This is a genomic window from Thioclava marina, from assembly GCF_002020135.1.
GTDB lineage: Bacteria > Pseudomonadota > Alphaproteobacteria > Rhodobacterales > Rhodobacteraceae > Thioclava > Thioclava marina.
In genome coordinates this window covers 224,181-278,557 of sequence record NZ_MPZS01000002.1, presented here as the reverse complement: position 1 = coordinate 278,557, position 54,377 = coordinate 224,181, and the positions used below count along the sequence as shown (strand labels likewise).

General features: G+C 65.3%; 59 protein-coding genes and 3 tRNA genes (2 of these 62 cut by a window edge). 30 read left to right on the top strand and 32 right to left on the bottom strand.

The genetic code is table 11. The annotated features are described in order from the left end of the window. Positions 1–730: the final stretch of a DNA polymerase I gene (gene polA, locus BMG00_RS11595; RefSeq protein ID WP_078529928.1), read on the top strand. 2,096 nt of this gene lie to the left of the window's left edge; only the last 730 of its 2,826 coding nucleotides appear in the window; its start codon lies off the left edge, out of view; the stop codon is at positions 728–730. On the opposite strand, the gene BMG00_RS11590 is transcribed toward polA, so the two are convergent. Beyond that, complete coding sequence (locus BMG00_RS11590) at positions 724–960, bottom strand: DUF2798 domain-containing protein (protein WP_078529927.1); 237 nt, start codon at positions 958–960, stop codon at positions 724–726. The two genes, polA and BMG00_RS11590, sit on opposite strands and share 7 nt — an antisense overlap. 264 nt (positions 961–1,224) lie before the next feature. Between BMG00_RS11590 and BMG00_RS11585 the strand changes: the two genes are divergently transcribed. Next, the gene (locus tag BMG00_RS11585; protein WP_078574447.1) at positions 1,225–2,124 is read left to right on the top strand and encodes a cation diffusion facilitator family transporter; all 900 of its coding nucleotides are present in this window, start codon (positions 1,225–1,227) and stop codon (positions 2,122–2,124) included. A gap of 4 nt (positions 2,125–2,128) precedes the next feature. On the opposite strand, the gene BMG00_RS11580 is transcribed toward BMG00_RS11585, so the two are convergent. Further along, positions 2,129–2,884 (bottom strand): hydroxypyruvate isomerase family protein, encoded by a 756-nt coding sequence (locus BMG00_RS11580; protein WP_078574446.1) that lies wholly within the window; start codon positions 2,882–2,884, stop codon positions 2,129–2,131. A gap of 1 nt (position 2,885) precedes the next feature. Next, the gene (locus tag BMG00_RS11575) at positions 2,886–3,479 is read right to left on the bottom strand and encodes a DUF1285 domain-containing protein (RefSeq protein ID WP_078574445.1); all 594 of its coding nucleotides are present in this window, start codon (positions 3,477–3,479) and stop codon (positions 2,886–2,888) included. 73 nt (positions 3,480–3,552) lie between these two features. On the opposite strand from BMG00_RS11575, the gene BMG00_RS11570 reads away from it, so the two are divergent. The 6 genes from BMG00_RS11570 to dtd all read left to right on the top strand — a co-directional run bounded on the left by BMG00_RS11570 (position 3,553) and on the right by dtd (position 11,805). Next, positions 3,553–4,569: an AAA family ATPase gene (locus BMG00_RS11570; RefSeq protein WP_078529923.1), complete on the top strand. Its 1,017-nt coding sequence runs from the start codon at positions 3,553–3,555 to the stop codon at positions 4,567–4,569. Then, positions 4,566–5,486: a DUF58 domain-containing protein gene (locus BMG00_RS11565; RefSeq protein WP_420604787.1), complete on the top strand. Its 921-nt coding sequence runs from the start codon at positions 4,566–4,568 to the stop codon at positions 5,484–5,486. The genes BMG00_RS11570 and BMG00_RS11565 overlap by 4 nt, the downstream gene beginning before the upstream one ends. After that, on the top strand, positions 5,486–8,224 hold the full coding sequence (locus BMG00_RS11560; RefSeq protein ID WP_078574444.1) for a DUF4159 domain-containing protein: 2,739 nt from the start codon (positions 5,486–5,488) through the stop codon (positions 8,222–8,224). Before BMG00_RS11565 ends, BMG00_RS11560 begins: the two co-directional genes overlap by 1 nt. Continuing rightward, a complete protein-coding gene (locus tag BMG00_RS11555) occupies positions 8,221–10,335 on the top strand; it encodes a hypothetical protein (protein WP_078574443.1) in 2,115 nt (704 codons plus the stop codon). Before BMG00_RS11560 ends, BMG00_RS11555 begins: the two co-directional genes overlap by 4 nt. 100 nt (positions 10,336–10,435) lie before the next feature. Continuing rightward, positions 10,436–11,359 carry a carbohydrate kinase family protein gene (locus BMG00_RS11550; protein ID WP_078574442.1) on the top strand — a complete coding sequence of 308 codons (924 nt, stop codon included), beginning with the start codon at positions 10,436–10,438 and terminating at the stop codon, positions 11,357–11,359. Further along, positions 11,356–11,805, top strand: coding sequence for a D-aminoacyl-tRNA deacylase (dtd, locus tag BMG00_RS11545; RefSeq protein ID WP_078574441.1), 450 nt, complete (start codon positions 11,356–11,358; stop codon positions 11,803–11,805). The genes BMG00_RS11550 and dtd overlap by 4 nt, the downstream gene beginning before the upstream one ends. Positions 11,806–11,808: 3 nt before the next feature. Here dtd and BMG00_RS11540 read toward each other — a convergent pair whose 3' ends face one another. Continuing rightward, positions 11,809–12,270, bottom strand: a complete 462-nt coding sequence (locus BMG00_RS11540; RefSeq protein ID WP_078529918.1) for a phage regulatory CII family protein — start codon at positions 12,268–12,270, stop codon at positions 11,809–11,811. Between the two features lie 218 nt (positions 12,271–12,488). Here BMG00_RS11540 and BMG00_RS11535 point away from each other — a divergent pair, with 218 nt between their 5' ends. Then, positions 12,489–13,070 carry a thymidine kinase gene (locus tag BMG00_RS11535; RefSeq protein ID WP_078529917.1) on the top strand — a complete coding sequence of 194 codons (582 nt, stop codon included), beginning with the start codon at positions 12,489–12,491 and terminating at the stop codon, positions 13,068–13,070. A gap of 4 nt (positions 13,071–13,074) precedes the next feature. On the opposite strand, the gene BMG00_RS11530 is transcribed toward BMG00_RS11535, so the two are convergent. The 8 genes from BMG00_RS11530 to trxC form a co-directional block, all read right to left on the bottom strand. Beyond that, a complete protein-coding gene (locus tag BMG00_RS11530) occupies positions 13,075–13,794 on the bottom strand; it encodes a DUF1353 domain-containing protein (RefSeq protein WP_158521714.1) in 720 nt (239 codons plus the stop codon). Positions 13,795–13,866: 72 nt separating this feature from the next. Then, positions 13,867–14,985 carry a beta-ketoacyl-ACP synthase III gene (locus BMG00_RS11525; RefSeq protein WP_078574439.1) on the bottom strand — a complete coding sequence of 373 codons (1,119 nt, stop codon included), beginning with the start codon at positions 14,983–14,985 and terminating at the stop codon, positions 13,867–13,869. A 42-nt stretch (positions 14,986–15,027) separates the two neighbouring features. After that, complete coding sequence (locus tag BMG00_RS11520; protein ID WP_078574438.1) at positions 15,028–15,975, bottom strand: 2-hydroxyacid dehydrogenase; 948 nt, start codon at positions 15,973–15,975, stop codon at positions 15,028–15,030. Then, positions 15,975–16,310, bottom strand: a complete 336-nt coding sequence (locus tag BMG00_RS11515) for a tRNA-binding protein (RefSeq protein WP_078574437.1) — start codon at positions 16,308–16,310, stop codon at positions 15,975–15,977. The genes BMG00_RS11520 and BMG00_RS11515 overlap by 1 nt, the downstream gene beginning before the upstream one ends. Then, the gene (proC, locus tag BMG00_RS11510) at positions 16,307–17,119 is read right to left on the bottom strand and encodes a pyrroline-5-carboxylate reductase (RefSeq protein ID WP_078574436.1); all 813 of its coding nucleotides are present in this window, start codon (positions 17,117–17,119) and stop codon (positions 16,307–16,309) included. The genes BMG00_RS11515 and proC overlap by 4 nt, the downstream gene beginning before the upstream one ends. Before the next feature lie 27 nt (positions 17,120–17,146). Continuing rightward, positions 17,147–17,650, bottom strand: coding sequence for a type III secretion system chaperone family protein (locus tag BMG00_RS11505; RefSeq protein ID WP_078529911.1), 504 nt, complete (start codon positions 17,648–17,650; stop codon positions 17,147–17,149). Positions 17,651–17,937: 287 nt separating this feature from the next. Beyond that, positions 17,938–18,013, bottom strand: a tRNA-Ala gene (locus BMG00_RS11500). 95 nt (positions 18,014–18,108) lie between these two features. Continuing rightward, positions 18,109–18,552, bottom strand: a complete 444-nt coding sequence (gene trxC / locus BMG00_RS11495; RefSeq protein WP_078574435.1) for a thioredoxin TrxC — start codon at positions 18,550–18,552, stop codon at positions 18,109–18,111. A gap of 69 nt (positions 18,553–18,621) precedes the next feature. Between trxC and BMG00_RS11490 the strand changes: the two genes are divergently transcribed. Continuing rightward, positions 18,622–18,801: a hypothetical protein gene (locus BMG00_RS11490; RefSeq protein WP_078574434.1), complete on the top strand. Its 180-nt coding sequence runs from the start codon at positions 18,622–18,624 to the stop codon at positions 18,799–18,801. A gap of 7 nt (positions 18,802–18,808) precedes the next feature. Here BMG00_RS11490 and BMG00_RS11485 read toward each other — a convergent pair whose 3' ends face one another. From BMG00_RS11485 to BMG00_RS11460, 6 genes are all read right to left on the bottom strand, one after another. Continuing rightward, positions 18,809–19,951 carry a TFIIB-type zinc ribbon-containing protein gene (locus BMG00_RS11485; protein ID WP_168172775.1) on the bottom strand — a complete coding sequence of 381 codons (1,143 nt, stop codon included), beginning with the start codon at positions 19,949–19,951 and terminating at the stop codon, positions 18,809–18,811. Between the two features lie 4 nt (positions 19,952–19,955). Further along, the gene (locus BMG00_RS11480) at positions 19,956–21,086 is read right to left on the bottom strand and encodes an SPFH domain-containing protein (protein ID WP_078529908.1); all 1,131 of its coding nucleotides are present in this window, start codon (positions 21,084–21,086) and stop codon (positions 19,956–19,958) included. A gap of 21 nt (positions 21,087–21,107) precedes the next feature. Then, positions 21,108–22,076: a DUF2927 domain-containing protein gene (locus BMG00_RS11475; protein ID WP_078574806.1), complete on the bottom strand. Its 969-nt coding sequence runs from the start codon at positions 22,074–22,076 to the stop codon at positions 21,108–21,110. Next, entirely contained in the window at positions 22,076–23,251 is a 1,176-nt protein-coding gene (locus BMG00_RS11470) for a toxic anion resistance protein (protein WP_078529907.1), read from the bottom strand. Before BMG00_RS11470 ends, BMG00_RS11475 begins: the two co-directional genes overlap by 1 nt. A 52-nt stretch (positions 23,252–23,303) precedes the next feature. Continuing rightward, positions 23,304–24,218, bottom strand: coding sequence for a 5-bromo-4-chloroindolyl phosphate hydrolysis family protein (locus tag BMG00_RS11465; protein ID WP_078574433.1), 915 nt, complete (start codon positions 24,216–24,218; stop codon positions 23,304–23,306). A gap of 249 nt (positions 24,219–24,467) precedes the next feature. Continuing rightward, entirely contained in the window at positions 24,468–26,159 is a 1,692-nt protein-coding gene (locus BMG00_RS11460; protein ID WP_078574432.1) for a pseudouridine synthase, read from the bottom strand. 124 nt (positions 26,160–26,283) lie between these two features. Here BMG00_RS11460 and BMG00_RS11455 point away from each other — a divergent pair, with 124 nt between their 5' ends. After that, positions 26,284–26,733 carry a nucleoside deaminase gene (locus tag BMG00_RS11455; protein WP_078574431.1) on the top strand — a complete coding sequence of 150 codons (450 nt, stop codon included), beginning with the start codon at positions 26,284–26,286 and terminating at the stop codon, positions 26,731–26,733. 13 nt (positions 26,734–26,746) lie between these two features. On the opposite strand, the gene BMG00_RS11450 is transcribed toward BMG00_RS11455, so the two are convergent. Beyond that, positions 26,747–27,985: an SAM-dependent methyltransferase gene (locus tag BMG00_RS11450; protein ID WP_078529903.1), complete on the bottom strand. Its 1,239-nt coding sequence runs from the start codon at positions 27,983–27,985 to the stop codon at positions 26,747–26,749. A 243-nt stretch (positions 27,986–28,228) separates the two neighbouring features. Between BMG00_RS11450 and aspS the strand changes: the two genes are divergently transcribed. Beyond that, a complete protein-coding gene (gene aspS / locus BMG00_RS11445; protein WP_078574430.1) occupies positions 28,229–30,010 on the top strand; it encodes an aspartate--tRNA ligase in 1,782 nt (593 codons plus the stop codon). A 97-nt stretch (positions 30,011–30,107) separates the two neighbouring features. Here aspS and BMG00_RS11440 read toward each other — a convergent pair whose 3' ends face one another. Together BMG00_RS11440 and BMG00_RS11435 are read right to left on the bottom strand one after the other, a co-directional pair. Beyond that, positions 30,108–30,584, bottom strand: coding sequence for a hemerythrin domain-containing protein (locus BMG00_RS11440; RefSeq protein ID WP_078574429.1), 477 nt, complete (start codon positions 30,582–30,584; stop codon positions 30,108–30,110). An 87-nt stretch (positions 30,585–30,671) separates the two neighbouring features. After that, positions 30,672–31,379 (bottom strand): response regulator, encoded by a 708-nt coding sequence (locus BMG00_RS11435; RefSeq protein WP_078574428.1) that lies wholly within the window; start codon positions 31,377–31,379, stop codon positions 30,672–30,674. Positions 31,380–31,525: 146 nt separating this feature from the next. Between BMG00_RS11435 and mce the strand changes: the two genes are divergently transcribed. From mce to BMG00_RS11420, 3 genes are read left to right on the top strand one after another with little or no spacing between them, the layout of a single operon-like run. Further along, on the top strand, positions 31,526–31,930 hold the full coding sequence (mce, locus tag BMG00_RS11430; RefSeq protein WP_078529899.1) for a methylmalonyl-CoA epimerase: 405 nt from the start codon (positions 31,526–31,528) through the stop codon (positions 31,928–31,930). Beyond that, positions 31,930–32,199 (top strand): DUF1467 family protein, encoded by a 270-nt coding sequence (locus BMG00_RS11425; protein ID WP_078529898.1) that lies wholly within the window; start codon positions 31,930–31,932, stop codon positions 32,197–32,199. Before mce ends, BMG00_RS11425 begins: the two co-directional genes overlap by 1 nt. A gap of 54 nt (positions 32,200–32,253) precedes the next feature. Further along, entirely contained in the window at positions 32,254–32,931 is a 678-nt protein-coding gene (locus BMG00_RS11420) for a DUF4396 domain-containing protein (protein ID WP_078574427.1), read from the top strand. 16 nt (positions 32,932–32,947) lie between these two features. Here BMG00_RS11420 and BMG00_RS11415 read toward each other — a convergent pair whose 3' ends face one another. Further along, positions 32,948–33,643 carry an EI24 domain-containing protein gene (locus BMG00_RS11415; protein WP_078529896.1) on the bottom strand — a complete coding sequence of 232 codons (696 nt, stop codon included), beginning with the start codon at positions 33,641–33,643 and terminating at the stop codon, positions 32,948–32,950. Continuing rightward, a complete protein-coding gene (locus tag BMG00_RS11410) occupies positions 33,640–34,242 on the bottom strand; it encodes a nitroreductase family protein (RefSeq protein WP_245795020.1) in 603 nt (200 codons plus the stop codon). Before BMG00_RS11410 ends, BMG00_RS11415 begins: the two co-directional genes overlap by 4 nt. A gap of 120 nt (positions 34,243–34,362) precedes the next feature. On the opposite strand from BMG00_RS11410, the gene BMG00_RS11405 reads away from it, so the two are divergent. Continuing rightward, a complete protein-coding gene (locus BMG00_RS11405; RefSeq protein ID WP_078529895.1) occupies positions 34,363–34,611 on the top strand; it encodes a DUF167 domain-containing protein in 249 nt (82 codons plus the stop codon). 3 nt (positions 34,612–34,614) lie between these two features. On the opposite strand, the gene BMG00_RS11400 is transcribed toward BMG00_RS11405, so the two are convergent. Continuing rightward, positions 34,615–34,878, bottom strand: coding sequence for a hypothetical protein (locus tag BMG00_RS11400; RefSeq protein ID WP_078529894.1), 264 nt, complete (start codon positions 34,876–34,878; stop codon positions 34,615–34,617). A gap of 137 nt (positions 34,879–35,015) precedes the next feature. On the opposite strand from BMG00_RS11400, the gene BMG00_RS11395 reads away from it, so the two are divergent. The 5 genes from BMG00_RS11395 (at position 35,016) to BMG00_RS11375 (ending at position 38,711) form a co-directional block, all read left to right on the top strand. After that, on the top strand, positions 35,016–35,789 hold the full coding sequence (locus BMG00_RS11395; protein ID WP_245795019.1) for a M48 family metallopeptidase: 774 nt from the start codon (positions 35,016–35,018) through the stop codon (positions 35,787–35,789). A 53-nt stretch (positions 35,790–35,842) separates the two neighbouring features. Continuing rightward, positions 35,843–37,135, top strand: a complete 1,293-nt coding sequence (locus BMG00_RS11390; protein WP_078529893.1) for a DUF2254 domain-containing protein — start codon at positions 35,843–35,845, stop codon at positions 37,133–37,135. Between the two features lie 64 nt (positions 37,136–37,199). Further along, positions 37,200–37,493 (top strand): DUF6455 family protein, encoded by a 294-nt coding sequence (locus BMG00_RS11385; protein WP_078529892.1) that lies wholly within the window; start codon positions 37,200–37,202, stop codon positions 37,491–37,493. Continuing rightward, the gene (locus BMG00_RS11380) at positions 37,493–37,753 is read left to right on the top strand and encodes a DUF6455 family protein (RefSeq protein WP_078529891.1); all 261 of its coding nucleotides are present in this window, start codon (positions 37,493–37,495) and stop codon (positions 37,751–37,753) included. The genes BMG00_RS11385 and BMG00_RS11380 overlap by 1 nt, the downstream gene beginning before the upstream one ends. A gap of 625 nt (positions 37,754–38,378) precedes the next feature. Then, the gene (locus BMG00_RS11375; RefSeq protein WP_078574426.1) at positions 38,379–38,711 is read left to right on the top strand and encodes a hypothetical protein; all 333 of its coding nucleotides are present in this window, start codon (positions 38,379–38,381) and stop codon (positions 38,709–38,711) included. Between the two features lie 411 nt (positions 38,712–39,122). On the opposite strand, the gene BMG00_RS11370 is transcribed toward BMG00_RS11375, so the two are convergent. The 5 genes from BMG00_RS11370 to BMG00_RS11350 form a co-directional block, all read right to left on the bottom strand. Further along, the gene (locus BMG00_RS11370; protein ID WP_078574805.1) at positions 39,123–39,830 is read right to left on the bottom strand and encodes a dimethylsulfonioproprionate lyase family protein; all 708 of its coding nucleotides are present in this window, start codon (positions 39,828–39,830) and stop codon (positions 39,123–39,125) included. 251 nt (positions 39,831–40,081) lie between these two features. Continuing rightward, positions 40,082–40,156, bottom strand: a tRNA-Glu gene (locus tag BMG00_RS11365). Between the two features lie 26 nt (positions 40,157–40,182). Then, positions 40,183–40,257: transfer RNA gene (locus BMG00_RS11360), tRNA-Glu, on the bottom strand. Positions 40,258–40,427: 170 nt separating this feature from the next. Then, a complete protein-coding gene (gene recJ / locus BMG00_RS11355) occupies positions 40,428–42,170 on the bottom strand; it encodes a single-stranded-DNA-specific exonuclease RecJ (RefSeq protein WP_078529889.1) in 1,743 nt (580 codons plus the stop codon). Between the two features lie 39 nt (positions 42,171–42,209). After that, on the bottom strand, positions 42,210–42,911 hold the full coding sequence (locus BMG00_RS11350) for a DUF599 domain-containing protein (protein ID WP_078529888.1): 702 nt from the start codon (positions 42,909–42,911) through the stop codon (positions 42,210–42,212). Positions 42,912–42,993: 82 nt separating this feature from the next. Here BMG00_RS11350 and BMG00_RS11345 point away from each other — a divergent pair, with 82 nt between their 5' ends. From BMG00_RS11345 to BMG00_RS11320, 6 genes are all read left to right on the top strand, one after another. Then, positions 42,994–44,427 (top strand): FAD-linked oxidase C-terminal domain-containing protein, encoded by a 1,434-nt coding sequence (locus BMG00_RS11345; RefSeq protein ID WP_078574425.1) that lies wholly within the window; start codon positions 42,994–42,996, stop codon positions 44,425–44,427. 89 nt (positions 44,428–44,516) lie between these two features. Then, positions 44,517–45,596: an FAD-binding protein gene (locus BMG00_RS11340; protein WP_078574424.1), complete on the top strand. Its 1,080-nt coding sequence runs from the start codon at positions 44,517–44,519 to the stop codon at positions 45,594–45,596. A 1-nt stretch (position 45,597) separates the two neighbouring features. Further along, positions 45,598–46,875 (top strand): glycolate oxidase subunit GlcF, encoded by a 1,278-nt coding sequence (gene glcF, locus BMG00_RS11335; protein WP_078574423.1) that lies wholly within the window; start codon positions 45,598–45,600, stop codon positions 46,873–46,875. Between the two features lie 69 nt (positions 46,876–46,944). Then, a complete protein-coding gene (locus BMG00_RS11330; protein ID WP_078529884.1) occupies positions 46,945–47,730 on the top strand; it encodes a trypsin-like serine peptidase in 786 nt (261 codons plus the stop codon). Positions 47,731–47,740: 10 nt separating this feature from the next. Continuing rightward, positions 47,741–48,613, top strand: coding sequence for a trypsin-like serine peptidase (locus BMG00_RS11325; RefSeq protein ID WP_093470070.1), 873 nt, complete (start codon positions 47,741–47,743; stop codon positions 48,611–48,613). A 158-nt stretch (positions 48,614–48,771) separates the two neighbouring features. Continuing rightward, positions 48,772–49,236, top strand: coding sequence for an Hsp20 family protein (locus BMG00_RS11320; RefSeq protein ID WP_078574422.1), 465 nt, complete (start codon positions 48,772–48,774; stop codon positions 49,234–49,236). A 561-nt stretch (positions 49,237–49,797) separates the two neighbouring features. On the opposite strand, the gene BMG00_RS11310 is transcribed toward BMG00_RS11320, so the two are convergent. Continuing rightward, entirely contained in the window at positions 49,798–50,139 is a 342-nt protein-coding gene (locus tag BMG00_RS11310) for a winged helix-turn-helix domain-containing protein (RefSeq protein WP_078529881.1), read from the bottom strand. Positions 50,140–50,342: 203 nt separating this feature from the next. Here BMG00_RS11310 and BMG00_RS11305 point away from each other — a divergent pair, with 203 nt between their 5' ends. The 3 genes from BMG00_RS11305 (at position 50,343) to BMG00_RS11295 (ending at position 53,255) form a co-directional block, all read left to right on the top strand. Continuing rightward, on the top strand, positions 50,343–51,533 hold the full coding sequence (locus BMG00_RS11305) for an MFS transporter (protein WP_078574803.1): 1,191 nt from the start codon (positions 50,343–50,345) through the stop codon (positions 51,531–51,533). 9 nt (positions 51,534–51,542) lie between these two features. Then, a complete protein-coding gene (locus tag BMG00_RS11300) occupies positions 51,543–52,157 on the top strand; it encodes a glycosyltransferase family 29 protein (protein WP_078529879.1) in 615 nt (204 codons plus the stop codon). A gap of 75 nt (positions 52,158–52,232) precedes the next feature. Further along, a complete protein-coding gene (locus BMG00_RS11295) occupies positions 52,233–53,255 on the top strand; it encodes an aspartate-semialdehyde dehydrogenase (protein ID WP_078574421.1) in 1,023 nt (340 codons plus the stop codon). Positions 53,256–53,395: 140 nt separating this feature from the next. Here the strand turns inward: BMG00_RS11295 and BMG00_RS11290 are convergent, their stop codons facing one another. Both BMG00_RS11290 and BMG00_RS11285 read right to left on the bottom strand, forming a co-directional pair. After that, the gene (locus BMG00_RS11290; protein ID WP_078574420.1) at positions 53,396–54,226 is read right to left on the bottom strand and encodes a C40 family peptidase; all 831 of its coding nucleotides are present in this window, start codon (positions 54,224–54,226) and stop codon (positions 53,396–53,398) included. Beyond that, positions 54,223–54,377, bottom strand: partial view of a leucyl aminopeptidase family protein gene (locus tag BMG00_RS11285; protein ID WP_078574419.1) — the 3' portion only. Its footprint extends 1,258 nt past the window's final position; the window shows 155 of its 1,413 coding nt (coding positions 1,259–1,413); the start codon falls outside the window, past its right edge — the gene reads right to left on this strand; it ends in the stop codon at positions 54,223–54,225. The genes BMG00_RS11290 and BMG00_RS11285 overlap by 4 nt, the downstream gene beginning before the upstream one ends.

Below are 54,377 nucleotides of genomic sequence, written 5' to 3'. Positions count from 1 at the left end.
CCGCATCCGCGAGGCTTTCGTGGCGCGCGAGGGCTGCAAGATCGTCTCGCTCGACTATTCCCAGATCGAGCTGCGCATCCTCGCCCATGTCGCAGACCTGCCGGAGATGCGCGAAGCCTTCAAGGAGGGCCTCGACATTCACGCGGCCACCGCCTCCGAGATGTTCGATGTCCCGCTCGATAAGATGACGCCCGAGATCCGCCGTCAGGCGAAGGCGATCAATTTCGGGGTGATCTACGGCATTTCCGGCTTCGGTCTGGCGCGTAACCTGCGCATCCCCCGCGCCGAGGCCCAAGGCTTCATCGACCGCTATTTCGAGCGCTTCCCCGGTATCCGCAAATACATGGACGACACCGTGGCCTTCGCGAAGGAACACAAATTCGTCCAGACGCTGTTCGGCCGCAAGATCCACACGCCGGACATCATCGCCAAGGGCCCCTCAGCAGGTTTCGCCAAACGCGCCGCGATCAACGCGCCCATCCAGGGCGCGGCCGCCGATATCATCCGCCGCGCGATGGTGCGCATGCCCGAGGCGATCGAGGGGCTTCCGGCGAAAATGCTGCTCCAGGTTCATGACGAACTGATCTTCGAGGTCGAGGACACGGCCGTGGAGGACCTGATCACCGCCGCCCGCGCCACGATGGAAGGGGCGGCAGAACCTATGGTGAAGCTCTCGGTGCCGCTGGTCGTCGATGCGGGGCAGGGGGCGAGCTGGGCCGAGGCTCACTGAGCCGCGGTCTGGCGCACGAGCCTGTTGGTCACGCGCCGCGCGATCGGCGCGACGATCAGCACCGCCGGATAGGCCAAAGCCCAACTCGAAAGCCAGCTCGATGCCCAAAGCGCGGCGAAATTCTCGACCAGCCCCGCCGCGCGCAAGGTCGCAATGCCCGAGACCAGCAGTGACATGATCCCCGAGAGGATCAGGCTGAAGATGAAATGTGCATAGCGGGCGGGGATCATCGGGTCACCTCTTGAGCGCTCGGAGCGGGAAGCTCTCATTTTGGTGAAGGCGGCGTGAGGGGCAACGCACAAACCCGTGTGAGGATCCGCGCAGAACGCCGCGAACGCATTGACCTCGCGGGCGTGCAATGTTGAGACTGCGGGAGCCTTCGGCGGGGATATTTTGGCCAACTCGAATGAAGCGCCTATGCTTCGCCTTGGCTCAAATATCCCCCGCGGAGCGTCCCACCGCGCCACAGGCGCAGAGGATAGAGAAAGACGTAGATGCCCCACGATCACTCCCACCATCATCTCGACGAAACTGCGAGTGACAATCGCGTGCTTTGGGCCGTGGTCGTCAATGTGGTGCTCACATTCGCGCAGGTCGCGGGGGGCGCGATCGCGGGCTCGATGGCGCTGATCGCGGATGGGGTGCATAATTTCTCCGATGCTGCGGCGCTGGTGCTGGCTTTCGGGGCGCGCAAGCTCGCGCGGCGCGGCGCGGATGCGGCGATGAGCTTCGGCTGGTCGCGTGCCGAGGTCGTGGCCGCTTTCGTCAATTACATCGCGCTGATCCTGATCTCGATCTGGCTGATCGTGGAAGCCGTGGGCCGGATGATCCACCCGCCGCAGGTCGATGGCTGGATCGTGGTCTGGCTGGCGACGCTCGCGCTGGTGATCGACCTTGCGACCGCCGCGCTGACCTATGCGCTCTCGAAGCACAGCCTCAATATTCGTGCCGCCTTCCTGCACAACCTCGCCGATGCGGGGGCCTCGGTCGCGGTCATCATCGGTGGCGTGGTGATCCTGCTCTATGACTGGCGGCTGGTCGATCCGATCCTGACGATCGGGATTTCGGTGTTCATCCTCTGGCATGTGTTCACCGATCTCAAACCGGTGCTGCGCATCCTGATGCTTGGCGCGCCGCCCGAGAAGGATTGCACCGAGGTGCGCGTCGCGCTGGGCGCGGTCGAGGGCGTCGAGAGTGTCCATCACGTCCATCTGTGGCAGATCGACGAGCGCCGGATCTCGGTCGAGGCGCATCTGGTGCTGGCGGAGGGGCAGGATTATGCGCCTGTGATCGCGCGGGCGAAGGGGATGCTGGCGCATCGCTTCGATATCCACCACGCGACGCTGGAGCCCGAAAGCGCGGTCTTGGGCTGCGCCGATCATCCGGCGCATTGAGGGCTCAGGGTCTCGGCAACCAAGCCAGCGTTTCACGCGTGTCCGACTGCGGTGTATATTCGGCCGAGGCATGGCCCGCATAGCCCTCGGCATCGAGGGTCGCGAAAAAGACGGCAAGATCGATCTCGCCCGACCCCGGCCCGCCGCGTCCTGGCGCATCGGCGAATTGCACATGCACCGCGCGGTGCCCGTGCTCGGCCCAGGTTCCCGCCACGTCCTCGGTCAGCATCTGCGCGTGATAGGCGTCGAATTGCAGATGCAGGTTGGGCGCGCCGACCTCCTCCAGAACCTCGGCCGCCAGATCGAAGCTGTTCAGGAAGTAGTCTGGCATGTCGATCGGGTTGATCGGTTCGATGGTGAGAGAGCGCTTGGGCGCACGCGCGGCGGCCCATTTCAGGTTCTCGACATAAGTCTTGCGCGCGACCATCCCCTCGGCCTTGCCTGACATGATGTGGATATGGCGCGGCTTGAGCACATCGGCGAAGCGAATCGCCCGGTCGAAATCGCGCCGGAAGCGCTCCTCGCAACCGGGCACGGCGGCAAAGCCGCGATCGCCGCCCGTCCAGTTCGGCGGCGGCACGTTCATCAGCACGAAGGTCAGATCGTTGCGGATCAGCTCGTGGCGCATTTCCTGCGCCGAGAACTCGTAGGGAAACAGCACCTCGACCGCGTCGAATCCGGCCTGTTTGGCCGCCGCGAACCGCTCGAAGAACGGCAGTTCCGTAAAGAGGAACGTCAGGTTGGCGGCGAATTTCGGCACGTTACAGCTCCGCTTCGGGCAGGATCGGGAAGAAGCTGCCGCAAGAGATCACGCCGAGCCATTCCTGCCCCTCATGTTTGCGGGTGACCGCCAGATCGACGAGCCGGTAGAAGCTCTTGCGGTCGATCAGTGCGTCCAGCCCACGGCGCACATGCAGGTAGGGGCGGGGCTCGCCATCCTCGCTATGTTCGACCCGGATCGCATGGTCTGCATCGGCGAGAACCGCGTCGCCCACATTCGTGGTGAAACGAATCGTCTGGGTGTCGCCGTCACCCTCCACTGTGAAATCGACGGCGATGAAGGGCGCGTCCTCGACCTGGATGCCGACCTTCTCGACCGGGGTCACGAGGAAGTATTTCCCGTCTTCGAGTTTCAGAATCGATGAAAATAATCGCACCAGCGCCTCGCGCCCGATCGGGGTTCCCAGATAGAACCAGGTGCCATCGCGGCGGATCTCCATATCGAGATCGCCGCAGAAGGGCGGATCCCACAGATGCACTGGCGGCGGGCCTTTTTTGCTGGCCTTTTTCGCGGCGGAGGCGAGCCCGTCTGCCGTGGGGGAATGGGCGGAAACTGTCTGTTTGTGATCCGTCATGCGAGTTTTGCCGTTGGTCGGAGCGTGGATATCTGCTTTGCTGGCAAAGATAGGCATCAACGGGGAGATTGTCATGGCCGAGCCCGAAAAGCTGATGGAAGATATCGAGCGCCTTGGCGGCAAGCTCGCGCAGGCGCGGGCCTCGATCGACCGGCGCTTCATCGGGCAGGACCGGGTGGTCGAGCTGGTTCTCGCCGCGATGCTCTCGGGCGGACATGCGCTTCTGGTGGGCCTGCCGGGGCTCGGCAAGACGCTTCTGGTCGAGACGCTCTCGACGGTGATGGGGCTGAACTCGAACCGGATCCAGTTCACGCCGGACCTGATGCCCGCCGATATTCTGGGCTCCGAAGTGCTGGAAACCGCACCCGATGGCAGCCGCGCTTTCCGCTTTCTCGAAGGGCCGGTTTTCTGTCAGCTCCTGATGGCCGACGAGATCAACCGGGCCTCGCCCCGCACGCAATCCGCGCTGTTGCAGGCGATGCAGGAGCGCGAGGTGACCATCGCCGGCCAACATCGCCCGCTTGGCCCGCCTTTCCATGTCCTCGCCACCCAGAACCCGATCGAGCAGGAGGGCACCTATCCGCTGCCCGAAGCCCAGCTCGACCGCTTCCTCGTGCAAGTCGACGTGGATTACCCGGACCGCGAGACCGAACGCTCGATCCTGCTGGCGACCACCGGCGTCGTGGCCGAGGGGGCGCATGCCGTCTTCACCCCCGCCGAGCTGATCGAGGCGCAGGGGATCGTGCGGCAGATGCCGGTGGGCGAGAAGGTCGTCGATGCGATCCTCGATCTGGTGCGCGCCTGCCGTCCACGCGAGGCCGAAGCGCCCGAGTTCATCCGCGGTGCGCTGGCGTGGGGGCCGGGGCCGCGAGCCGCGCAGGCATTGATGCTGACGGTGCGGGCACGCGCGCTGATCAACGGTCGCCTTGCGCCGACGATCGAGGATGTGCAGGCGATGGCGCGCCCGGTGCTGATCCACCGCATGGCGCTGAGCTTCGCGGCGCGCGCCCGTGGCGAGACGCTGGGCGATCTGATCGACCGTGCCGTTGCCGAGATCACCGGGCCGAGCGCTGCCGGGGCTGCCGCTTGAGCGTAACGCCCGATACGGAGGCGCCGGGGGTGATCCCGGCGCTGCGTCTGCGCCGCGAGGCGGAAGGGGCAGCCTCTGCGCTGCCGCCTTTGCTGGTCGCGGCCGAGCATCTGGCGGCCACCGTCCAGATGGGCGCGCATGGCCGCAGGCGGGCGGGCTCAGGTGAGGAATTCTGGCAATACCGTCCCGCCCATGCGGGCGACGAGTTGCGCTTTGTCGATTGGCGGCGTTCGGCGCGGTCGGACAATCAATATGTGCGTGAACGCGAATGGCAGCTCGCGCAATCGGTGCATCTGTGGATCGATGACGCGGCCTCGATGGGGTTCACCGGGGCCGAGACAGGCCGCAAAGCGCGGGTCACGAAATCCGAGCGCGCGCGGGTTCTGGGCCTTGCGCTCGCGGTGCTGATGATCCGGGGCGGCGAGCGGGTCGGGCTGACCGGCCCGCTTGCCCCGCCGCGCCCGGGCCGGGCGCAGCTGATGGAGCTTGCAGGGCTCTTGTCGCGCGCAGGCAGCACGCAGGATTACGGCGCGCCCGAGATCGCGGGCGTCACACCGCAATCGCGTGTCGTGCTGCTGTCGGATTTCTTCGGCGATCTCGGTCCGATCGAGGGGGCTCTGGGCCAGCTTGCCGACCGGGGCGTGTCGGGCGTGATGATGCAGGTGCTCGATCCCGACGAGGAAGCGTTCCCCTATGACGGACGCACGATCTTTCAGTCGATGTCGGGCGCGTTGGTGCACGAGACCCGCAAGGCGGGTGATCTGCGCGCGCGTTACCTCGACCGGTTGGCGGCGCGGCGCGATCAACTGGCGGGGCTTGCGCGCAACGCGGGCTGGCAATTCTCGACCCATCACACGGGCGACCCTGCGCAAGGCGCACTCCTGTGGCTTTACTCCGCGCTTGAGAGGGGGCGGTGATGTGGATGCTCGGCCCCATCGGCTTTACCGCACCCTGGCTGTTGCTGGGGCTGATGGCCTTGCCGGTGATCTGGCTGATCCTGCGTGCGGTGCCCCCCGCGCCGATCCGCCGGAGGTTCCCGGGGGTCGCGCTGCTTCTGGGGCTCAAGGATGAAGAAGTCGAGGCGGCGCGCACACCGTGGTGGCTGCTGGTGCTGCGCCTGCTCGCGCTCGCCGCCGCGATCATCGGTTTTGCCGGACCAATCCTGAACCCACAACGTGCGGTGCCGGGGCAGGGACCGCTGCTGATCGTGGTCGATGGCAGCTGGGCTTCGGCGCGCGACTGGCCGCGCCGGATCGAACGGATGACGACGGCACTTCAGGATGCCCAGCAGGCGGGCCGCCCTGCGGCGGTGATCTCCCTTGCCGATCCGCCGCCCGCGCAGGTTACTTTCTCGGATGCCGGGGCTGTTCTGCAATCGCTGCCAGGGACCAAGCCCGAGCCATGGGCGCCGCAGGCGTTCGACACGGCCAACCTGCCCGAAGGCGGGTTCGAAACGCTCTGGCTCTCGGACGGGCTTGCGCGCGACAGCCGCGCGCCGCTGCTGCAAACCCTTGAAAGCCATGGTCCGGTCAAGGTGTGGCAGCCGCAATTTCCGGTTCTGGCACTTGGCGCGGCCCGGATCGAGGATGGAGCGCTTGTCGTGCCTGCCTATGCCTCCGCCGCCCTGCCAAGCCCGCGCGAGGTGGCTGCGATCGGGCGTGACCCGGCGGGGATCGAGCGCGAACTGGCGCGTGAGCCGCTCGATTTCGCGGACAAGACCGCGACCGAGCTGCGCTTCGATCTGCCGCCCGAACTGCGCAACCGGATCAGCCGCATCGAGATTACCGGGGCGCGCTCGGCCGGGGCGGTCAGCCTGACCGACGACGCGGTGAAGCGGCGCAAGGTGGCGATCCTCTCGGCCGCGCGCGACCGCGAAGGCCTCGAGCTTCTCTCGCCCACCCATTACCTGCATCAGGCGCTTGGGCCCACGGCCGACCTGATCGAAGCCACGCTGGCCGATGTGCTGACGGCCGACCCGGATGTGATCATCCTCGCCGATATGGCCGATCTGCCCGAGCAGTCGAAGTTGCAAGACTGGGTCGAGAAGGGCGGGCTCTTGATCCGCTTCGCAGGACCGCGCATGGCCAATTCCGATCTCGATGCCGATACGCTTCTGCCGGTACAACTGCGCGCCGGGGGGCGCTCGCTGGGCGGCACGATGAGCTGGGGCGATCCGCGCGCGCTGGCGCCCTTCCCGGAGGGCTCGCCTTTCGCGGGGCTTGTGATCCCCGAGGACGTGACGGTCAAGGCGCAGGTCATGGCCGAACCCGCGCCGGACCTGTCAGAGCACACGATCGCCGCGCTGACCGATGGTACGCCGTTGGTGACGCGCGCGAAGATGGGGCAGGGGGCGGTAGTTTTGTTCCATGTGACGGCCAATGCCGAATGGTCGAGCCTGCCGCTGTCGCTTCTCTTCCCGCAGATGCTGGAGCGGCTTGCGGTCTCGGCGCGTCCGGCCGCACCCGAAGAGGCTGATCTGGCGGGGCAAACCTGGGTGCCGCAGAAGCTGCTCGACGGGTTCGGGCGGTTGCAGGATGCCGGCGATGCGCCGGGGGTACCGGGTGAGGATCTGGCCCAGGCGGTTCCGGGGCCGAAGCTGCGCCCCGGCATCTACACAGCCGATGATCGTTCCGTGGCGCTCAATGCCTTGCCGCGCGACGCTGTGCTGTCGCCCGCGACATGGCCCGCGAGCGTCCCCGTCGAAGGGGCGGCGGAACAGCGCGAGATGCCGCTCAAGGGCTGGCTGCTCGCGGCGGCGCTCGCGGCGCTTCTGATCGATATCCTCGCGACGCTCGCGCTCTCGGGCAAGCTTTGGGGGCCGCGCGCAATGAAAGCCGCCGCGATGATCGGTGCAATGATCTTCGTGGGTCTCGCGCCCCCTCAGGCGCGCGCGGAAATGGACCCGGCCCGGGCGATCGAGGCTGCCTCCAATGTGGTTCTTGCCGCTATGCCCACCGGCGATCCCGAGATCGACCGGGTCTCGATGGCGGGGCTAACGGGGCTTTCGGGAGTGCTCAATCGTCGCACCACGGTCGAGCCTTCCGAGCCTATGATGGTCGATCTCAAGAATGACGACCTCGCGGTCTACACCTTCATCTACTGGCCGATCACCGCAGATCAGCCCGCGCCCAGCCCGATGGAATATGCCAAGCTCAACCGTTACCTGCGCGGCGGCGGAATGATCCTGTTCGACACCCGCGACGCCGATATCGCGGGCTTCGGCGAGGCGACCCCCGCCGGTAAGCGCTTGCAGGCGCTGGCCGCACCGCTCGATATCCCGCCGCTTGCGCCGATCCCGGACGATCATGTGCTCACCCGCACGTTCTACCTGCTTCAGGATTTCCCGGGCCGCTATGATGGCACGATCTGGGTTGAAGCCCCGCCCGCCGATGCCGAGCGCGCCGAGGGCATGCCGTTTCGCAATCTCAATGACGGAGTGACGCCGGTGGTGATCGGCGGCAATGACTGGGCAGGCGCCTGGGCGATCGACGCGCGCGGCATGCCGATGTTCCCGGTCGGGCGCGGCCGTACGGGAGAGCGCCAGCGCGAGATCGCGGATCGCTTCGGGGTGAACCTGGTCATGCATGTGCTGACCGGTAATTATAAATCCGATCAGGTCCATGTGCCCGCGCTTCTCGAAAGGCTCGGGCAATGAACGGGTTGTCGGTGATTTTCGCGCCGCTGCTGCCTTGGCCCGTGATCTGGGTCGGGGGCGGGGTGGCGCTGGTGCTGCTGGCGCTGGCATTGTGGCGGGGGCTGCGCGGCTGGGCATTGCGGGCTCTGGCCGCGCTTGTGCTGCTCGCGGCGATTACGCAGCCCTCCCTGCAACGCGAAGAGACCGCGCCCCTTTCCGATATCGTTCTGTTGATCGACGACCGGTCGGCGTCGCAGCGGCTCTCGGACCGGGCGGATCAAACCGATGCGGCGGTCAACGCGCTTCAGGCGCAGCTGGCCGCGATGCCCAATATCGAGACCCGCCGCGTCAGCGTGCATGATGGCGCCGACAATGCGGGGACGGAACTTGGTGCCGCGCTGGCCGAGGCGCTTGCCTCCGAGCCGCGCGCCCGGGTGGCGGGTGCGCTGATGGTCACCGACGGGCAGGCACATGATGCAGCTCTTGCACCCGTGCTTCCCGCGCCGTTGCAGGTGCTTTTGACGGGCAAGCGGTCCGACTGGGATCGCCGCATCCTGATCGAGACCGCGCCTGCTTTCGGTATCATCGGCGAGGAGACCGCGATCCGGCTCAAGATCGAGGATATGGGCGATGTGCCTGCGTCGACCGGCGGCACGGCCCAGATCACCATCTCGATCGATGGCAAGGACCCCAAGAGCTACACCGTGCGCACCGGGCGTGATCTGGAACTGCCGTTGACGCTCGATCACGGGGGGCAGAACGTGGTGCAATTCTCGCTCGCGCCCGTCGAAGGCGAGTTGACGGATCGCAACAATGTCGCCACCGTGCAGATCAACGGCGTGCGCGACCGGCTGCGGGTGCTGCTGGTTTCCGGCCAGCCCCATGCGGGCGAGCGCACCTGGCGCAACCTGCTGAAATCCGATGCGGGCGTGGACCTCGTGCACTTCACCATCCTTCGCCCGCCGGAAAAACAGGACGGTGTGCCGGTCTCGGAGCTGTCGCTCATCGCCTTCCCGACGCAGGAGCTGTTTGTCGACAAGATCGACGAGTTCGACCTGATCATTTTCGACCGCTACGGCGCGCGCGGCATCCTGCCCTCGGCTTATTTCGAGAATATCAAGGATTACGTTGAACGCGGTGGCGCGATCCTCGTGGCCGCCGGGCCGGAATTCGCGACTGTCGAGAGCCTGTTCCAGACCAGCCTCGGGGATATCATGCCCGCCCGGCCGACCGGCCGGGTGATCTCCGAAAGCTTCCTGCCGCGCCCGACCGATATTGGTCTGCGCCATCCTGTGACCGCGGGGCTCAAGGGTGCGCCCAAACCAGAAGGCGAAGGCGACGATACAGGTCCCCATTGGGGCCACTGGCTGCGCCAGATCGAGCTCGCCAATCCGACGGGCGAGGTCGTGATGTCCGGGGCGGAGGGCAAGCCGCTTCTGGTGCTCTCGCGGGAGGGCAAGGGGCGGGTCGCGCTTCTGGCGTCGGATCACGCCTGGTTGTGGGACCGTGGTTACGACGGTGGCGGGCCGCAGCTCGAATTGCTGCGCCGGATCGCGCATTGGGAAATGAAGGAACCCGAGCTTGAGGAAGAGGCCCTTTTCGCCGAGATCGAGCCCGGGTCCCTCTCGATGCAGATCGTCCGCCGCTCGATGGAAGAGAGCGTGCCGCCGGTGACGATCACGCTGCCCGATGGCTCGACGCAGGAGATCACGCTGAACGAGACCGCGCCGGGACGTTTCACCGCTCGTTGGAGCGCGCCCGAGGCTGGGCTCTACCGCCTCAAGGATGGCGATCTGGAGCGCGTCGTCGCGATGGGTCCGGCCTCGCCTCGCGAATTCGAACAGACCATCGCCAGCGCTGACCCGCTCGCCGCTGCGATCGCGGGCTCGGGCGGTGGCGTGACGCGGCTCGAAGATGGCATCCCGCGTATTCGCGAGATCCGTGCGGGACGTCCCTCGGCAGGGCGCGGCTGGATCGGCATCACCCCGCGCGGGGCGACAGCGACAACCGATATTCGCGTCCAGCCCTTGCTGCCGGCTTGGGCGTGGCTGCTGCTCGCAGCGCTTCTGACCGTCAGCGCCTGGCTTGTCGAGGGCCGCAATCGGCGCGGGGAGGGCGGGGCCGCCGCTTGATCCGCGGCGGCTGCAGCAGATGAGGGGATTGCCCGACAAGTCCTTCGCGTGTAGCAGATGTTAGCGGTATCGGCCCAAAGATAAGACGGAGGAGACCCCGATGATCCTGAGCTGCGGCGAGGCACTGATCGACATGCTCCCGCGCGAAAGCGCCCAAGGCGAGGCGGCCTTCGCGCCCTATCCGGGCGGGGCCGTATTCAACACCGCGATCGCATTGGGACGGCTGGGCGCGCGTTCGGGCTTTCTCTCCGGCCTCTCCGAGGACCTTTTCGGCCAGATGCTGATCCGTTCGCTCTCGGATAGCGGCGTCGATGCGGGGCTTGCGGTGCGCTCGGACCGGCCCACGACGCTGGCTTTCGTGACGCTCACCGACGGCCATGCGAGCTACGCGTTCTATGACGAGAACACCGCGGGCCGGATGTTGAAGATCGAGGATATGCCCGGGATCCCGGCCGATGTGACGGCGATGTTCTTCGGGGGGATTTCCCTGCCGGTCGAGCCATGCGGGGCGGCTTACGAGGCACTGATGCTGCGTGAGGCCAAGACCCGCGTGACGATGATCGACCCGAATATCCGTCCCGGTTTCATCCGCGACGAGGCCGCCTATCGCGCGCGGCTCGACCGGATGATCGCTGCGGCCGATATCGTGAAGGTCTCGGACGAGGATCTGCGCTGGCTGGAAGGGCCGGGCGCGATTGCGGATCTGGCGCGGGGGCTGCTGCGCAAAGGGCCGAAGCTTGTCTTCATCACCGAAGGCGCAACCGGCGCGCATGGATTTTCCGCCGAGTGCGAGATCTTCGTGCCTGCGCGCAAGGTCGAGGTCGTCGATACCGTTGGTGCGGGCGATACGTTCAACGCGGGCGTTCTCGCCGCGCTGGATCGGGCCGGGGCGCTCGACAAGGGCCGGATCGCGCGGGCGGATGAGGGGCTGATCTCTGACTGTCTTGAGCTTGGCGTCAGGGCGGCCGCCGTCGTGGTCAGCCGCGCAGGCGCGAACCCGCCCTGGGCGGAGGAACTCGCATGAGGGCTTTGATACAGCGCGTCTCGGAAGCCTCTGTCACCGTCGACGGAAACCGCATCGCCGAGATCGGGCCGGGCCTTCTGATCCTCGCCTGCGCGATGCAAGGCGACGACGAGAAAACCGCCGAAAAGCTGGCCGAGCGCATCTCGAAGCTGCGCATCTTCAAGGATGACGCCGACAAGATGAACCGCGCGGTGGGCGATATCGGAGGGGCCTGTCTGGTGGTCAGCCAGTTCACGCTGGCCGCCGATACCTCGCGCGGCAATCGCCCCGGCTTTTCCAGCGCAGCGCCGCCCGAGATCGGCAATCGTCTCTATGAGCATTTCGCGGCCCATCTCGCGGGCCTTGGCCTGCCGGTTCAGACCGGAGAATTCGGGGCGGATATGAAGGTGGCCCTGCTCAATGACGGGCCCGTCACGATCTGGATGGACAGCGCTGACCGGCCATAGGCCTCAGATCAGCGTCCCTTCCTCGAGCTTCAGCTTTACTTCGAGCAGCACTTCCTGAAGCGCCTGCGCCTCTTTGAGCATGCGTTTGGCCTCGTTGAGGCTGATCGTGCCGTCGGCGATCGAAGCGTGATATTCGGCCATCAGCATCGCGAAACGCTGGCTGAGCGCGACGACGTCGGAATTGATATTGCCCTCGGAGGAGTTACGCTTGGATTCCTTCCAGCTCACGGTGATGCCCGACAGATCGGCCAGCGCCACCGTCACATGCGGGAATTCGGCTTCGGCCTCGAGCCGGGCGACCACGTCGATCGGCATGAAGCGATCGCCGTTTTCGGGATCGTTCGAATAATAGCGCCCGAGAGTGGCCTTCGACTTGCCACAGAGCGCCGCGGCCTTCTCGATGCCGATGTCCTTCACCAGCGCTTCGCTGTGCTTCTTGAGATAGCTGCCGATGTGATCGCCCATAGCGCGCCTCCAGGGGGGAAAGCCGTTTGCGCTTTCCCCTTAGCCCCCGCGACGAAATTTGTCACATCATAAGTGTTAGGAAATGCGGGATTTCCCGCCTGTAGAGTACGAGTTCGCCCTGGAACCCCCTAACTTCCCGGGGCGGCGGGCTTCGCCGACGGAGCACAGGCCGTCTGGCGAAGCCTTGCCGTACTTTACGGCTTTGGCTAAGCCAAGGCATGGCCAAGCTCTATTTCCATTACTCCACCATGAATGCGGGCAAGAGCACGATCCTCTTGCAGGCGTCCTACAACTACATCGAGCGCGGGATGCAGACCTTGCTCGTCACGGCGAAGCTCGATGACCGGGCTGGGGATGGTCAGATCGCGAGCCGAATCGGGATCGGGGCAAAGGCCTCTTGCTTCACCGGCGAGACCGACATGTTCGAAATGATCAAGTCTCGGCTCGATCGCGGGCCTTGCGCTTGCGTATTTGTGGATGAAGCACAATTTCTGAGCGAGACACAGGTCTGGCAACTGGCCCGTGCGGTCGACGATCTGCGCGTGCCGGTGATGTGCTACGGGCTAAGGGTGGATTTCCAGGGCAAGCTCTTCCCCGGCTCGGCGGCGCTTCTCGCGCTGGCCGACGAGATGCGCGAGGTGCGCACGATCTGCCATTGCGGCAAGAAGGCCACGATGGTCGTGCGCATGGGGGAAGGCGGCCAGGCGTTGCGCGACGGCGATCAGGTTCAGATCGGTGGCAACGAGACCTATGTGAGCCTCTGCCGCCGCCACTGGCGCGAGGCGATGGGCCGCGACTGACCGCCTATTCGGTCGCTATCGGGACGAAGTCCGGGGCGATCACTCCCGACAACGTGTCGAGATATATAGTGCTGCCCGTAATTTCGCGCACGATCGCCTCCACGGCGGGCTCGCCTGTCGCGCCGTCCGCCTTGATCTGGGCGATGGCCTTGTCGAACTGGGTCTTGAAGGCGCGGGTGTCGTAGATCTCGGGCTCACTCTCATAGACCGCGACCATGCCGTAGCGCCGCACGCAGACCTCGCCGATGTCGCAAGGGGTGCCCTGAAGGCGGACGATCCATTTCTTCGAGCCGATCAGGACGGCGGCGTAGAGGATCGCGGCCAGTTCCGGCTCGACATGTGAGTCGAGCAGGACGTCATGGAACATGCGCTGCGTCTGGAGCCAGCCATAGACCGGCCGCACCGATTTCGAATAGTGGTCATGCAGCACCGCCGCAGGCAGGTATCGCAGCGTCATCGGACCACCCACGAAGGGCTGCGCCCATTGCGGGATCGAGGCGCCGTCGGTGCAATCGCCCTTCACGGTCAGCCAGCCGGTGCCGCTTTCATCGATATAGCCGAAGCGCTCCTGCACCTGCCACGGGCCGGGGAAGGTGCATTCCGCGTCTTTCTTCAGCTTGAGCTGACCCACGAACTTGCCCGAGAGCACAAGGGGTTCCGCACAAGAGGACTGCGCGGTAAGAAAGGGCAGGATCAGGATCGTTCGGACAAAGCGAAGCATCATGGGCACTCCCCCCGCCATCCATTCTGCGGGCGGCGTCATGGGAGTGTAGCACGATGCAGCCGCTTTCGGCGCTTAGATCCGTTCGACGACGACCGAGCCCACCGAATAGCCCGCCCCGAAGGAACAGATCAGCCCGATCTCGCCCGGCTGGAAATCGTCCGAGTATTTCGCGAAGGCGATGATCGACCCGGCCGAGGACGTGTTCGCGTAATCCTGCAGGATGTTGGGTTGCTCATCCGGTTCAGGGTCGCGGCCCAGCACCTTCTTGCCCAGGAAATCGTTCATCGTCTTGTTGGCCTGATGCAGCCAGAGGCGGTGCAGATCGTCCGGCTTCACGCCGGTCTCCGACAGGTGTTCGTGGATGTGTTTGGCCACCATCGGCATCACTTCCTTGAAGACCTTCCGGCCCTCCTGCATGAACTGCATGTCGCGCCGGTCGGCCACGCCATCGGGGCGGGTGCGGCGCAGGAAGCCGTTGTTGTTGCGGATATTGTTAGAGAATTCGGTGGCGCAACGGGTGGAACGGATGAGGAAGCCGTGCGGCGCATCCTCGCGCCGTTCGATCAGCGTCGCGGTCGCGACATCGCCGAAGATGAAATGGCAATCGCGGTCGCGCCATTCCAGGTGCCCGGAGGTGATCTCGGGGTTCACCACCAGCGCGCGGCGAACCGAGCCCGTCCGGATCATGTCGGCGGCGGCCTGAATGCCGAACGTGGCGGAAGAACAGGCCACGTTCATGTCGAAGGCAAAGCCACCCGCACCGAGCAGTTTCTGGATCTCGATCGCGATGGCGGGGTAGGCGCGCTCCATGTTCGAGGCCGCGCAGATCACCAGATCCACCTCTTCGCCGGTGCGGCCCGCCATCGCCAGCGCCTTGTGGCAGGCGTCGAGTGCGATCTCGGCCATGATGCCCGGCTCGTCATCCGAGCGCTGGCGCAGGCGTGGATACATCCGGGTCGGGTCCAGCACGCCGTCCTTGTCCATCACGAAGCGCTGCTCGATGCCAGAGGCTTTCAGGATGAACTCGACCGAGCTGTGATCCTTCGCCTGCACCTCGCCCGCGGCGATGGCCTCGGCATTCTCGGCGTTGAACAGATCGGCATAGGCGTTGAACGCCTCGACCAGTTCGGCATTGGTGATGACATTCTGCGGAGTGAAGACCCCGGTTCCGGTAATGACAGGTTGATGCATCGGCTCCTCCTTGGCAGACCCTCCCGCCAAGGAGGCAAAAGATCAAGCCGTGACGCGGTTCGGAGGTTCCTTGCCGTCGCGAAAGGCGATCAGGTTATCGACCGCCATATGCCCCATCGCGTCGCGCACCTCAAGCGCGGCGGTGCCCAGATGCGGGAGCAGCGTGACATTGTCCATCTCGCGTAGCGCTTCGGGCACGAAGGGCTCGCGCTCGTAGACATCGAGGCCAGCCCCCGCGATCGCGTTCGATTGCAGCGCCGCGATCAGCGCGGCCTCGTCGACGATATCACCGCGTGCAATATTGATCAGATGCGCATGGGGCTGCATTTTCGCGATTTCTGCCGCACCGATCAGATGGTGGGTGGCGGGGCTTGCAGGCACCGCGATCACCACGAAATCGGCTGTTTGCAGCAGTTCGTCCTGGCTGACATGTTGCGCGGGGAAGCCCGGATCGGTGGGCGTGCGCTTGGTGTAAAGCACCTCCATTCCGAAGCCGAAATGGCAGCGCCGCGCGATGGCTGTGCCGATCCGGCCCATGCCGATGATCCCCACCTTCTTGCCCGACACGTGATGGCCGAGGAATTGCGTGGGAGTCCAGCCGGTCCAATCGCCGCGCCGCACGTAACGCTCGCCGGCGCTGGCGCGCCGCGCGCTCATCAGGATCAGCATCATCGCGATATCGGCGGTCGCATCGGTCACGGCGCCCGGCGTGTTGGTCACGGTGACCCCATGCGCTTCGGCTGCGGCCACGTCGATATGGTTATAGCCCACCCCGAAATTCGCGACGATCTGGGCGCGGGGAATATCGGCGAAGGCGCGGGCCGAAAGCTTGTCGCCCAGCGTCACCAGAAGCGCGTCGTAATCGGCAAGCGCCTGATGCGCCTCCTCTTCGGTCATCGGGGCCGAGCCGTTGCGGAAGGTCGCATCGAATTCCTTCGCCACACGGGCTTCGACCTCTTCGGTCAGCTTGCGGGTCACGAGCAGTTTCATCAGAACATCCTCCCGCCGATTGGCACATCCTTGTCGGGCGTCAGCAGCACCACCTCGCCCGCCTCGTCGGGCACGCCGAGCACCAGCGCCTCGGACATGAAGGGACCTATCTGGCGCGGCGGGAAATTGATCACGCCGAAGACGAGTTTGCCAATCAGCTCCTCGGGGGCGTAATGCACGGTGATCTGCGCCGAGCTCTTTTTCACGCCGATCTCGGGGCCGTAATCGACCCAGAGCTTGATCGCGGGTTTGCGCGCCTCGGGGAAGGGCTGGGCGTCGGTGATCCGGCCGCAGCGGATATCCACCTTCATGAAGTCATCAAAGGAGATCGTCATTTCCCGAGCTCCCGGTTGCGCGCGATATTCGCGGCGACGGCGCGGCGCATCAGCGGCGGCATGCCGGTCTCCGGATCCATCAGCACCTCGAGCGCCGCAGCCGTAGTCCCGCCCGGAGAGGTCACGTTCTCACGCAGTTTAGACGGGGTTTCGTCGCTGTCCTCGGCCAGCTGACCCGCGCCGCCGACGGTCGCCTTGGCAAGTCGCATCGCAAGATCGGGGTCGAGCCCTTCGGCCACTCCCGCCGCCGCCATCACCTCGATCAGGTGGAAGACATAGGCGGGGCCGGAGCCCGAGACGCCGATCACCGCATCCATCTGGCCTTCATTGTCGAGCCGGACGACCTGACCCACCGCGCCCATCAGCGCCTCGGCCGTGTCGAGATCGGCCGGTGTCGCATTCGGATTGCCGACGATCGCCGTCACGCCGCGCCCGATTGCGGCGGGCGTGTTGGGCATCGCGCGCACCAGACGGGTCTGGCCGCCCAGCATTTTTTCGTATCCTGCGATGGTGATCCCGGCCGCGACGGTCACGAACAGCGTATTTCCCTGCGCCATTGCCGAGAGCTGCGGCAGCGCATCGGCCATCATCTGCGGCTTCACCGCAACGAGCACGACGGCAGGATTTTCAGGCAATTCGGCGTTCAGATGCACGCCCGCGCCGTTCAGCCAGTCGGACGGGTGTGGATCGACCACCCAGACAGAGTTGGCGGAAAGCCCGCCCTTCAACAGCCCCTGAAGGATCGCGCCGCCCATGCGTCCACACCCCAGAATGACGAGGCCACGGTCGGAAATGTTCTCAAAGCTCATGCTTCCCCCTTTGGTTCGGGGGGGAGATTAGGCGCGCCCGTAAGCCTCCGCAATGGCGACCTGCATCGCGTCTTCGGGATCGCGTTCGCCCCAGGTCGCGAGCTGGAAGGCGGGGTAGAAACGCTCGGAAGCGACAACCGCCGCGCCGATCAGCCGGTCGAGCTGTTCGGGGCCGGGCAACTGACCGCCCGAGAGCACCAGCCCGTGCCGCCACACCATCAGGCGTTGATCGGGCCAGAAGGTGAAGGCGCCGGTCCACACCCGGTCATTGACGCGATTGAGCAGGTCATAGAGCGCGCCTTCGCGGGCGCTCGGCGGGTCCATCTCGAAGGTGCAGATCAGGCGCAGCGTCTCGTCCATGTCCGACCAGGCGAGGGTGATCGAATAGGTTCGCCACTGGCCTTCGACCGCCATCGCGATCTGATCGTCGGTAACCCGGTCGAATTCCCATTGATGCGCCTCGGCCAGCGTCTCGACGATGTCGATCGGGTGGAGTTCCTCGGCGTTCAGATAGTCTTCGCTCAGCGCCATGCTCGTATCCCCCTGCCTGTTTTGGCGCCCTGGAGTACAGCTCACCTAGGGCTTGTCGGCTTTACAAGAAAAGGCGGTGGCAGCCGCCTGTCCCTACCAGATATCGTGTAGGCGGAGGGGCGATCTGTAAAGCAATTTCTGGTGGATAAAGTGGGGGTGGCCCACGAAATCTGGGGATAGATCATCCACATTGCAGAGGCGCGGCGCGCGGGTTTGTGGATAAGTCTTTGACAAGGCTTGGAAATGCAAAAAGCGCCCGAATATCGGGCGCTTTTTGGAAGACGGTTTGGTGGAGCCTAGGGGGATCGAACCCCTGACCTCGTCATTGCGAACGACGCGCTCTCCCAGCTGAGCTAAGGCCCCTCACCGTGGCCGGGTATTTCGCGCAAGGCGCCGGGCTTGTCAAGCGGCCCGCCCCGGCTTGCGCGAATTTTTTCGCCCCGGCCGGTGGTTAAGGATCAGGCGGGGATCGAAATCTTCGATTTCACGAAGGCCACGAGATCGGCCGCCGGTCTGGCCCCTGCCGCGCGGGCGGCCTCGCGCCCCTTGTGGAACAGGATGAAGGCGGGGATGCCCTGGATCCTGTAGCGCTGAGTCGCGGTCGGGTTGACCTGGGTGTTGATCTTGGCGAGGCGCACATGCGGCGCCAGAATGCCGGCGGCTTGCTGGAATTGCGGGGCCATCGCGCGGCAAGGCCCGCACCAGGGCGCCCAGAAATCCACCAACAGCGGCAGATCGTCTCTCTCGGCCTTCGCGAGCGTCGCGAAATCGACCTCGGCCACCTTACCGGAGATCAGCTTGTTCCCGCAGGTGCCGCATTTCGGTCCGGCCGAGAGCTTGTCGGCGGGAACCCGGTTCGCCTGCCCGCAATCGAGGCAGGTCACTCGGTAGGATTGGGTCATGTCACCGGTCCTTTGCATTCAACTTGCACAATATATCAGAATGGCTTGTCGCGAATACAAGGAGACGACATGACGCGCTGGACCGAGCTCACGCCCGAGCGGCAAATGGATCTGCGAGCCGCCTATGAGGTGGAAATGGCGAAGCAGGGCGCGACCTGCTCGCTCGACGAAAAGGTGGTGCGCTTTGCCAATTGGCTCGCGCCGCAGGGCATCGCCTTCGGGATGGAGGATCTGCCGGGGCGGCGTTGAGGCCGTCTCAGCGCTTCAGATAGGCAATCGCCCCGACCACGATCAGCGCCGCAATCACCGCGAAGGCGATCTTCCATGGCGACCAGGGGCGGTCGCCCTGCACGCGGCCCGTCTGGGCGTTGACGACGAACCGATAGGAGCGGCCGCGGAACTTATAGGCGGCGGTCCAGACCGGTAGCAGGACATGCTTGAAGGTCTCGGCCGAGAATAGCGGATCCATCGAGCCGATGCGCTGTTCGTCGCCGCCGATATCGCGGCGGATGTCGGACTGGATCACGCGGATCATCTCGGCTTGGGCGGCGTGATGACCCTCGTGAAGCTCGACCGTGTAGCCCTCGGCCGAAAAGCCCGCGAGATAGTCGCGCCGGTAGGGTTCGAGCGCGCCGAGATCCCAGGGTTGCAGCGCCTGAACGTAACCGGGCGGCAGCGAGCGCGCGGCATAGATCAGCACGTCGTCGAAGCTCCGCGAGACCTGCCCCGCCACGGGTGTCCAGCGGATCCGGCGCACCTCCTGCGAGTGATAGACCGTGCGGCCGTTTTCACGCACGGCAACCTGACGGGTCTCGAAATAGGCATCCCCACGCTGGCCGGTATAGCGCGTGCGGGTATCTGCATCGAAGGTCCAGAACGGCGCGTAGACCCCAGCCATCTTCCGCCCCTTGCGGGCATATTGCGACAACCCGTTGGGCGCGAACCACAGCGAACCCAGCCATTTCGAGAGCGCAGCCCGGGCCTGATCCTCGGTGATCTGGAATGGCAGAACGCCTTGCGGCTTGATCAGCCGTGTCGTGCCGGTATCGGTGACGACGGGAGTCGCGCAGAACGGACATTCGGTCGCGTGCTCGCCGTTTTGCAACTCGATCGTAGCGCCGCAATTGGGGCAGGAGACGGTGCGGTGCTCTTCCATTTCCTGCGCTGGCATCTCGCGCCCGAGCGCCTGTTCCAGAGGGATCTCGCGCAGATGCACTTCGCCGCGCCCGGTCGCGGCGGGAATGTCCTGGACGTGACCGCAGTGATCGCAGACGAGCCGCGTCTGGCCCGGTGCAAAGCGCAGGTCCGCGCCGCAGCTTTCACAGTGGTAGTGGCTTTCGCCGCGTGGGTCGGCGGGGACGGGAGACTTGCTCCGCCCCACTTTCGGGATCCCGGTCATGGGCTCAGCCCGCAGGCGGCGCGGCAGGCGGCGGAGGCGGGGGAGCGATGGTGAAGAGCTGCGCCAGTTCGGTCACGTCCTCGGCGCGCATCCAGCCGTTCTGGCCCGGAGTCCAGACGAGGCTGTCGCGGGTCAGCGAGCCCTCGGCGACCATCCGCCCCAGATGCCCACGCCCGTAAGGCCCCTGCGTCTGGCCGTTCACCGCGAGATGCCAGACCTTCTCGACCGGCGGGGGAGGCGGCGGTGCGGCGGCTGCGGGCTGTTGCGGCATCTGCCCCCACGGCCCCATCTGCTGGCCCATCGCCATGCCCATCCCGGCCCCCATGCCCGCGCCCATCGCGGCGCCCATTCCGGCCGAAGCACCCGAGCCAGGCTGGCCCATCGCTTCGGCGGCATTGAACTGCATGTATTTGTTCAGATCACCCACGATCCCCATCGAGGTGCGCTTGTCGAGTACGGCCTCGACCGCCTCGGGCAGCGAGACGTTCTCGATATAGAACTCGGGCAGCTCCAGACCGTAGGCGGCGATCGTCGGCGCGATCGCCTTGGTGATCAGCTTGCCCATATCGGCGGTGTTCGCGGCCATGTCCAAGACGGGGATGCCCGAGCTGGCAATGGCGCGCGAGAACTCTTGCACAATCACGTTGCGCAGCTGGTAGCTGATCTCGTCCGAGGTGAATTCGCCATCGGTGCCGACGATCTCGGTGAGGAACTTGCCCGGATCGGAGACGCGCATCGAATAGGTGCCGAAGGCGCGAATGCGCACCGGACCGAACTCGGGGTCGCGCGCCATCACGGGGTTCTTCGTGCCCCATTTGAGATCGTTGAACCGGGTCGTGTTGACGAAATAGATCTCGGACTGGAAGGGCGATTTGAACCCGTGATCCCAGTGCTGGAGCGTGGTCAGGATCGGCAGGTTGTTCGTTTCCAACATGTAGAGGCCGGGGCCGAACACATCGGCGAGCTGGCCTTCATGGACGAAGACCGCCGCCTGCCCCTCACGCACAGTGAGCTTTGCGCCATATTTGATCGCATGGCCCTCGCGCTCAAAGCGCCAGACCATCGTATCGCGCGTGTCGTCGGTCCAGCCGATGACATCGATGAATTCACCCGAGAGAAAATCGAGAATGCCCATGGTGCGTTATCCTTCCAGCGTTCAGCTCTCGCCGCCCATCAATTCGGTGGCAATGGTGGTCACGATCGGGCGCGCCTCGGCCTCGGTGATGCCGGGGCGCAGGCGCGGGTCATAGAGAATGCGCAGCAACAACTCGTCATGCCGGGTCAGCAGCGAGAATTCCTCGTCGTCATTGAAGATCGAGGGGCGCGCGCGCGGGTAGTCATTGGCAAGCCCGAGGCCTTGTGCGAGCTCTTCGTGGATGCAGCTCGTGCGCAGGCTCGGCGGATGCTCGCCACGGATCACGGCCACGGCCTGAGTGTAGACCGGGCTGTTGCCTTCGGAAAATGCGAAAACCACGCAATAGGTCGAAAGCGGCAGGTTGGTGATCGCCTCGACGCTGGTCTCGTCGATGCCGGGCACCAGCTCGCGCAGGCGCGGGCCGATGGCGCGGCGCTCGTCCTCGGTCAGGAACAGCACGTGGAAGTTACCACCCCCGCGAACAACGCTGACGGGGTGTTTCGACGCCCGCGCGAGTTTGCTGGCATAGGCCGTCACTTCGGAGCGATCCGAGGCGCGATCGGTTTTCGGAATCGCCGCGCCGAATTCGATATCCATGCGCACCGGTTGCTCCCAGCGGCGCAGGCGCGAGGGCGTCTGGCGCGCGACGAACCCACCGCCTTGCGGCGTGTATTCATCATAGAGCGCGATCTGCACGAAATCCTGCACCAGCTGGCGGGTCGTGAAGGGCGCGTCGCGCGGTTCGACATCGGTTCTCAACTGGCCGCGCGCCTCCATTTCAGCGGCGGTCCGGCTGTAATAGGCGTGCATCTCACGCGAGAGCGCGCTGGGCGCCGCGACCCCGGTGCGGTCGAGATCGGCGGGGGCTTCAGGCGGGCGCGCGGCCTGACGCGGGGCGAGCGGCGAACCGCCCATCCCCGGAATACAGCCCGAAAGCGCGAGGGACCCCGCAATCCCGAGCGACCAGCGCCAGACGCGCCCGCTTAGCATCATGCGGCCCCGCCGCCCTGTGCCGAGGATTTTGCCGCCGCCAGCGTGTCGCGCAGCTTGTGCTCCATCTCGACGAGATCCTTTTCTGCCTCGGCGCGCTTGCGCTTGCCTTCGTCCGCGATGCGCAAGGAGTCCTCGATCGTCGCGATCAGATCGGCATTGGCCGCCTTCACCGCCTCGATGTCGAAGACTCCGCGTTCCATCTCGGTGCGGATCTCGGCATTGGCCTCGCGCAGGTTCTTGGCATTGGCGCGCAGCAGGTCATTGGTCAGATCATTGGCTTCGCGTACTGCGCCCGCCGCCTCGCGCGAGCGCTGAATCGTCACCGCTTGCGCCAGTTGGGTCTCCCACAGCGGCACGGTGTTCACGAGCGTCGAGTTGATCTTCGTCACGAGGCTCTTGTCGTTTTCCTGCACCAGCCGGATCGAGGGCAGCGACTGCATCGTCACCTGACGGGTGAGTTTCAGGTCATGCACGCGGCGCTCCAGATCGTCACGCGCGGCGCGCAGGTCGCGCAATTCCTGCGCCTTGAGGACCTTCTCCTCTTCGGGCGCATCGGCCACGGCCTGTTCGAGCGCGGGGATGTCGACCGAGTCGATCTGGTGCAGCTTCTCGGTGCCCGCAGCAATATAAAGCGCGAGCTCGTCATAGAAGCGCAGCGTCTTGTCATAGAGCATATCAAGCGACTTGATGTCTTTCATCAGCTTGTGCTCGTGGCTCAGCAGCTCGTCGGTCACGCGGTCGATCTGGCCCTGAACTTCCTCGAAGCGGGCGACGAAATTCGCGAAGGGCGCGGCGCGGCCGAGCAGTTTTTCCCACCAGCTGCGGGTACGGCGCACGTCGAGTTCCGACACCGAGAAGCCGCGGATCGTGGTGACGATGCGGCGCAGACTGTCACCTGCGGGGCCCACATCCTTGTTCTTCACGCCCGAGAGCATCTCCTGGCTGATCGCCTGGAGGTCGGTCTGCGCACGCGAGCCGAACTGCACGATCGAGCCGGTATCGCTCATGTCGAGCTCGGCCATGCGCGAGCGGATCGCCTCGGCCGTCTCCGGCGGGGCCTGATCGAGCGGCACCACCGCCTCGGCAGGGCCCGGCTCGGGCAGGAGGGTGCCGGTCAGCCCCTCAACCTCGGTCATCAGCTCGGTCGCCTTCTGGCGGGTCGTCTCGGTCATCTCAGGCCTCCTTGCGGCATCGGGCAAATCACCCGCTCACACTCTTCAAATGTCACTCTCGCCCGTTGGCGGCGGCAACCCCTTCGCGCGCGAGTCGGTCGCGCAGCACCTCGATCTCGATCTCCAGCCCCTCGCGCCCGTCTTCGAGCATCTTCTTCGTTCGGGCGGTGAAATTGGCCTCGAGGTCGTCAAGCAGGGCCGCGTAATCGTCGCGGGCCTTCGTGTCGCGAGTATTGCGCCAAAGATCGGCGAATTTCACCGTCGCGTCGCGCGCGCCCTCGAGATAGATGGTCATGTAACGGCGTGCCTGGGCAAGGTCGCCGGGATCTTCCTCGACTGCGCGGAACAGATCGCGCGCGGTGGTGGCGAACTGGTCGACACGGGAGATCAACACACGCTCACCCGAAGGGGTAATGGCGCTGCGCATCTGGGTCAGGTAGGCCTCGCCTTCCTTGACGACACGGGCGACGCGCTCCTGCTGGAACGGGTCGATATCCTCCATGCCCTTGTCCTTCATCGGGTCGAATCCGAAGGCCACGAGCGAGACGATCGTGCCGATCACGCCGATCGCGCCAGCGCCGATCATGCCAAGCTCGGGGGCCTGGGCGCCGAGCGCGAGGCCGATGCCGTAAAGCACCGAGCCCACGATCTTGCGCGGAAAAGCAGGGCGGCGGGCGGCGGCACGGGCGACATAGGCGAACTCGGCGCGCAGCCCCTCGCGGATCGTCCAGGCGGCACCTGCGATCAGTGCAAAGGCGCCAAGCGCGCGGGCCAGCGCAAACGGGCCCTCGCCGAAGGCGCCCAGCAGGAAGGGCAGGGCGGCCGCCACGATCCAGAACGGGCGGCCCTCTTCGGGATGACGGGTGTCGGGACGACGATGGGCGGGAATGGTGCGCGCATCGCTCAGGTCGGGACCGGTGCGAGGCGTGCCTTGTGGGCTGTATTTTCCGCCGTAACGCTGGGCCATCACACGCTCCCCGTGAGCGCGACCGACAGCGTCAGCGCGATCATCAACCAGAAAGCGATTCTCTTTTGCGCGCTGCGCGACATCGCCAGCCCCCCGTGCCAGCCACACGAGAGCGCGGAATTTCCGCGCCCTACAGGAATTTATAGGCAGGCCAGCGGAGTTGTGCCAGAGGCGGGGTGTGAAATTCGCGCAAAACCGCCGAGGGAAAATGCGCGTGCTTTTCCCCCTCGGCGATTCCCTTTCAATCGATCACTCGCGCGATTTGCCGCGCGGGCCCCCCTTGGGGCCGCTGCCGAAGGGACGGCCACCGGGTTTGCGGTCGCCATCGCGGTGGGATTTGAAGCCCTCGGCGCGCGGTTTGCCGCCCGGTTTTCCACCATGCGACTTGAAACCTTCCGAGCGCGGCTTGCCTCCCGGTTTGCCGCCATGGGACTTGAACCCCTCCGAACGCGGCTTGCCGCCTTCGGGGCGGTCGCCGCGCGGTTTGCCGAAACGCGGCTTGTCTCCCTGCGGGCGGTCGTCGCGGTCCCGGTTGAAACGCGGCTTGTCGCCCCGGTCGCGGTCATCACGGTCCCGGTTGAAGCGCGGCTTGTCCCCCTGCGGACGGTCCTCGCGCTTGCGGTCGTAACGCGGCTTGTCGCCTTCGTCGCGATGGGATTTGAACCCGCCCGCCCGCGGTTTGCGCGGCCCGCCGTCGCGTCCGCCTTCACCCTTGCCTTCGAACCGGGGCTTGCCGAAGCGCGGCTTGTCCCCACGGTCGCGGTCGTCACGATCCCGATTGAAACGGGGGCGGTCACCCTGCGGACGGTCGTCCCGATCCTTGCGGAAACGCGGTTTGTCCTCGCCACGATCATCGCGATCACGGTTGAAGCGCGGCTTGTCACCGCGCGGACGGTCGTCGCGATCGCGATTGAAACGGGGCTTGTCACCGCCGTCACGGTCGGACTTGAACCCACCCGTGCGCGGCTTGCGCGGCCGATCCTCGCGACCGCCCTCGTCGCGATCCTTGCGGAAACGCGGTTTGTCATCTCCGCCACGGTCATCGCGGTCGCGGTTGAAGCGCGGTTTGTCGCCACGCGGACGATCATCGCGATCCCGTCCGAAGCGGGGTTTGCCATCGCGTGCGCCCCGCTCGGGGCGGTCGCCATCGCGGCGCGGCTTGCGCTCGGGGCGATCCTCGCCGCCTGCGGGCGCGTCCTCCAGCAGTCCGCCGAGCTGATCGCGCAGCATCCGGCGCTTCACTTCCATCACGTCGCCCGGTTGCATGTCCATCAGACGGAACGGGCCATAGCTGATGCGGATCAGGCGGTTCACCTGCAGGCCGATTTCGGTCATGGCGCGGCGGATCTCGCGGTTGCGGCCTTCGCGGATGCCCACGGTCAGCCAGGCATTCGCACCCTGCTGGCGGTCGAGCGAAACTTCCATCGGCAGGAATTCCTCGCCGTCGATGGTGATGCCCTGACGGAGCGGGTCGAACAGCTGCTCGGTCGGGCGACCGTTCACACGCACGCGGTATTTGCGCAGCCAGCCGGTCTCGGGCAGTTCCAGACGGCGCTTGAGGCCGCCATCGTTGGTCAGCAGCAGCAAGCCTTCGGAGTTGAGGTCAAGACGACCGACATTCAGCACGCGCGGCATGCCCTCGGGCATTTCGTCGAAGATCGTGCGGCGACCCTGCTCGTCCTTCTCGGTCGTGACCAGCCCCAGCGGCTTGTAATAGAGCCAGAGCCGCGTTTCCTGCGGCGCATCGATCGGCTTGCCGTCGATGGTGATCTTGTCGGTCGCCGCCACGTCGAGCGCGGGCGAGGTGATCTGCTTTCCGTTCACCGCGACCTTGCCGGCGAGGATCATCTTCTCGGCGTCGCGGCGCGAGGCCACGCCGGAGCGCGCGATCACCTTGGCGACGCGTTCGTTCGATGCGGATTTGCTGGGAGTATCGGTCATGTCTCTGGTCCTTCAAGGGGAGGGGGCGCCGGACTCACTCGGGCGCGAAGGCTCGGGCTCTACACCTTTCCATCTCGCTTGGGAAGCGTCTTGATAAGGGCTGGTTTGCAAGCGATGAAGGGGCATGAGTTTCCGGTCTTTCATGCAACAGGCGCTGGCGGAGGCGCGCGCAGCCGCAGAGCGCGGCGAGGTGCCCGTGGGCGCGGTCATCGTCTCGCCTGTGGGCGAGGTCGTGGCGGCAGCGGGCAACCGCACGCGCGAGCTGGCTGATCCCACAGCCCATGCCGAGATCCTCGCGATGCGCGAAGCCTGCAAGGCGGTAGGCTCCGAGCGGCTACCAGGATACGATCTCTATGTCACGCTGGAGCCTTGCCCGATGTGCGCCTCGGCCATTTCGCAGGCCCGGATCGCGCGGCTTTACTATGGCGCGGCCGATCCGAAATCGGGCGGGGTCGCGCATGGCCCTCGCGTCTTCACTCACCCGCAAAGCCATCACGTCCCCGAGGTCTATGACGGGATCGGCGCCGCCGAGGCCGAGGCTTTGCTCAAGCGCTTCTTCGCTGCAAAGCGGTAGCGATGCGGCGGGTTCACTCGGCGGCCAGCCGTCGCTCTTCCTCCTCTGTGGCACGGTAAAGATAGTCGCGTGTCAGCGGCACATCACCGACCTCGTGGGCGAGCTGATACTGGAACACGACTTGTCCGCCATGTCGGAAGGCCATCTCCGAGGCCACGAGATAGAACCGCCACATCCGGCAGAATCGTTCGTCGTAAAGCGCGCAGGCCTTCTCGATATTCGCCTCGAAGCGGTCGCACCAATGTTTGAGCGTTTCGGCATAATGAAGGCGCCAGACCTCGAGGTCGGTAGTGACGAGGCCTTCGTGTTCGATGGCGTTCGAGGCCTCCGACATCGCCGGACAATAGCCGCCCGGGAAGATGTATTTGGTGATGAAATCCGCCGTCGCGCCGGCCGGTCCCGAGCGACCGATGAAATGGATCAGTGCCACGCCCCCGGGGTTCAAAAGGGAGCGCACCTTCCCGAAATATTCGCGGTAATGGGGGACGCCGACATGTTCGAACATGCCGACCGAGACAATCCGGTCGAAGCTCTCCGCCACGTCGCGGTAATCCATCAGCCGGATGTCGATCTTGTCTTCCAGCCCGGCAGCCTTCACCCTCTCGCGCGCCATCGCGTGCTGTTCGGTCGACAGGGTGACGCCGACCACCTGCGCGCCGAAATCGCGCGCAAGCGTCAGCGCCATCCCGCCCCAGCCGCAGCCGATATCCAAAACGCGCATCCCGGGCTCGATCAAGAGCTTCTTCGCGATATGGCGCTTCTTCGCCTCCTGCGCCTCGTCCAGCGTCATCTCGGGGCGCTCGAAATAGGCGCAGCTATATTGCCGGTCCTTATCGAGAAAGAGATCGTAGAGCGCGCCCGAGAGATCGTAGTGATGCGCGACATTGGTGCGCGCCTTGTTGACCGGGTTGAACTGCGCGAAACGCCGTCCGAAGAAACGGCTCGCTTCGCGCGGCTTTTCGAACCAGGGCATCCCCGCCCCGGTCTGGTTGCGCACGGCGAGCGCCAGAAACCCCCGCAGGTCGTCATCCTCGATCGTGTAGTCGCCGTCGGTATAGCCCTCACCGACGCCCAGATCAGGCTTCAACACGATCTTGCGCACGACATCGGGGTTGCGGATCGTGATCCGGATCGGCGGGTCCGTCGCATCGCCATATCGTCGCCGGGTGCCATCAGGGTATGTCAGTTCCAGCGTGCCCTTGCGCATCAGGTGGCGCAGCATGCGGTCGAGTAACGCGTCCCAGGCTCTCATTGGCGTCTCCGGGTCTTGCGGGACGCGCCTGCGCCCCTCGGGTGGCCGACGATGGGGGGGAACCGGGAAAGCGGCTCGGGGTTCCCTTCACCGGTCACGTTAACTGAAAGTTTGCGTTTTTTCGACCCGGCGCACCGTGTCGTGACTAAGGGGAGGCTGTGAACTGCTGCACAGCTTGACTTTTGCCCGCTCAACAGGTGTATCGGCGCGACAATACGCAATTCTCGATCCGGGGAGCCTCCCATGCATGCCTTTCGCAGCCATACCTGCGCCGATCTGAGCGCCGCCAATGCCGGTGAGACCGTCCGCCTCGCGGGCTGGGTCCATCGCGTGCGCGACCATGGGGGCGTGCTGTTCATCGATCTGCGCGACCATTACGGCATGACGCAGGTGCTCTGCGACGGCGACTCGGCCGCCTTCAAGGCGATGGAGAAAGTGCGCTCGGAATGGGTGATCCGCATCGACGGCACGGTGAAGCTGCGCGACGCGAGCCTGATCAACCCGAAGATCCCGACCGGTGAGATCGAGGTCTATGTTCGCGACATCGAGATTCTCGGCGAGGCCGAAGAGTTGCCGCTGCCGGTCTTCGGCGAGCTCGACTATCCGGAAGAAACCCGTCTGGCCTATCGCTTCCTCGATCTGCGCCGCGAGAGCCTGCACGACAACATGATCCTGCGCTCGAACGTGGTAAAGTCGATGCGCAAGCGGATGTGGGAAGCGGAGTTCAACGAATTCCAGACCCCGATCATCACCGCGTCCTCGCCCGAAGGCGCGCGCGATTTCCTCGTACCCTCGCGCCTGCACCCGGGCAAGTTCTACGCGCTGCCCCAGGCGCCGCAGCAGTTCAAGCAGCTGATCATGGTCGGCGGCTTCGACAAGTATTTCCAGATCGCGCCGTGCTTCCGTGACGAAGACCCGCGCGCCGATCGCTCGCCCACCGATTTCTACCAGCTCGACGTGGAGATGAGCTTCGTCGAGCAGGAAGACATCTTCAACACGATGCAGCCGGTTCTTCAGGGCGTGTTCGAGGAATTCGCCGATGGCCGCACCGTCGATCCGGTCTGGCCGCGCATCCCTTACGCCGAGTCGATGCTGAAATACGGCTCCGACAAGCCCGATCTGCGCAACCCGATCGAGATGCAGGTGGTCTCCGATCACTTCCGCGACTCGGGCTTTGCGATCTTCGCGAAACTTCTCGAGCAAGAGGGCACCGAAATCCGCGCGATCCCGGCCCCCACGGGCGGCTCGCGCAAATTCTGCGACCGGATGAACAAATTCGCGCAGGAACAGGGCCTGCCGGGCATGGGCTATATCTTCTGGCGCAAGGCCGAAGACGGCTCGGGTCTCGAGGGCGCGGGCCCGCTGGCGAAGAATATCGGTCCCGAGCGGACCGAGGCGATCCGCCAGCAGCTGGGTCTGGGCGAGGGCGATGCGGCCTTCTTCCTTGGTGGCGCGCCTGCCAGCTTCGAAGCGGTTGCAGGCCGTGCGCGCAACGTGATCGGCGAGGAGCTTGGCCTGACCGACAAGAGCCAGTTCAAATTCGCCTGGGTCGTCGATTTCCCGATGTATGAGGCCGATGACGAGGGCAAGATCGACTTCAGCCACAACCCGTTCTCGATGCCCCAGGGTGGCACGGATGCGCTCGATGGCGACCCGCTGCAGGTCAAGGGCTACCAGTATGACCTCGCCTGCAACGGCTACGAAATCCTCTCGGGCGCGATCCGAAACCACAAGCTCGACATCATGTATCGCGCCTTCGAGATCGCCGGCTATGGCAAGGACGAGGTCGAAAAGCGCTTCGGCGGCATGGTCAAGGCGTTCAAATATGGCGCTCCGCCCCACGGCGGTTGCGCGGCCGGGATCGACCGGATCGTGATGATTCTCGCCGATACCGCGAATATCCGCGAAGTCATCATGTTCCCGATGAACCAGCGCGCCGAAGACCTGATGATGGGCGCGCCCTCCGAGCCGATGAACGAGCAGCTGCGCGAGCTGCGCCTGCGGGTGCTGCCCAAAGAGGACTGATCCGCGCGCCAGCGCCGCACATCAAGAAGGCCCCGCTCAGGATCGAGCGGGGCCTTCTTCATTCGACTTGGCGGAAATATCCCGGGGGGCTGGCGGCTCAGTCTTCGAGCGAGTCCTTTTTCTTCTCGTCGACCAGCGACATTTCCTTTTTCTTCCGGGCACGGAATTTCTCGCCGTAATTCTCGATCTCGCTGTTGTCGATCACCTCGCGGGCGCGGGTGAAGACTTCATCTTCTTCCTCGTCCATGTGGTGGTTGTAATCGTGTTCGAGCTTGTGGAACTTGTTGAGCCAGCCGGGGCTCGCCATGTCCATCTCGTTGAGCTCTTCGAGAAGATCGTCGAGCTCGGCATGTTCCTCGACCGAGTGGCGCGCAGAATCCTGACCCCAGGTCTTGCTCATCAGCTTCGAATAGAACGTCTCTTCCTCGGCAGCGGCGTGGGACTTGATGTCGTAATAGAATTCGTCCCAGGCTTTCTTGCGGGCCACGCTCGCGCCGGTCGTATCGGCGATGGTCTTGAGCAGCGCGCGGTGATGGTCGTGATCGGCCTTGATCGCATCATAGATCGAGGTCATCGGGGAATCCTCCGTCAAAATGGAATTTGACGGCTTAACGCGAGGCGGGTGCCGCAGGTTCCGGCCAGCCTGCGCGCGTAAGGCGCCTCAGAGTGCGCCCCCCGCCGCGATGCGTGCCTCGAGCAGCCCGCTCACCGCACGTATGTCGGCTTGTGACGGGCCACCCGTGCGCCCCAGTCGCCGCGCGGCCTGATCGAGCGCCGCGTCATGGGCCGAACGCGCGATGCTGGCGAGGAAATGTGCCGCGTAGGGGATCTGCGCACCGTCGCGCCCGGCCTTGAGCACCTCTGCGAGATGCTGGAGGTCGTCGCGCAGCGCGATCGGGTCCGGGATGATGACTGTGTCGCACAGGACGCGCAGCCCCGGCGGGCGCAATTCGGGCGGCAGGGCGGCAAGGATCGCTTCCTGAAAGACCGCGAGGCTCTCGACAGGTTTTTCAAGAAAACCGTCCGCGCCGGCGGCGAGCGCTTCCGCACGCAATGTCGTGTCGCCCGAAGTTCCCAGCACAACCGGCAGCGCGCTGCGCATGCCGCGGATCTCGGCGATCAGCTCGGCGCCCGATCCGTCGGGCAGGCCCATATCGACGATCACGACGCCTGGTCGATAGGTCCTAAGGTGGCGATGGGCCGAGCGCAGGCAATCCGCGCGCCGGATCCGCGCACCCGAGCGCAAGCATAACAGCCGCACCGCCTCAGAGGCGACGCGGCTGTCTTCGACCAGCAGCACAGTCAACCCGGTCAGCGGGCGCCCGGGCGTCGGCGGTTTGTTGGTGATGGTGTCGATCGTGTCACTCATGTCTGGCCCCCTGGCGAGATTCGCTTGTCTGCTTCAGTAGGGCGCAAACTGCCTAACGCGGCGTTAACGCGAACAGGGGTGACGAGGCTTGCGCGAACCTCTTCGCCCCGCTAGGCAAAGGGCGCACAGTCACGAAGGAGAGCCAGATGATCGGACGCCTGAACCATGTCGCCATTGCCGTGCCCGACCTAGAGGCCGCTTCGGCGCAATATCGCGACACGCTCGGCGCCACTGTCGGCGCGCCGCAGGACGAACCCGATCATGGCGTCACGGTCGTATTCATCGAGCTGCCCAACACCAAGATCGAACTGCTCTACCCGCTGGGCGAAGACAGCCCGATCAACGGGTTCCTCGAGAAGAACCCTTCGGGCGGCATCCATCACATGTGCTTCGAAGTCGATGACATCCTCGTCGCACGCGACAAACTCAAGGCCGAGGGCGCGCGCGTTCTGGGTGCCGGCGAACCGAAGATCGGCGCGCATGGCAAGCCCGTGCTGTTCCTGCATCCGAAGGACTTCAATGGCTGCCTGATCGAGCTGGAGCAGGTCTGATGAGCCTCACCGGCGGGATCATCCTCTTCGCGGTCATCTGGTTTCTCGTCTTCTTCATGGTCCTGCCGATCAAGCTGAAGACGCAAGGGGACGTGGACCAGATCGTGCCGGGCACCCATGCAGGCGCGCCGCACGAGGCGCATCTGGGCGCGAAGGTGAAGATCACGACGGCGGTGACGGTCGTGCTCTGGGCGATCATCGCCACGGTCCTCCTGTCGGGGATGATCACGCTGGAAGATATCGACTTCTTCGGCCGCCTGCGCCGCTGAGCGCTCGGAACAGAGACCGGCGCTGACGGGTTGGGGGGCTGGAAGAGAGGCCCCATGATCCCGCAATGGTTCACCCTGTTTAGCTGGCTTGCGCTCGCGACGGGCGTGCTGTCTTTTCTCTATCTGCTGCGCGAGATGCGCCGCGATCCGCCCCATATGGCGATCATGGCCTGGGTCTGGCCGATCTGCGGGCTGTTCGCCGGGCCGTTGGCGGTCTGGTTTCACCGGCGCTGGTCGGGCCACCGGAACGCGCCTTTTCCGGTTTCGGTCGCGAAGGGCACGCTGCATTGCGGCGCGGGGTGCACCCTGGGCGACATCGCCGCCGAGAGCCTTGCGCTGGTGATCCCGTCCATCTTGATCCCCTTCGGCTGGCCGGGGTTCTGGAGCGAGAGGATCTTCGCGCTCTGGGGGATCGACTATGTTTTCGCCCTCGCGATCGGGATCGTGTTTCAGTATTTCGCGATCGCGCCGATGCGTGGGCTGGGGCCGGTGGAGGGGCTTAAAGAAGCGGCCAAGGCGGATGTCGCCTCGCTCACCTTCTGGCAAATCGGGATGTATGGGATGATGGCGATCTTCCATTTCGCCGTCTTCAAGGGGCTTTGGGGCGCCGATGTCACGGCAGCCGATCCCGAGTTCTGGTTCGCGATGCAGATCGCGATGCTGGCGGGATTCGTGACCGCCTATCCGGTCAACTGGCTGCTGATCCGCGAGGGCATCAAGGAAGAAATGTGAGGCGCGCGGCGCGGGATTACCCGCGCCGGCCCATGATCGCGTGGAACAGGTGGGTGAAGCCCGCAGCGCCCAGAACCGGCACGAAGAGGTTCAGGAGCGGGATCGAGAGCGGCACCGCCATCAGCGCGCCGGCTGCCCAGACAGTCGCCTTGTTGCGCTCATAAAGCGCGAGCGCCTCGTCACGTTCCATCCGGCGCAGCGCAGCCATCTGGAAATATTCGCGCCCCAGAAGGTAACCGTTGAGCCCGAAGAACAGGAACGGCGCGAGCGGGATCACGAAGGGATAGATCGCCAGTGCGATCAGGTTCGCCACGATGATCACCCCGAAGAAGCGCAGCGTGTCCGAGAGGCTTTCGGAGAGGGTCAGTTTGCGCACCGGGGGCAGGGCGGGGTAATGCGCATCCTCGACCATCTCGGCCACATCCTCGAGGAAGAAACCGGTAAAGGCCGAGGCCACGGGCACCATCAGGAACATGCTCGCGATCAGCATCACGCCCGCCGAGACGATCGAGAGCGCGGTGTCGATATGGCCGATCTCTCCGATGAAGGGCAGCGAGAAGCTGTCGGGCACGAGCCAGCCGATCAGCCAGACCATTGCGACATAGATCGCGATCAGCAGGCCCAGCGACAGTGCAACGCCGATACCCACAACTTTCATCGCGCCGGGGCGCAACAGATCGCCCCAGGCTTTCACGTAACTTGCGAAGATCATTCGGTCATCCAGCTGGTGATCGCATCGAGATCGGGGCGGGGGCGGTCGACCGGGGTGACGGCCTCGGTGCCGAGATGGATGAAGCCCGCGACGCTCTCGCCCGGCTGCAACCCGAGCAGATCTCGCCCGAAGGCCGCGTCATGCGCAGCCCAACCGGTGAGCCAGTTCGCGCCCCAGCCCGCCGCCAGCGCGGCATTGAGAAGGGAGAGGCACACCGCGCCCGCGGAATAGACCTGCTCGATATGGGGCACCTTGTCGCTTTCCTTGGGCGAGAGGATCACCGCCACGCAAAGCTGGCTGTCGAGAAACTGCTTGCCCGCCTTCGCGACCTTGTCCGCCGGCAGGCCCTGAGCTTCGGCGCGGGCTTCGGCTTCGGCACCGAGGCGCAGCGCGGCGTCGCGGGTGATCACCAGAAACCGCCACGGCTCGAGCTTGCCATGATCGGGGCTGCGTGCGCCTGCCGTCAGGATTTCACGCAGCGCCTCGCTGTCCGGCGCGGGCGCCACGAGAGTCTTGGCCGGGCGCGAACGACGGGTGAGCAGAAACTCCACTGCCGCCTCGTTGCGTCGGGCCGGGTTCACGGGGGTCATTTCGGTCATCAGCGTCTCCGTTTCCTGCGCCAGATATCGGGCGAGCGCGGGCGGATTACAACCACATGATCCCGCAACGCCAGCGCGGGCGTCTTGTGCGCAAGATTGCAGCGCCTATGCTGCGCGTCGATGACAGATCTGAGCCACCTCGCCGTGTCCGGCACCGAAATTGCGCTGCGCGTGACGCCCAAGGCCTCGCGCAACGAGATTCGCATGGTCGAGGAGAGGTTGCGCGCCTATGTGACGGTGGTGCCCGAGGGCGGCAAGGCAAATGCGGCCGTGCAGAAATTGCTCGCGAAGGCGCTGGGGGTCGCGAAGACGCGGCTCACGCTGATCCGGGGCGAGACCGCCCGCGACAAGGTCTTCCGTCTCGACTGATCCTCAGCCGTCCTCGGTCGGGGCTTCGCTCTTCTTGAGGCGATAGACCCCCTCGGGCAGGTTGAGCGCCGCGGCCAGTTCGCGCAGCTGCGCATGGCTGAAGGTGATCGTTTGCACCTGATCGGTCTGCTCGTCGAGCTGTTCGACCACCACGCAATCCTCGAAAGAGGAAATCGTGATGTCTTCCTGAAGATAGTCGCGCGGATCGGCCCCCTCGTCGACGAGGGTGATCACGGTCGCGTCGAATTCGTGTTCGATGGTAAACATGAAATGATGCTAGCGCGGCGCTGGCGGCTGCGGAAGCGAAATCGCGCGCGTCGTGTAACAGTTGATCACCGTTGCGCTAGTCGAACGGGCGGGGGCGGGCTAAGCTGACGCAAGAGCGACGAAATTTCACGCTGTTTATGAACCGTTTGTCCGAGTCGATGCCGATCACACGCCCGCTTCGCCTGATCCTTCTGCCTTTTCTGGTCGCACTTGCAGGCTGCGTGGCGACGCCGGTCGCGCAGGTTCCGAACGCGCCACCCCCTTCGCCAGAGATCACCGCACGCGCCGAACAAGCGGTGGATCGACTCGTGGCGGTGGCACAGCGCATGGAGCCGCAGATCGAGGCGGAGTGTCGCGCGCGCACGACCGGGCGCAATTGCGATTATCTCCTCGTGGTCGATGACCGGCTCGACGAGCCACCCAATGCGTTCCAGACCACCGACCGCGCCGGTCGTCCGGTCATCGGGGTCACGCTCGCGCTGGTGGGCGAGGTGCGCAATGCCGATGAGCTGGCCTTCGTGATCGGCCACGAGGCCGCCCATCACATCGCCGACCATATCGCATCGCGCCAGCGCGACGCGGTGATCGGCGCGGTGTTCCTGGGGCGTGCGGCGCAGGCGCAGGGCGCGGATGCGCACACGATCCAGCAGGCGCGGCAACTGGGCGCGGAACTCGGGTCGCGGATCTATTCGAAGGATTACGAGCTCGAGGCGGATCGGCTCGGCACGATCATCACCTGGGATGCGGGCTATGATCCGCTCAAGGGCGCGGCCTTCTTCATGCGCCTGCCCGATCCCGGCGACCGGGTCCTGGGCACGCACCCGCCCAATGCCTTGCGCATCGACGTGGTTCGCGACACCGTGGCCGAACTGCGCCGGGGCGCAGGGGCAGGGAACCTTGCACGCCCTTGAGCGATTGAGGCTGAAACACAAGGGCGCCACGATGCGCCTGACACGGGGGACGGATGGCGATCTTTTCGCAACTGCGCTGGCGGTTGAAGAATGTCTTGCGCGAGATCTGGGTGCGGGTGAGCGCCTTCGGCCTGCTCGGCATCGTGACCGCGCTTGGCGCAGCGGGGTTTGGCTATATCGTGCCGCCCGAACTTGGCATGAAGATGGGGGCGGGCTCGGTCGAGCCGATCCTCCAGATCATCGCCACCGCGATGCTCACCGTCACGACCTTCTCGCTCCAGATTATGGTGACCGCCTTCGGTTCGGCCCAGACCGGCGCCACGCCGCGCGCGATCAAGCTGCTACAGACCGACCGCATCACCCAGAACGTGCTGGCGAGCTTCATCGGCGCCTTTGTCTTCTCGCTGGTGGGCATCATCGCGCTCGAGACCCAGATCTACGACGACTCCGGACGTTTCATCCTGCTGGTGGTGACGCTTTTCGTAGTCGCGATCGTGGTGTTGTCGCTGTTGCGATGGGTGCAGCATCTAAGTGAGTTCGGCCGCTTGGGCGACGTGATCTCGCGGGTGGAGAAGGCTGCGCGTGCGGCGCTTGTTACCCGCTGTGCCGAGCCCTGGCTGCGTGCGCAATTTTGGAAAGACCCGCCAACAGGTGTCTTCGGGGTGGCGTCGGACCGGACCGGCCATGTCCAGCATGTCGATATCGGTGCGCTCGAGAAGATCGCACGTGCTAATGAGTGCCGCATCTGGCTATGCGCGCCGCCCGGCGAGTTCGTTCATCGCGCCGTCGATCTGGTTCTGTGCGACGCGCTTCCCGTCGATGCCGAGGGGCGCGAGGCAATCGAAGAGGCCGTCCGCGACGCCTTCACCATCGACCACGCCCGCGATTTCGATCAGGACCCGCAATTCGGCCTGATCGCTCTGGCCGAGATCGCCTCGCGCGCGCTTTCTCCCGGGATCAACGACCCGGGCACAGGCATCGACATTCTCGGGCGGTTGATCCGCGTGCTGGCCGACTGGCACCCGCCGGGCACCCCGCATCGCGAGTTCGAGCGCGTTCTCGTGCGTCCCATCGCGCCGGGCCAACTGATCGAGGATGCCTTCTCGGCGATCGGTCGCGACGGGGCGGGGATGTTCGAGGTCGCGTTGCGGCTTCAGGAGGTGCTCTCGGCACTGGCGAAGATCCAGCCCGAGCATTTCGGGGAACCGGCGGCAATTCAGGCTTTGCGCGCGGCCGAGCTCTCGCAATCGGCGCTCGTCGTCGAGGCGGAGCGCACGCGCATCACTGCGCTTGCGCAGGAAACCGCCGCGCGATTCGGCGGGCCGGGAGAGACAACCGGAGCTTGATCTGAATCATGGCTGGCTCGCTGACGCCACGGCACAGTGGCCGTATCACACAGGGAGACCGGCCATGTGCGCAGCGAAGAATCTCAACCGTCACGCCGCCATGATGAACCGCATGGCGCAGCTCATGGGGGCCGATCTGAGCGCCGAGATGGCACAGGGCCGATTGAGCGCAGAGGGCTGGAAGGATGCCTTGGTCCGCTGCACCGAATGTCGCGACCCCGAAGCCTGCGTAGTCTGGCTTTCGGAGAACGATCCCGAGCAAACGCCTTTACACGCGCCACCCTCCTACTGTGAAAACCGCCTGATGATGTCCCGGTTGCGCGATGCAGCCCGGGCCCGGACCGAAGGAGTGGAATGATGGGTATGCAAAACAGTATCGACCTGAATTTCTGGCTGACCCGCGGCATGGCGCGGCGGATCGGAGTGAATATCTCCGAGGCAATGCATGACGGTTTTCTGACCCAGGCCGATTTCGCGCAGATGATCACGACATGCCGGACCTGCGGGCGTACCGAGCTGTGCTTGGCGATCCTCGCCGAGAAGGGCGCGGACCCCGAACCGATCCCCGAGGATTGCCCCAATTCCGCGATCCTCAACTCTCTGCGCGCGCTGCACTGAGCGCCGCGCAATCGGTGACGAGGCGATCCGGTCGCCTCTCACTTTTCGTTCGTGTGCTTTCTTCGCTTTTTTAACGACCGGTGCGGCCTGATCGGCTATGCTGATCGCTGCAAGCAGGGCCTTGTCGGATTGGGCACGCTCCGAGCCGTCGGCCGTTGGCAAGTGGTACTGCGCTGTGGCTGAAGATCCCCGAAATTATCCGAAAAAAAATCCCGCCGCGGCTTAGCTTCCCTAGAAAAGATGCAGCCCATAATTTTCATTCGTAGGCACGTTGACGGGTTGGTGACCCTGTGAGCCCCTTCGCCCCAATGTGCGGGGCGGAAAAACATACCAAACACAACGAAGCCGATACTCTCGTGAAGGCTTGAATTACCCGATGATGGCCCGAGCGCGAAGGCCATCCCTTTCCGACCGTCCCGAGGCGCTAAGGCAAGGCAACGTCCCGACCGGCAAGGGCGGGATTTTGGGGCTGACCAATGGCGCTGAAAGAAGACACCCGGGATTGTTCTCGATGATGAGCAGATTGTCGGCATTGCCGATCTCACGGTGCCCACGGACAAGGCGGATTACTCCCCCGGCTCCAGCGCGATCATCACCACCGAGGGCGTCGAGGTCGGGGGGCGGCGTGACTTTCGAGGTCGATCACGTTACCGATCCGGTCCCCTATGGCGTCTACGGGACCGCCGACGACATCACAGTCGATCTGGCGCGTGGCGGCCATGGCAGCGGGATGGTGATCGATAGAGACGAGGCCGATCTCAACGGTGAGGCCAAAGGCAACGTCGTTACCGAATGGCATGTGAACCCGGATGCCTCCCTGAATAAGACCTTCCTTTTGAACGCCGCCAGAGGAGGTGGTTCCACCAATGCGAGCCTTGCCGATGGGTTGGCTACACTCTCGGCCGGTGGAGGAACGGCCGCAGCGCAATTCCGACGCCGGGTGATGAGCCTGAGGTGAAGGTTGTAGGCCGCGATAGCGATGTCTCGTGCGTTTATGCGGCCAGGCCCTCAGCCTCTGATGGCGTCGGTAGCCAGATCTACATCCTCGACGGGGATTACTCCGGAAATGCGTGGCAATCCTTGACGGAAATTTGTCCCGGAACGTGATGAGCCATGGGCGCGGCTACGTTCCAGCAGCAAGCTTGCGGTGGTCTAAGGTATCAAGCCCCGAGGAGCCGCGAAGCGAGCCTGAACGCTATCTCGATGCGCGTGCCCGCAGGCAAGACGCTCGCTTTCATCTCAGGGATGCCTGCCGATGTGATGCTTCAGACCGGGGGGCGCTCACTCTTCTACTAAATTCTGCGTCCGTTCGCCGACAGCTTGCGTGGCAGCTTCCGGGAAAGCTGATCGCGCTCTTTCGCCCCGACCTTCAGATCCCCTGCGCCACGCGGGCTTTTCGGGTCGAGCTGAGCTTCATGCCCGGCGCGGTCAGCCGCTCTTCCGGGCCAACCCATGCATAGGCGAGCAGACAGGGGTCGATATCGGCTGTTGTGATGCGATGCTCATGATCGGGACGGTTAAGGATCAGCGATCCCGGCGCATGCACGGCCGTGTCCTTTTCCGACCACGGGCCGGACACGGAAATATAGCTTTCCTCGATCTCACTATGGCTGTGCTGCGGATAGGTCGTCTTCGGCGCAAAAAGCACGAAGCCGAGGATCAGCCGCTCCGAGCGAACCGGGCCGCGGGGGCCAAGCACCTCGCAATAGGCATATTTGCGCGCGAGCGCCTTTGGGGCTTTCTCGTAGCCATATTCCCAGGTCAGCGCCGGGGCCACGCGGCCCAGAGCGCGTGCGAGCCCGGCAACCGCGCCTCTCTCGCCCAAGTCGAGCGCGCGCGGCAGATGTGCGGTGACGGGCTTTGCCTCGGGGCGGCGCGGGGTGATCTCGGGATTGGCGTCGATGAGTTGCGAAAGCGTGTCGCGGACCCGTTTGCGATGCGAGCGGATCAGCCGACTGCCACCCGCAGAGCCGTGGCGGTAAAGCGTGTCGAACTCGCGCAGCAAATAAAGCCAGTCCGGCAGGTCGCACAGGTGCGGCGGGCTCTCGGGGGTGGTCTCGGACAGGGGCAGGGTCATCGACAAGATCCAAAGGGCGGGCGCAGGTTGACGGCGGGGTTGCGGGGCGTCTTTCAGGTTAGTGTGCCAGCGCGCGTCGCCAGATCAAGGGAGCGTCGCGTCAGCGCATGAAATCGACACGATGGAAAAAGGGGACCCGAAAGGGAAAGAGACCGGGTCTTGCCGCGTGATCCGGTATTCCGCAAATCGAATGCGGGCCGTGGCGATTTTCCGTAGCGATTTGATTTCGCGATGGTTTCAGGGGGAGACGATGGCAGCCCGTAGGGGAATCGAACCCCTCTTTCCAGGTTGAAAACCTGGCGTCCTAACCGATAGACGAACGGGCCACGCGTCGCTCTTGCAGGATGGGAAGTGGCAGTCCGTAGGGGAATCGAACCCCTCTTTCCAGGTTGAAAACCTGGCGTCCTAACCGATAGACGAACGGACCACGCGAAGCCTTCCGGCAGTACCTGCGTGAGGTGGAGCGGTGTTTAGGCCAGAGAACCGTGACTCGCAAGAGGGTTTTTGCGGATTTGCGGAAAGTTTTTCTTCTCCCGTGACGCCTGCCCGGAAAGCGTTGAAAAACATTGGTTTCGGTGCGGATGCCGAAGCTTCGTCTCAGGCGCGCGCGGCATCCTCGAGACGCAGCTGAACCTTGTTGCGCCCGCCCCAGGAGTTGATCTCGAGCCGCCCCGCGAGGTGGAAGCGCCCGGCCCCGGGCTGGCTCAGCACCGGGCCGAGCGGGCCATCGAACGCGCCAAAGCAAACCGCCTCGATCCGCGCGCCCATCCCGTCGCCAAAATGGAAGCGCAAGTGGCTTTCTCCGATGCGGCGCACGCCGGTGATCTCCATGCCCGCAAAGGCAAAACGTGGGGCAGGGGCGCCCTGTCCGAAGGGGCCGGCGCGCTCGAGGTCTTCGATCAGCTGCGCGCTCGCGGCGCCGGGCATCAGGAGCCCGTCGAGGCGCAGATCACGCGGGCCGATTTCACCCGCGCCCTGTTTGGCCAGCAACTCCGAGAGCCGCGCCATCGCGGCCTCGAGCTTGTCTTCCTCGACGGTCAGCCCCGCCGCCATCTTGTGCCCGCCGCCTTTCAAGAGCAGCCCTTCCGCCGCGACGCGCTGGATCGCCGCGCCGATATCGACGCCCGCGACCGAGCGGGCCGAGCCCTTGCCGATCCCGTCCTCCAGGCCGATCACGACCGAGGGGCGGTTCGTCGCCTCTTTCAGCCTTGCGGCCACGATCCCCACGACGCCCGGATGCCAACCGGGACCGGCGGCCCAGACGAGCGGAGCGTCGGCGCCACGCTCTTCGGCCTGGCTGAGCGCCGCCTCGCGCACGGCGTTTTCGACATCGCGACGCTCGGTGTTGAGTGCATCGAGGCGTTCCGCGATGGATTGCGCCTCATGCGGATCGTCGGTCGCCAGCAATCGCGCGCCCAGATCCGCCGCGCCGATCCGCCCGCCCGCGTTGATCCGGGGGCCCAGCACGAAGCCCAGATGATAGGCGGCAGGCGCCCGGTCGAGCCGCGCCACATCCGACAGCGCCACAAGACCGGGCCTTTCGCGCAACGCCATGATCTTGAGCCCTTGTCGCACGAGCGCGCGGTTGCAGCCTGTGAGTGGTGCCACATCGGCCACGGTCGCCAGTGCCACGAGATCCAAGAGCGCCATCAAGGGCGGGCCCTGCACACCTTCTTCGCGCAGCTGCCGGTTCGCCTCGACCAGCATCAGGAAGACAACCGACGCCGCACAAAGATGCCCCAGTTCGCCGGTTTCGTCCTGACGGTTGGGGTTCACCACGGCCAGCGCCGGGGGCAGGGTCTCGCCGCCAAGGTGGTGGTCGAGAATGACGACGTCGGCGGGTTTGGCGGCGGCGACGGGCTCGTGGCTCAGCGTACCGCAATCGACGCAGACGATCAGCGGATGCTCGGCGCCAAGGGCCTCCATCGCCGGGACGTTCGGCCCATAGCCCTCGTCGATCCGGTCGGGGATATAAAGCGTGGCCTCACGTCCCATAGCGCGCAGCCAATGGATCAGGAGTGCCGCCGACGAGCCGCCATCCACGTCGTAATCGGCAAAAACGGCGATCTTCTCGCCCGATTTCACCGCCTTGAGGAAACGGGTCGCCGCCGCCTCCATGTCGCGCAAGCTCCGCGGGTCGGGCAGCAGCTCGCGCAGGGTCGGCTCGAGGAACCCCTCGGCCTCTTCCGGGGCTACGCCGCGCGCCACGAGGATGCGCGCCAGCGGCAGGGGCAGGCGCGTCTGTTGCGCCATTGCCTCGGCCAGCCGGTCGGCCTCGGGCGAGGGCCCCACCCAGCGCCGGCCGGTCAGTGATTGGTCGACGGAAAGAAAACTGCTCATGAGCCGGGTTTAGCCAAATCCGATCCGGCCTTCCAGCGCCTAGTCGGGGCGATTTTCCAGCAGTGCCTGACGCGAGTCCGAGGCAAACTCGCGCCGCCAGAGCATGCCGGTGGTGAAGACCACGGCCCCGATCAGCGCGTAAGGCCCCAACAGCCAGGCCAGCGTCGCCAGCGCGAAATAGACCGAGCGCAGCCCGCGATTGAAACTTTTCGCGGCGTTGATGTTGATCTGCGCCGCCTGTGCCGCGCGCGGATAGGCGAGCGGATCCTGAGGATCGTTGGGCACCGCCGCCATCGCGATCGCGGCATAGGAAAAGAGCCGGTGCGACCAGACGAATTTCAAGAACGCGTTCGCCCCGAAGAGAACGGCGGTCAGGATGCGCGCTTCCCAGAGCAGATCCGGCCCGCGATCGAGGGCGAAATCGCTCGCGATATTCGCCAGGGGCTGCGGATTGGCGATCAGCGCAAGCCCCGCGCCGATGGCCAGAAGCGAGGTCGAGGCGAAGAAGGTCGTCGATTGCCGAAGCCCGTCCACCATCGCCGAATCGAAGATGCGCGGCTGGCGCGTCACCAGCTGTCGCATCCACTCGCGCCGGTAACCCGCCATCAACTTGCCCATGGATGGGCGCGACGGGCTCGAATGCTCGGTCATCCAGCCGATCACCATCCAGGAGACCACCAGAAGCGCCAATGCGGCAAGGTCGAGCGGCCCAAGTGGGCCGATTTGCAAGGACTCGGTCATGCTGATCAGTTAGCGTGATGCAGCTTGTCTTGTCACCGGGGCTTATTGGTTATATTTTCTGACCAACCGGGAGGAGTTGCTCATGGAAATGCCGAAGCCGAATGACGATCTGCTGGCGCGCAAGCCGCAGATTATCGCCCGTCTGCGCGAAGTGCTGCCCGCCGATGCGGTGATCGATGACCCGAACGAGACGCGGGCCTACGAATGCGATGCGCTCTCGGCCTACCGCTGCCAGCCTCTGGGCGTGGTGCTGCCGCGCTCGACGGCCGAAGTCGCGGCGGCCCTGAAAGCCTGTCACGAGATGGGCGTTCCTGTAGTGCCGCGCGGCGCGGGCACATCGCTTGCAGGGGGTTCGATGCCGCAGGCGGATTCGGTGGTGCTGGGGCTCGCGCGGATGAATTCCGTGCTCGAGACCGATTACGCGAACCGCTTCATCCGGGTCGAGGCGGGGCGCACGAACCTCTCCGTCACCGGCGCAGTGGAGAGCGACGGCTGGTTCTACGCGCCCGACCCCTCGTCGCAGCTGGCCTGCGCGATCTCGGGCAATATCGCGATGAATTCGGGAGGCGCGCATTGCCTGAAATACGGGGTGACGACGAATAACCTCCTTGGCGTGACGCTGGTCACGATGGAGGGCGAGGTGGTCGAGATCGGCGGGCCCTATCTGGATGCGGGCGGGCTCGATCTGCTGGGGCTCATCTGCGGCTCGGAGGGGCAGCTGGGCGTCGTGACCGAGGCCACGCTGAAGATCCTGCCCAAGCCCGAAGGCGCGCGCCCGGTGCTGATCGGGTTCAATTCGAACGAGGTCGCGGGCGCCTGCGTCGCCGATATCATCAAGGCGGGCATTCTGCCGGTCGCGATCGAGTTCATGGATCGCCCCTGCATCGTCGCGACCGAGGCCTTCTGCCATGCGGGCTACCCCGATTGCGAGGCGCTGCTGATCGTCGAATGCGAGGGCTCCGCGGCGGAGATCGACGAGCAGATCGGCATGATCCGCCAGATCGCGGGCCGTCACGATCCGGTCGAGTTCCGCGAAGCGCAATCGGCTGACGAGGCCGCGCGGATCTGGCTCGGCCGCAAATCCGCCTTCGGCGCGATGGGGCAGATCAACGATTACATGTGCCTCGACGGCACGATCCCGGTTTCGGAACTGCCTTTCGTGCTGCGCCGCATTGGCGAGCTGTCGAAGGAATACGGGCTCGATGTGGCGAACGTCTTCCATGCGGGTGACGGCAATATGCACCCGCTGATCCTCTATAACGCCAACAAGCCGGGCGATCAGGAGCTGTGCGAGAAGCTGGGTGCCGAGATCCTCAAGCTCTGCGTCGAGGCGGGCGGCTGCCTGACCGGCGAACATGGCGTGGGCATCGAGAAGCGCGACCTGATGGATGTGCAGTTCGCGCCCGCCGATCTGGAGGCGCAGATGCGGGTAAAGGATGTGTTCGATCCGAAATGGCTTTTGAACCCCGCGAAGGTGTTTCCGCTGGGCGCGAGTGCGAGCCGCCGTGTGAGCTGACGGGGCGCGGGTTGAGGGCGGGGAGGGGCGCTGCCCCGTTCGCTGTCGCGAGCCCCCGGGATATTTTTGCCAAGAGGAAGGCAGATTTCATGAGAGTTGAAAGCGAAGCGCAGCTGGCCGAGGCCGTCCGCGATGCGGGTGGCGCGCTGGCCGTGCGAGGAGGGGGCACGCGGCCGGTGGGGCGCTGTCTGGGCGAGCCTTTGGAAGTCGGGATCACGGGGATCACGCTTTACGAGCCGGGCGCGCTGACGCTGGTGGTCGGGGCCGGGACGCCTCTGGCCGAGGTCGAGGCGGCGATTGCGGCGGAGGGCCAGCGTCTGCCGTTTGAGCCCGCGAATTGGGGGCCGGTTCTGGGGGCTCCGGGCGTGAGCACGGTGGGCGGCGTCGTTGCGGCGAATGTCTCGGGCCCGCGCCGGGTGCAGGCCGGGGCCTGTCGCGACAGCCTCATCGGGGTGCGGTTCGTCGACGGGCGCGGTCAGGTGGTGAAGAACGGTGGACGGGTGATGAAGAACGTCACCGGATACGATCTGGTCAAGCTGATGGCCGGGAGCTGGGGCACGCTCGGCGTGATGAGCGAGGTGGCCTTCAAGCTGCTGCCCGCAGCGCCCGCGCAGGCGACCGTCGTGATCGACCTTCCGGCAGGGGCCGCGCCGGTGGCGCTGGCGGCGGCGCTGGGTTCGCCCTTCGATGTTTCTGGCGCGGGCTGGGTGCCGGATGTCGGCGCGGTGGTGCGGGTCGAGGGGCTGGCCGAGTCGGTCGCCTATCGCGCGGGTGAGCTTCGCAAGCTTCTGGAGAAATTCGGCCCGGTTCGGATCGAGGAAGAGGGATCGGCCGCGATCTGGGCCAGCCTGCGCGATCTGGAGCCGTTCGTCGGCAAACCGGGCGATCTGTGGCGCTTTTCGGTCAAACCCTCGGAGGCCTCGGAGATTGTGGCACGTCTGGGCGGGGAGGTGCTCCTTGATTGGGGCGGCGGGTTGATCTGGGCGCTATTGCCCGAGGGGGCCGAGGCGCGCGCTCTGGCAGCGCCCTATTCGGGCCATGCGACCTGCATGCGCGGAGCGGCGGGCGTCACCTTCGAGCCCGAACCCGCGCCGATCGCCACGCTCACGACCGCGCTTCGGGCGCAATTCGACCCGCGCGGTATTCTGAACCCCGGAAGGATGGGCTGACATGCAGACGAATTTCACGCCCGAACAGCTGGAAGATCCCGGCGTCGCGCGCGCCAACGAGATCCTGCGGGCCTGTGTGCATTGCGGATTTTGTACCGCGACCTGCCCCTCGTATCAGGTGCTGGGCGACGAGCTCGACAGCCCGCGCGGGCGGATCTACCTGATCAAGGACATGCTCGAAAGCGGGCGCCCGGCGGATGAGAAGACGGTCAAGCATATCGACCGCTGCCTGAGCTGTCTGGCCTGCATGACGACCTGCCCGTCGGGGGTACATTACATGCACCTGATCGACCATGCGCGTGCCCATGTCGAGAAGACTTACAAACGGCCGATGATGGATCGGTTGCTGCGCTGGACGCTGGCCAAGATCGTTCCCTATCCGGGGCGCTTCCGTCTGGCGATGGGCGGGGCGAAGCTGGCGAAGCCCTTTGCGGGTCTGCTGCCCGACAAGCGGCTGCGCGCGATGGTGTCGATGGCACCCAAGACCATCCCGCCGGTCAGCCGCAATGACGATCCGCAGGTTTTCGCGCCGATCGGAGAGAAGAAATACCGCGTCGCGCTGCAGATCGGCTGTGCGCAGCGCGCGCTCAACACCGATATCAACGATGCCACGATCCGGCTGTTGCGGCGGTTGGGTTGCGAGGTGGTGATCCCGAAGAACCTTGGGTGCTGCGGGGCGCTCTCGCACCACATGGGCCGCGAGGACGAGAGCCACTCGCAGGCGGCGCGCAATATCCGCGCTTACCTGGGCGAGGGCGATCTGGATGCGGTGATCATCAACACTTCGGGTTGCGGCACGACGGTGAAGGATTACGGGCATATGTTCCGTAACGATCCGCTGGCCGAGGAGGCCGCGAAGGTCGCGGGGCTGGCCTGCGATATCTCGGAATTCCTCGTGAAGATCGGCCTGCCCGAAGGCCAGGGCGGGATGCGCGTCGCCTATCACGCCGCCTGTTCGCTGCAGCATGGACAGCAGGTGAAATCTGCCCCGAAGGATCTGTTGAAGCGTGCGGGCTTCGAGGTGGTCGAGCCCGCCGACAGCCATCTGTGCTGTGGCTCGGCTGGTACCTACAACCTGCTGCAACCCGAGATCTCGGAAGAGCTGAAACGTCGCAAGGTGGCGACGCTCGAGGCCAAGCAACCAGAGGTGATCGCGGCGGGCAATATCGGCTGCATGGTCCAGATCGGGGGCGGCACCGGCGTGCCGGTCGTCCATACGGTCGAGTTGCTGGACTGGGCCACGGGCGGGCCGAAGCCGCCCGCTCTTGCACAAAGCTGATCTGCGCCACAATCTGGCCGTATCGGGGCGTTACGAAAACCGTGACGCCCCTTTTCTATCGGAGCCCTGATGCGCGCGCTTGCCCTGCTGATCTCGCTGCTTTTCGCCGTGCCGGCGCTGGCCGAAGATGTCGGCGCGCCGCTTACGCAGCTTGAGACCGGCGATCAGACGCGCGGCTGGGAAGCAGTCGGGCGACTCGATCTGGGGCAGGGCAGTTTCTGCACCGGTACGTTGATCGCTGCCGATCTCGTGCTGACGGCAGCGCATTGCCTGTTTGATCGGCGCACGGGCGCGATGATCGACGCGCGCGACATGGAGTTTCGTGCGGGCTGGCGCAATGGTCGGGCCGAAGCCTATCGCAAGGTCTCGCGCGCCATGGCGCATCCCTCCTATCGCTATGAGGGACCGCAGGGGATGAAGCGCTCTTCCTTCGATCTTGCGCTGGTCAAACTCGCCCAGCCGATCCGGTTGCCGCAGCTTCAGCCCTTCGCGCTCTCCGACGCAGCCCCCTATAGCGGCGAGCAGGTGGGAGTTCTTTCCTACGCCAAGGGGCGTTCCGAAGCGCCCTCGCTGCAAAAGGCCTGCGCGGTCATCGCGCGCGAGAACGCCACCGTCATCATGAGCTGCTCGGTCGATTACGGGGCGTCGGGCGCGCCGGTCTTCAGCTTTGCCGATGGCACGCCGCGCATCGTCTCGATCGTCTCGGCCAAGGCGGAACTGGGCAAGGAGCCGGTCTCCATCGGTTCGCTGGTGAGTGGCGTCGCCGATCTGCGTCAGGAGATCGAGGCGCGCGATACGCCGCGCGGCGCGCAGGAAATCCGCGCGGGCGGGGCAAAATTCGTGCGGCCGAACTGAGGAGGCGAGGATGCGGATCACGGGCCTCATCGCGGGTGTTCTTTTTGTCGGGCTTCTGGGCTCGGCGGCGCAGGCGGAAAGTTCGCTCGACCGGCTGTCGCAACGCGCCGATCTGTTCGGCTGGGAGGCCGTGGGCAAGGTCGCAATCGGAGAAGGCGGTTTTTGCACCGGCGTTCTGATCGCGCCCGATCTGGTTCTGACGGCGGGTCACTGCATCTTCGATCGCTCGCGCAAAGCCGCGCGCCCGCCCTCGGAAATCCGTTTCCTCGCCGGACAGACCGGCGATATGGAAATCGCCGCCCAGCCGGTCGCGCGCATGGTGGCCGATCCCGATTACGCGCCTTTCGTCCCGATTTCCGCCGAGACGGTGCGCCATGACGTGGCGCTGCTGCAACTCGCGCGCCCAATCCCCAGTTCGGTCGCCGCGCCCTTCCGGGTCGGCACGGTCGGGCCCAAAGGTACGCAGGTCTCGGTCGTCTCTTATGCGCGGGGTCGCGCGGATATGCTGTCCTGGCAGAAGAGTTGTTCCGTGTTCGGGCGCGGCGAGGGGCTGGTGGGCTTCGATTGCGACGTGAACCATGGCTCTTCGGGCGCGCCGGTCTTCGATCGCTCGGGCGTGGCTGCGGGAGAACGTGCGCGTGTTGTCTCGCTCGTTTCCGCGGGCTCGCGCAAGGATGGCGAGGTGAGGGCCTACGGGATGGAGCTGCCGGCCATCGTCGAGACGCTCAAATCGGCGCTGCGCTCCGGGCGCGGCGTGATCGAAGGGACAAGCCCGCAGGCGCAGGCCCCCGCCCCGAGCATCCGCAGTGTCGGGCAGACGGGCAGCGGCACGCGCGTACTGTCGGGCGGCAGCGCCAGCGGCGCGAAATTCCTGCGCCCCTGAACGGGTTTCACGCGCCAGCGCGCCCCTCTTGAAACGCCGTTTTTCCACACCCAAATTCTGTTGTGTCGGGATGCCTGATGAGGGTTCCGACGCTTCAACTGCCCGGCCCCGCGACAGGGGCGGGTTACCATAGACATCGCTCAAGAGAGGATGACACCATGCGAAGCTTTGATCTTTCGCCCCTTTACCGCGCCACTGTCGGTTTCGATCGCGTGGCTGACCTGATGGACCGCGCGCTCTCCACCGACCTCGCGCAGCCGACCTATCCGCCCTACAACATCGAGAAGACCGACGCGAATGCCTATCGCATCTCGATCGCCGTCGCCGGGTTCTGCTCGGATGAGCTGACCGTCGAACTCAAGGACGGCGCGCTGATCGTGACCGGTCGGAAGGCCGAGGACACGACCGACCGCACCTACCTCCATCGCGGCATCGCGACCCGCGCCTTCGAACGCCGCTTCGCGCTGGCCGACCATGTGAAGGTGACGGGCGCCACCCATGAAGATGGGATGCTCCACCTTGATCTCGTGCGCGAGGTTCCCGAGGCGCTCAAGCCCCGCCGGATCGAGATCGCCGGGCCGAGCAAGGCCGAGACCAAGCAGGTCGAGACCGTCGACGCCTGAGGCGCATCACGGTTCATGAGACGGGCGCGGGGGATTTCCCCCGCGCTTTTGTTTTGTGGGGGGAAGGTCGACCGTGGCCCCTGGCTAGTCGCCCTGCGCCAGCGTCATAATTGAGAACGGGTAAAACATCTCACAGCGGTCTGAGATCTTTGGTGCTCCGCCCGCGACCTCGGCCTCCGATCTGTCGAAACACATCCTACCAGCGCGCCATCCGCCTTGAAGAGCGGCGTCCCACGTGCGGGATAGCGTCAGCGAGGCTGAGGTCGAACGGACGCCGAGCTGGAAAAAGGGGTAGAGCATGATCCAGGTGCCGCACAGTGGATGGCCGCAGGTCGCGACGCGGGAATTGCCGTCGAAATAATAGCGTAGCGCTCGGGCTGATCGCACGGCATCGCGCGTTCCAGATGACGACCCCGCCGTGTGAAGATCCGGGCGGTGGAACTGGGAAAACGGGTGGATGTCTGGACGGCCTCTCTCAACTCAGCCACGTGGCAGGCCACAGGGTTGCCGGTTCGGAGGAAGCTCCATTTTTCTCGCGCAACTCGCGCCCGGGACAGCGCCTCACGGCGCGATCATGTCGCCGATCAGCTTGATTTCTTCCGCCCCTGCTGCACGGGTCTTTTCCTCGAGACGGCGATAGGCAGCCAGCACCGCCTCGCCCTCAGGGGTCAGTGACGCGCCGCCACCTTTGGCACCCCCGCGCGAGCTTTCCACCAGGGGGGCACGAAAATTCGCGTTCATCACCTCGACGAGGGACCAGGCGCGCTTGTAGCTCATTCCCATCGCGCGACCGGCCGCCGAGATCGAGCCCTCGCGGGCGATTTCTTCGAGCAGCCGCGCCTTGCCCGGGCCCAGCATCGCTTCTCCGAAGTAGAGGCGCAGCATCAGCCGGGTCAGTTCCATCTTGGCGCTCCTTAAGCCTTTCGCGTCCCCAAGCCAGAGTCTGATCCTATCCGCGTGCGAGTTCAAGAGGTCGTCCGGTCACGCGGCCGTGTCGCGATGGCCCATGGTGATTGACCGTCGCGATTGACCGTTACGAAGCGCCCACCCCCCTTGCACTCCCCGCGTGCTTCGGCGAGCGTGGCGCGCACTATTTCGGAGCCTTCATGTACGTCTCGATCGCCTGCCTCGTGGGGGCCTATCTTCTCAGCCAGTTCTACCGCACATGCCTCGCGGTGCTGACCCCGGTTCTGAACCACGAGATCGGGGTGACGGCGGGCGATCTCGCGGTGTCGCTGGGGCTCTGGTACGGGGCGTTTGCACTGATCCAGATCCCGATCGGCGAGGCGCTGGACCGGATCGGGCCGCGCCGGACGGTCGGCGTGCTTCTGGGTCTTGGCGGCGGCGGAGGGGCTGCCGTTTTCGCGATGGCGCAGGGGCCGATGGGCATCCATCTGGCGATGATCCTGATCGGGGCAGGCTGCGCGCCGGTGCTGGTGGGCAGCTATTTCATCTTCGCGCGCGCCTTTGCGCCAGTGCTCTTCGGCACGCTCGCGGCCTCGATGATCGGGGCGGGGAGCCTGGGTAACCTTGCTGGGGCCGCGCCGCTGGCCGCCGCGATCGAGGCATTTGGCTGGCGGCCCTCACTCTGGGCGCTGGCCGCGATCACGCTGGTGGTCGCAGCGCTCATCCTGATTTTCGCGCGCGATCCCGAGCGGGTCGAACAACCCGCAGGCCGCCGCGGCACCGCGCTTGACGTGCTGCGCCTGCCGGGCTTCTGGGTGCTGTTGCCGCTGACGGTCGCGAATTACACCGCCGCCGCCGGTATTCGCGGAGTCTGGGCAGGGCCCTATCTCGCGGATGTCTTCGGGGCGGACGCGCATCTGATCGGCAAGGTGACGCTGGTGATGGGGCTTGCGATGATCGCGGGCAATTTCGCCTATGGCCCGGCCGACAAGATCTTTGGCAGCCACAAGCGCGTGGCGCTTTACGGCAATGCGGTGCTGGCGCTGGCGCTGACGGGGCTGTGGCTGATGCCGGGGCAGTCGCTGTGGCTGGCGACCGCGTTTCTGGCGGCAATCGGGTTTTTCGGCGCCTCTTTCCCGGTGATCATGGCGCATGGGCGCACTTTTTACCCGCCGCATCTGACGGGGCGGGGCGTGACGCTGCACAACATGTTCTCGATCACGGGCGTGGCCGCGATGCAGTTTGCCTCGCGGCCCGTCTTTGACGCGGCCTCGGCAGGCCATACCGCGCCGGTGGCCTATGGGATGCTTTTTGCCTTCTTCCTCGCGCCGGTGGTGATCGGGCTGGCCTTCTACGTTTTCGCCCGCGACAGTGGGGACGGGTTGCGCTAGAACCGGCCCATGACCCGGCTCGGATTTTTCATCAATCGCACGCTGCGCCGTGAGGCGCCGTTGGCCGCGCTTTCGGTCTCGCAAGAGGCATTGCTGCGCGAGCTATCCGGCAAATCGGTCGCGCTGGTGGGCAATGCGCGCGCGCTGGCCGAGGGGAAGGCGGGGGCCGAAATCGACGCGCATGACGTGGTGATCCGGATCAACCGCGCGCCGATGCCCTCGGCGGCGAGCCACGGGACGCGCACCGATTGGCTGGCACTCGCGACCTCGCTGCCGCAGGCCGAACGTGCCCGCATCAATCCGGGCCGCATTCTCTGGATGAGCCACAAGCGCAAACGGCTCGATTGGGAGACCGCCTCCAGCCCCGGGTTCTACCTGCACCCGCTGAGCGAATACGAGGCGCTGAAGGCCCGGCTCGGCGCGCAGCCCACCACCGGCGCGATGCTGATCGACATGCTGGCGCGCTCGGGCCTTGCGCGGCTCGACCTCTACGGGTTCGATTTCTTCGCCTCGCTCTCGCTCTCGGGGCGGCGCACGGCCGACAAGGTCCCCCATGACTTCGCCGCCGAGGCCGAAATGGTCGCGCGGTTGACGGAACGTGATCCGCGCATCATTCGGAACTGATCTGCGTCGAATCCCTTTCATTTCTGCAAGCAAAGCGGTAGGAAGCCGCGTTCTTTTGGAGCAAGGAGGTCCTAGATGGGCTATAAAGTCGTCGTTGCGGGCGCCACGGGTAATGTGGGCCGCGAAATGCTGAACATTCTGGCTGAGCGCCAGTTCCCGGTCGATGAGATCGCCGCGCTCGCCTCGCGCCGGTCGCTCGGCACCGAGGTCAGCTTTGGCGACAAGACCCTGACTACCAAGGACATCGAGGGGTTCGACTTCTCGGGCTATGACATCGCGCTCTTCGCGATCGGTTCGGACGCCACGAAGAAATACGCCCCGATCGCGGCCGCGCAGGGCTGCGTGGTGATCGACAACTCGTCGCTCTACCGCTACGACCCGGAGATCCCGCTGGTCGTGCCGGAGGTGAACCCCGAGGCGGTCGACAACTACAAGAACAAGAACATCATCGCGAACCCGAACTGCTCGACCGCGCAGATGGTCGTGGCGCTCAAGCCGCTGCATGACCGCGCGAAGATCAAGCGCGTCGTGGTTTCGACCTACCAGTCGGTCTCCGGCTCGGGCAAGGAAGCGATCGACGAGCTCTGGAACCAGACCAAGGGCATGTATGTGCCGGGCCAGGAAGTGGAGCCGAAGGTCTACCCCAAGCAGATCGCCTTCAACGTGATCCCGCATATCGATGTCTTCCTCGACGATGGTTCGACCAAGGAAGAATGGAAGATGGTCGCCGAGACCAAGAAGATCGTCGACCCGGCGATCAAGCTGACCGCGACCTGCGTGCGCGTGCCGGTCTTCGTGGGCCACTCGGAAGCGATCAACATCGAGTTCGAGGAATTCCTCGACGAGGACGAAGCGCGCGACATCCTGCGCGAGGCGCCGGGCATCATGGTCGTCGACAAGCGCGAGCCGGGTGGCTACGTTACCCCGGTCGAATGCGTGGGTGAATTCGCGACCTATATCTCGCGGATCCGTCAGGACTCGACGATCGAGAACGGCATCAACCTGTGGTGCGTCTCCGACAACCTGCGCAAGGGCGCGGCGCTGAACGCGGTGCAGATCGCTGAGACGCTGGGCAAGCGCTGCCTGAAAAAAGGCTGAGCTTCGGCCTTGAGAGATTTGGAAACGCCCGGTCGGAAGGCCGGGCGTTTTTCGTTTGAGCGCGCACTGACATCACCAATGCGGCCTCCCGGGGGAGAGTCGGGCGCGGCCCGGGGCTGGTCGCCCCGTGCCAAGAGAGCCTACCGCGTCACCCGCTTCACCCCGAGATAGGCCCCGTCGCCCGCGGCCGCGATCCGGGCCTTGCCGGCCTCGATCCCCTCATAGGCCACGCTCATCGTGTGGCCGTTCGCATGGATCATCGTCTCGGCATCGCAGACGAGCGCGATGTGCCCTTTCCAGAATAGCAGATCGCCCCGTTGGACCGGCGTTCCCTCGGGCAAAACCTCTCCCAGCTCGGCCCATTGCATGTCGGTGTCTCCCGGCACGGATCGGCCGCAGAGCGCATATCCCATCTGCGCAAGCCCCGAGCAGTCGATGCCGGTGCGGCTGTTGCCGCCCCACAGGTAGGGCGTGCCCAGAAGCCTCTCGGCAACGGCGACGGGATCGCTCTCGGGGGCATCGAGCGGGCGCAGATGTTGGCGGGGCACATAGCCCTCGGGGGTCACAGCGAACATGCCCTCTTCGCCAGTGACCGCCAACCGCGCGCCCATCGAGAGCGCCATCACCTCGCCGCGCTTGATAGAGGCCTCGCGGTAGAGATGCGTTGCCGGCGCGCTGACCACATGGGTTGCGCCCACCGGCGCGCCAAGGGCTGCATCCGCGACCCAGCCGCAATAGCCGTCCCATGTGGCTTGCACGAAAGTATGCTCCCCGCGCCGGTCGATCATCGTGACCTCGGCACCGAACAAGACCTGCCGATCGCGCAAGCCGCCCGGATCGGGGCAGAGGTCGGTGACGGGGGCAATCACTCGCGCGGGTGCGCCATTGGTGAAACGCGCGGCCTTTAGCTGGCCGCGCAGGGTCTCCAGCGCGACCTCACCGGAAAAGGGCAGGCGGCGGCGATCGCTCATTTCAGCACCTCCGGCAGGGCGGCGAAGATCGCCCGCGCGCCCTGGCCGACCCCGCCTTTGGGTCGGGCTGGGGCATTTGCAGGCTGCCAGCCGTAGATGTCGAAATGGGCGAAACGCGGGGTCTCTGTCACGAAACGGCGCAGGAATAGCG

Coding starts and splice junctions, on each gene's coding strand:
- BMG00_RS11345 (WP_078574425.1), top strand. CDS start 42,994: ATGGAAATGCCGAAGCCGAATGACGATCTGCTGGCGCGCAAGCCGCAG.
- recJ (WP_078529889.1), bottom strand. CDS start 42,170: ATGAGCAGTTTTCTTTCCGTCGACCAATCACTGACCGGCCGGCGCTGG.
- BMG00_RS11485 (WP_168172775.1), bottom strand. CDS start 19,951: ATGACCGGGATCCCGAAAGTGGGGCGGAGCAAGTCTCCCGTCCCCGCC.
- BMG00_RS11490 (WP_078574434.1), top strand. CDS start 18,622: ATGACGCGCTGGACCGAGCTCACGCCCGAGCGGCAAATGGATCTGCGA.
- BMG00_RS11300 (WP_078529879.1), top strand. CDS start 51,543: ATGACCCGGCTCGGATTTTTCATCAATCGCACGCTGCGCCGTGAGGCG.
- BMG00_RS11400 (WP_078529894.1), bottom strand. CDS start 34,878: ATGTTTACCATCGAACACGAATTCGACGCGACCGTGATCACCCTCGTC.
- BMG00_RS11455 (WP_078574431.1), top strand. CDS start 26,284: ATGAGTTTCCGGTCTTTCATGCAACAGGCGCTGGCGGAGGCGCGCGCA.
- BMG00_RS11425 (WP_078529898.1), top strand. CDS start 31,930: ATGAGCCTCACCGGCGGGATCATCCTCTTCGCGGTCATCTGGTTTCTC.
- BMG00_RS11560 (WP_078574444.1), top strand. CDS start 5,486: ATGTGGATGCTCGGCCCCATCGGCTTTACCGCACCCTGGCTGTTGCTG.
- BMG00_RS11290 (WP_078574420.1), bottom strand. CDS start 54,226: ATGAGCGATCGCCGCCGCCTGCCCTTTTCCGGTGAGGTCGCGCTGGAG.
- BMG00_RS11590 (WP_078529927.1), bottom strand. CDS start 960: ATGATCCCCGCCCGCTATGCACATTTCATCTTCAGCCTGATCCTCTCG.
- BMG00_RS11305 (WP_078574803.1), top strand. CDS start 50,343: ATGTACGTCTCGATCGCCTGCCTCGTGGGGGCCTATCTTCTCAGCCAG.
- BMG00_RS11320 (WP_078574422.1), top strand. CDS start 48,772: ATGCGAAGCTTTGATCTTTCGCCCCTTTACCGCGCCACTGTCGGTTTC.
- aspS (WP_078574430.1), top strand. CDS start 28,229: ATGCATGCCTTTCGCAGCCATACCTGCGCCGATCTGAGCGCCGCCAAT.
- BMG00_RS11350 (WP_078529888.1), bottom strand. CDS start 42,911: ATGACCGAGTCCTTGCAAATCGGCCCACTTGGGCCGCTCGACCTTGCC.
- BMG00_RS11310 (WP_078529881.1), bottom strand. CDS start 50,139: ATGGAACTGACCCGGCTGATGCTGCGCCTCTACTTCGGAGAAGCGATG.
- BMG00_RS11370 (WP_078574805.1), bottom strand. CDS start 39,830: ATGACCCTGCCCCTGTCCGAGACCACCCCCGAGAGCCCGCCGCACCTG.
- BMG00_RS11585 (WP_078574447.1), top strand. CDS start 1,225: ATGCCCCACGATCACTCCCACCATCATCTCGACGAAACTGCGAGTGAC.
- BMG00_RS11385 (WP_078529892.1), top strand. CDS start 37,200: ATGTGCGCAGCGAAGAATCTCAACCGTCACGCCGCCATGATGAACCGC.
- BMG00_RS11390 (WP_078529893.1), top strand. CDS start 35,843: ATGGCGATCTTTTCGCAACTGCGCTGGCGGTTGAAGAATGTCTTGCGC.
- BMG00_RS11460 (WP_078574432.1), bottom strand. CDS start 26,159: ATGACCGATACTCCCAGCAAATCCGCATCGAACGAACGCGTCGCCAAG.
- BMG00_RS11575 (WP_078574445.1), bottom strand. CDS start 3,479: ATGACGGATCACAAACAGACAGTTTCCGCCCATTCCCCCACGGCAGAC.
- BMG00_RS11420 (WP_078574427.1), top strand. CDS start 32,254: ATGATCCCGCAATGGTTCACCCTGTTTAGCTGGCTTGCGCTCGCGACG.
- proC (WP_078574436.1), bottom strand. CDS start 17,119: ATGAGCTTTGAGAACATTTCCGACCGTGGCCTCGTCATTCTGGGGTGT.
- BMG00_RS11550 (WP_078574442.1), top strand. CDS start 10,436: ATGATCCTGAGCTGCGGCGAGGCACTGATCGACATGCTCCCGCGCGAA.
- BMG00_RS11525 (WP_078574439.1), bottom strand. CDS start 14,985: ATGCATCAACCTGTCATTACCGGAACCGGGGTCTTCACTCCGCAGAAT.
- dtd (WP_078574441.1), top strand. CDS start 11,356: ATGAGGGCTTTGATACAGCGCGTCTCGGAAGCCTCTGTCACCGTCGAC.
- BMG00_RS11540 (WP_078529918.1), bottom strand. CDS start 12,270: ATGGGCGATCACATCGGCAGCTATCTCAAGAAGCACAGCGAAGCGCTG.
- BMG00_RS11480 (WP_078529908.1), bottom strand. CDS start 21,086: ATGGGCATTCTCGATTTTCTCTCGGGTGAATTCATCGATGTCATCGGC.
- BMG00_RS11535 (WP_078529917.1), top strand. CDS start 12,489: ATGGCCAAGCTCTATTTCCATTACTCCACCATGAATGCGGGCAAGAGC.
- BMG00_RS11405 (WP_078529895.1), top strand. CDS start 34,363: ATGACAGATCTGAGCCACCTCGCCGTGTCCGGCACCGAAATTGCGCTG.
- glcF (WP_078574423.1), top strand. CDS start 45,598: ATGCAGACGAATTTCACGCCCGAACAGCTGGAAGATCCCGGCGTCGCG.
- BMG00_RS11330 (WP_078529884.1), top strand. CDS start 46,945: ATGCGCGCGCTTGCCCTGCTGATCTCGCTGCTTTTCGCCGTGCCGGCG.
- BMG00_RS11440 (WP_078574429.1), bottom strand. CDS start 30,584: ATGACCTCGATCTATGATGCGATCAAGGCCGATCACGACCATCACCGC.
- BMG00_RS11475 (WP_078574806.1), bottom strand. CDS start 22,076: ATGCTAAGCGGGCGCGTCTGGCGCTGGTCGCTCGGGATTGCGGGGTCC.
- BMG00_RS11295 (WP_078574421.1), top strand. CDS start 52,233: ATGGGCTATAAAGTCGTCGTTGCGGGCGCCACGGGTAATGTGGGCCGC.
- BMG00_RS11395 (WP_245795019.1), top strand. CDS start 35,016: ATGAACCGTTTGTCCGAGTCGATGCCGATCACACGCCCGCTTCGCCTG.
- BMG00_RS11415 (WP_078529896.1), bottom strand. CDS start 33,643: ATGATCTTCGCAAGTTACGTGAAAGCCTGGGGCGATCTGTTGCGCCCC.
- BMG00_RS11505 (WP_078529911.1), bottom strand. CDS start 17,650: ATGGCGCTGAGCGAAGACTATCTGAACGCCGAGGAACTCCACCCGATC.
- BMG00_RS11435 (WP_078574428.1), bottom strand. CDS start 31,379: ATGAGTGACACGATCGACACCATCACCAACAAACCGCCGACGCCCGGG.
- BMG00_RS11470 (WP_078529907.1), bottom strand. CDS start 23,251: ATGACCGAGACGACCCGCCAGAAGGCGACCGAGCTGATGACCGAGGTT.
- BMG00_RS11530 (WP_158521714.1), bottom strand. CDS start 13,794: ATGATGCTTCGCTTTGTCCGAACGATCCTGATCCTGCCCTTTCTTACC.
- BMG00_RS11570 (WP_078529923.1), top strand. CDS start 3,553: ATGGCCGAGCCCGAAAAGCTGATGGAAGATATCGAGCGCCTTGGCGGC.
- trxC (WP_078574435.1), bottom strand. CDS start 18,552: ATGACCCAATCCTACCGAGTGACCTGCCTCGATTGCGGGCAGGCGAAC.
- BMG00_RS11465 (WP_078574433.1), bottom strand. CDS start 24,218: ATGGCCCAGCGTTACGGCGGAAAATACAGCCCACAAGGCACGCCTCGC.
- BMG00_RS11520 (WP_078574438.1), bottom strand. CDS start 15,975: ATGAAACTGCTCGTGACCCGCAAGCTGACCGAAGAGGTCGAAGCCCGT.
- BMG00_RS11555 (WP_078574443.1), top strand. CDS start 8,221: ATGAACGGGTTGTCGGTGATTTTCGCGCCGCTGCTGCCTTGGCCCGTG.
- BMG00_RS11325 (WP_093470070.1), top strand. CDS start 47,741: ATGCGGATCACGGGCCTCATCGCGGGTGTTCTTTTTGTCGGGCTTCTG.
- BMG00_RS11340 (WP_078574424.1), top strand. CDS start 44,517: ATGAGAGTTGAAAGCGAAGCGCAGCTGGCCGAGGCCGTCCGCGATGCG.
- BMG00_RS11450 (WP_078529903.1), bottom strand. CDS start 27,985: ATGAGAGCCTGGGACGCGTTACTCGACCGCATGCTGCGCCACCTGATG.
- BMG00_RS11410 (WP_245795020.1), bottom strand. CDS start 34,242: ATGACCGAAATGACCCCCGTGAACCCGGCCCGACGCAACGAGGCGGCA.
- mce (WP_078529899.1), top strand. CDS start 31,526: ATGATCGGACGCCTGAACCATGTCGCCATTGCCGTGCCCGACCTAGAG.
- BMG00_RS11515 (WP_078574437.1), bottom strand. CDS start 16,310: ATGACGATCTCCTTTGATGACTTCATGAAGGTGGATATCCGCTGCGGC.
- BMG00_RS11380 (WP_078529891.1), top strand. CDS start 37,493: ATGGGTATGCAAAACAGTATCGACCTGAATTTCTGGCTGACCCGCGGC.